Source organism: Candidatus Thermodiscus eudorianus (genome assembly GCA_015521085.1).
Lineage (GTDB): Archaea > Thermoproteota > Thermoprotei_A > Sulfolobales > Acidilobaceae > Thermodiscus > Thermodiscus eudorianus.
This window is the reverse complement of the sequence record WAOW01000005.1, coordinates 227,298-283,836: the sequence shown is the minus strand read 5'-3', so window position 1 is coordinate 283,836 and position 56,539 is coordinate 227,298. Positions and strand designations below refer to the sequence as shown.

Annotated in this window: 66 protein-coding genes (2 of these 66 only partly in view); 26 read left to right on the top strand and 40 right to left on the bottom strand. The window is 53.3% G+C overall.

Annotated elements, in window-relative coordinates:
* On the bottom strand, window positions 1–598 hold the 5' portion of the coding sequence (locus F7C38_04710; GenBank protein MCE4600849.1) for a DUF763 domain-containing protein. 536 nt of this gene lie to the left of the window's left edge; the window shows 598 of its 1,134 coding nt (coding positions 1–598); its start codon is at window positions 596–598; its stop codon lies off the left edge, out of view.
* 160 nt (window positions 599–758) lie between these two features.
* On the opposite strand from F7C38_04710, the gene F7C38_04705 reads away from it, so the two are divergent.
* The gene (locus F7C38_04705) at window positions 759–2,507 is read left to right on the top strand and encodes a S9 family peptidase (GenBank protein MCE4600848.1); all 1,749 of its coding nucleotides are present in this window, start codon (window positions 759–761) and stop codon (window positions 2,505–2,507) included.
* Between the two features lie 85 nt (window positions 2,508–2,592).
* Window positions 2,593–3,903, top strand: a complete 1,311-nt coding sequence (locus F7C38_04700; GenBank protein ID MCE4600847.1) for a fumarate hydratase — start codon at window positions 2,593–2,595, stop codon at window positions 3,901–3,903.
* A gap of 20 nt (window positions 3,904–3,923) precedes the next feature.
* On the opposite strand, the gene F7C38_04695 is transcribed toward F7C38_04700, so the two are convergent.
* The 4 genes from F7C38_04695 to F7C38_04680 form a co-directional block, all read right to left on the bottom strand.
* Window positions 3,924–4,865, bottom strand: coding sequence for a 2-oxoacid:ferredoxin oxidoreductase subunit beta (locus F7C38_04695; protein ID MCE4600846.1), 942 nt, complete (start codon window positions 4,863–4,865; stop codon window positions 3,924–3,926).
* Window positions 4,855–6,780, bottom strand: coding sequence for a 2-oxoacid:acceptor oxidoreductase subunit alpha (locus F7C38_04690; GenBank protein MCE4600845.1), 1,926 nt, complete (start codon window positions 6,778–6,780; stop codon window positions 4,855–4,857). The genes F7C38_04695 and F7C38_04690 overlap by 11 nt, the downstream gene beginning before the upstream one ends.
* 94 nt (window positions 6,781–6,874) lie before the next feature.
* Window positions 6,875–7,345 (bottom strand): peroxiredoxin, encoded by a 471-nt coding sequence (locus tag F7C38_04685; protein MCE4600844.1) that lies wholly within the window; start codon window positions 7,343–7,345, stop codon window positions 6,875–6,877.
* 91 nt (window positions 7,346–7,436) lie between these two features.
* The gene (locus tag F7C38_04680) at window positions 7,437–7,928 is read right to left on the bottom strand and encodes a ferritin (GenBank protein MCE4600843.1); all 492 of its coding nucleotides are present in this window, start codon (window positions 7,926–7,928) and stop codon (window positions 7,437–7,439) included.
* A gap of 164 nt (window positions 7,929–8,092) precedes the next feature.
* On the opposite strand from F7C38_04680, the gene F7C38_04675 reads away from it, so the two are divergent.
* Entirely contained in the window at window positions 8,093–8,554 is a 462-nt protein-coding gene (locus F7C38_04675; GenBank protein MCE4600842.1) for a thioredoxin family protein, read from the top strand.
* Here the strand turns inward: F7C38_04675 and F7C38_04670 are convergent.
* A complete protein-coding gene (locus tag F7C38_04670) occupies window positions 8,551–9,033 on the bottom strand; it encodes a hypothetical protein (protein MCE4600841.1) in 483 nt (160 codons plus the stop codon). The genes F7C38_04675 and F7C38_04670 overlap by 4 nt on opposite strands.
* A 180-nt stretch (window positions 9,034–9,213) precedes the next feature.
* Between F7C38_04670 and F7C38_04665 the strand changes: the two genes are divergently transcribed.
* A complete protein-coding gene (locus F7C38_04665) occupies window positions 9,214–11,343 on the top strand; it encodes a nitric-oxide reductase large subunit (protein MCE4600840.1) in 2,130 nt (709 codons plus the stop codon).
* 20 nt (window positions 11,344–11,363) lie between these two features.
* Here F7C38_04665 and F7C38_04660 read toward each other — a convergent pair whose 3' ends face one another.
* The 6 genes from F7C38_04660 to F7C38_04635 all read right to left on the bottom strand — a co-directional run bounded on the left by F7C38_04660 (window position 11,364) and on the right by F7C38_04635 (window position 16,465).
* Entirely contained in the window at window positions 11,364–12,122 is a 759-nt protein-coding gene (locus tag F7C38_04660; protein MCE4600839.1) for an enoyl-CoA hydratase-related protein, read from the bottom strand.
* A 127-nt stretch (window positions 12,123–12,249) separates the two neighbouring features.
* Window positions 12,250–13,023 (bottom strand): ABC transporter permease, encoded by a 774-nt coding sequence (locus tag F7C38_04655; protein ID MCE4600838.1) that lies wholly within the window; start codon window positions 13,021–13,023, stop codon window positions 12,250–12,252.
* Window positions 13,020–13,784, bottom strand: a complete 765-nt coding sequence (locus tag F7C38_04650; GenBank protein ID MCE4600837.1) for an ABC transporter permease — start codon at window positions 13,782–13,784, stop codon at window positions 13,020–13,022. The genes F7C38_04655 and F7C38_04650 overlap by 4 nt, the downstream gene beginning before the upstream one ends.
* Window positions 13,781–14,761, bottom strand: coding sequence for an ABC transporter ATP-binding protein (locus F7C38_04645; GenBank protein MCE4600836.1), 981 nt, complete (start codon window positions 14,759–14,761; stop codon window positions 13,781–13,783). Before F7C38_04645 ends, F7C38_04650 begins: the two co-directional genes overlap by 4 nt.
* Window positions 14,762–14,838: 77 nt before the next feature.
* Window positions 14,839–15,936 carry a spermidine/putrescine ABC transporter substrate-binding protein gene (locus F7C38_04640; protein MCE4600835.1) on the bottom strand — a complete coding sequence of 366 codons (1,098 nt, stop codon included), beginning with the start codon at window positions 15,934–15,936 and terminating at the stop codon, window positions 14,839–14,841.
* Between the two features lie 49 nt (window positions 15,937–15,985).
* Window positions 15,986–16,465 carry a peroxiredoxin gene (locus F7C38_04635; GenBank protein MCE4600834.1) on the bottom strand — a complete coding sequence of 160 codons (480 nt, stop codon included), beginning with the start codon at window positions 16,463–16,465 and terminating at the stop codon, window positions 15,986–15,988.
* Between the two features lie 86 nt (window positions 16,466–16,551).
* Between F7C38_04635 and F7C38_04630 the strand changes: the two genes are divergently transcribed.
* Complete coding sequence (locus F7C38_04630; protein ID MCE4600833.1) at window positions 16,552–17,127, top strand: CDP-alcohol phosphatidyltransferase family protein; 576 nt, start codon at window positions 16,552–16,554, stop codon at window positions 17,125–17,127.
* On the opposite strand, the gene F7C38_04625 is transcribed toward F7C38_04630, so the two are convergent.
* Window positions 17,116–18,834 carry a M28 family peptidase gene (locus tag F7C38_04625; protein ID MCE4600832.1) on the bottom strand — a complete coding sequence of 573 codons (1,719 nt, stop codon included), beginning with the start codon at window positions 18,832–18,834 and terminating at the stop codon, window positions 17,116–17,118. The genes F7C38_04630 and F7C38_04625 overlap by 12 nt on opposite strands.
* Before the next feature lie 5 nt (window positions 18,835–18,839).
* The gene (locus F7C38_04620) at window positions 18,840–19,169 is read right to left on the bottom strand and encodes a hypothetical protein (protein MCE4600831.1); all 330 of its coding nucleotides are present in this window, start codon (window positions 19,167–19,169) and stop codon (window positions 18,840–18,842) included.
* 89 nt (window positions 19,170–19,258) lie between these two features.
* Between F7C38_04620 and F7C38_04615 the strand changes: the two genes are divergently transcribed.
* Window positions 19,259–20,116 (top strand): triphosphoribosyl-dephospho-CoA synthase, encoded by an 858-nt coding sequence (locus tag F7C38_04615; protein MCE4600830.1) that lies wholly within the window; start codon window positions 19,259–19,261, stop codon window positions 20,114–20,116.
* Here the strand turns inward: F7C38_04615 and F7C38_04610 are convergent.
* Window positions 20,102–21,271: an RNA ligase gene (locus F7C38_04610; protein MCE4600829.1), complete on the bottom strand. Its 1,170-nt coding sequence runs from the start codon at window positions 21,269–21,271 to the stop codon at window positions 20,102–20,104. The two genes, F7C38_04615 and F7C38_04610, sit on opposite strands and share 15 nt — an antisense overlap.
* A gap of 169 nt (window positions 21,272–21,440) precedes the next feature.
* Entirely contained in the window at window positions 21,441–22,637 is a 1,197-nt protein-coding gene (locus tag F7C38_04605) for a citrate/2-methylcitrate synthase (GenBank protein ID MCE4600828.1), read from the bottom strand.
* A gap of 205 nt (window positions 22,638–22,842) precedes the next feature.
* Between F7C38_04605 and F7C38_04600 the strand changes: the two genes are divergently transcribed.
* Window positions 22,843–23,427 carry an HD domain-containing protein gene (locus F7C38_04600; protein MCE4600827.1) on the top strand — a complete coding sequence of 195 codons (585 nt, stop codon included), beginning with the start codon at window positions 22,843–22,845 and terminating at the stop codon, window positions 23,425–23,427.
* Between the two features lie 4 nt (window positions 23,428–23,431).
* Here the strand turns inward: F7C38_04600 and F7C38_04595 are convergent, their stop codons facing one another.
* From F7C38_04595 to sufC, 3 genes are all read right to left on the bottom strand, one after another.
* A complete protein-coding gene (locus tag F7C38_04595) occupies window positions 23,432–24,562 on the bottom strand; it encodes a SufD family Fe-S cluster assembly protein (GenBank protein ID MCE4600826.1) in 1,131 nt (376 codons plus the stop codon).
* Between the two features lie 21 nt (window positions 24,563–24,583).
* A complete protein-coding gene (gene sufB / locus F7C38_04590; protein ID MCE4600825.1) occupies window positions 24,584–25,972 on the bottom strand; it encodes a Fe-S cluster assembly protein SufB in 1,389 nt (462 codons plus the stop codon).
* A gap of 66 nt (window positions 25,973–26,038) precedes the next feature.
* Window positions 26,039–26,794 carry a Fe-S cluster assembly ATPase SufC gene (gene sufC, locus F7C38_04585; GenBank protein MCE4600824.1) on the bottom strand — a complete coding sequence of 252 codons (756 nt, stop codon included), beginning with the start codon at window positions 26,792–26,794 and terminating at the stop codon, window positions 26,039–26,041.
* A 126-nt stretch (window positions 26,795–26,920) separates the two neighbouring features.
* Between sufC and F7C38_04580 the strand changes: the two genes are divergently transcribed.
* The 3 genes from F7C38_04580 to gcvT all read left to right on the top strand — a co-directional run bounded on the left by F7C38_04580 (window position 26,921) and on the right by gcvT (window position 29,132).
* Entirely contained in the window at window positions 26,921–27,436 is a 516-nt protein-coding gene (locus F7C38_04580) for a DUF2299 family protein (GenBank protein MCE4600823.1), read from the top strand.
* Between the two features lie 12 nt (window positions 27,437–27,448).
* On the top strand, window positions 27,449–27,946 hold the full coding sequence (locus F7C38_04575) for a hypothetical protein (protein MCE4600822.1): 498 nt from the start codon (window positions 27,449–27,451) through the stop codon (window positions 27,944–27,946).
* A gap of 67 nt (window positions 27,947–28,013) precedes the next feature.
* Window positions 28,014–29,132, top strand: a complete 1,119-nt coding sequence (gcvT, locus tag F7C38_04570) for a glycine cleavage system aminomethyltransferase GcvT (GenBank protein MCE4600821.1) — start codon at window positions 28,014–28,016, stop codon at window positions 29,130–29,132.
* Between the two features lie 2 nt (window positions 29,133–29,134).
* Here the strand turns inward: gcvT and F7C38_04565 are convergent, their stop codons facing one another.
* On the bottom strand, window positions 29,135–29,458 hold the full coding sequence (locus F7C38_04565; protein MCE4600820.1) for a DUF167 domain-containing protein: 324 nt from the start codon (window positions 29,456–29,458) through the stop codon (window positions 29,135–29,137).
* A 64-nt stretch (window positions 29,459–29,522) separates the two neighbouring features.
* On the opposite strand from F7C38_04565, the gene F7C38_04560 reads away from it, so the two are divergent.
* The 8 genes from F7C38_04560 (at window position 29,523) to F7C38_04525 (ending at window position 35,395) form a co-directional block, all read left to right on the top strand.
* Window positions 29,523–29,870, top strand: a complete 348-nt coding sequence (locus F7C38_04560) for a hypothetical protein (GenBank protein ID MCE4600819.1) — start codon at window positions 29,523–29,525, stop codon at window positions 29,868–29,870.
* Window positions 29,871–29,882: 12 nt separating this feature from the next.
* On the top strand, window positions 29,883–30,953 hold the full coding sequence (locus F7C38_04555) for a M48 family metalloprotease (protein ID MCE4600818.1): 1,071 nt from the start codon (window positions 29,883–29,885) through the stop codon (window positions 30,951–30,953).
* An 8-nt stretch (window positions 30,954–30,961) separates the two neighbouring features.
* A complete protein-coding gene (locus tag F7C38_04550; protein ID MCE4600817.1) occupies window positions 30,962–31,192 on the top strand; it encodes a hypothetical protein in 231 nt (76 codons plus the stop codon).
* Between the two features lie 125 nt (window positions 31,193–31,317).
* Window positions 31,318–31,833 carry a DUF447 family protein gene (locus tag F7C38_04545; protein MCE4600816.1) on the top strand — a complete coding sequence of 172 codons (516 nt, stop codon included), beginning with the start codon at window positions 31,318–31,320 and terminating at the stop codon, window positions 31,831–31,833.
* Window positions 31,784–32,536: a hypothetical protein gene (locus tag F7C38_04540; protein MCE4600815.1), complete on the top strand. Its 753-nt coding sequence runs from the start codon at window positions 31,784–31,786 to the stop codon at window positions 32,534–32,536. Before F7C38_04545 ends, F7C38_04540 begins: the two co-directional genes overlap by 50 nt.
* A gap of 136 nt (window positions 32,537–32,672) precedes the next feature.
* Complete coding sequence (locus F7C38_04535) at window positions 32,673–33,500, top strand: CBS domain-containing protein (GenBank protein MCE4600814.1); 828 nt, start codon at window positions 32,673–32,675, stop codon at window positions 33,498–33,500.
* Window positions 33,501–33,502: 2 nt separating this feature from the next.
* Window positions 33,503–34,525 (top strand): CBS domain-containing protein, encoded by a 1,023-nt coding sequence (locus F7C38_04530; GenBank protein MCE4600813.1) that lies wholly within the window; start codon window positions 33,503–33,505, stop codon window positions 34,523–34,525.
* A gap of 6 nt (window positions 34,526–34,531) precedes the next feature.
* Window positions 34,532–35,395 (top strand): CBS domain-containing protein, encoded by an 864-nt coding sequence (locus F7C38_04525; GenBank protein MCE4600812.1) that lies wholly within the window; start codon window positions 34,532–34,534, stop codon window positions 35,393–35,395.
* Here the strand turns inward: F7C38_04525 and ftsY are convergent.
* From ftsY to glmM, 14 genes are all read right to left on the bottom strand, one after another.
* Window positions 35,392–36,318: a signal recognition particle-docking protein FtsY gene (gene ftsY, locus F7C38_04520; GenBank protein MCE4600811.1), complete on the bottom strand. Its 927-nt coding sequence runs from the start codon at window positions 36,316–36,318 to the stop codon at window positions 35,392–35,394. The genes F7C38_04525 and ftsY overlap by 4 nt on opposite strands.
* Window positions 36,319–36,402: 84 nt before the next feature.
* Window positions 36,403–36,855, bottom strand: a complete 453-nt coding sequence (pfdA, locus tag F7C38_04515; protein MCE4600810.1) for a prefoldin subunit alpha — start codon at window positions 36,853–36,855, stop codon at window positions 36,403–36,405.
* Window positions 36,855–37,118, bottom strand: a complete 264-nt coding sequence (locus tag F7C38_04510) for a 50S ribosomal protein L18a (protein MCE4600809.1) — start codon at window positions 37,116–37,118, stop codon at window positions 36,855–36,857. Before F7C38_04510 ends, pfdA begins: the two co-directional genes overlap by 1 nt.
* Before the next feature lie 2 nt (window positions 37,119–37,120).
* Window positions 37,121–37,816 carry a translation initiation factor IF-6 gene (locus F7C38_04505; protein ID MCE4600808.1) on the bottom strand — a complete coding sequence of 232 codons (696 nt, stop codon included), beginning with the start codon at window positions 37,814–37,816 and terminating at the stop codon, window positions 37,121–37,123.
* Window positions 37,817–37,878: 62 nt separating this feature from the next.
* Complete coding sequence (locus F7C38_04500; GenBank protein ID MCE4600807.1) at window positions 37,879–38,223, bottom strand: 50S ribosomal protein L31e; 345 nt, start codon at window positions 38,221–38,223, stop codon at window positions 37,879–37,881.
* 23 nt (window positions 38,224–38,246) lie between these two features.
* On the bottom strand, window positions 38,247–38,402 hold the full coding sequence (locus tag F7C38_04495; protein ID MCE4600806.1) for a 50S ribosomal protein L39e: 156 nt from the start codon (window positions 38,400–38,402) through the stop codon (window positions 38,247–38,249).
* 10 nt (window positions 38,403–38,412) lie between these two features.
* Entirely contained in the window at window positions 38,413–38,757 is a 345-nt protein-coding gene (locus F7C38_04490) for a DNA-binding protein (protein ID MCE4600805.1), read from the bottom strand.
* 70 nt (window positions 38,758–38,827) lie between these two features.
* The gene (locus tag F7C38_04485) at window positions 38,828–39,286 is read right to left on the bottom strand and encodes a 30S ribosomal protein S19e (GenBank protein ID MCE4600804.1); all 459 of its coding nucleotides are present in this window, start codon (window positions 39,284–39,286) and stop codon (window positions 38,828–38,830) included.
* Window positions 39,287–39,336: 50 nt separating this feature from the next.
* Window positions 39,337–39,609: a YhbY family RNA-binding protein gene (locus F7C38_04480; protein ID MCE4600803.1), complete on the bottom strand. Its 273-nt coding sequence runs from the start codon at window positions 39,607–39,609 to the stop codon at window positions 39,337–39,339.
* Complete coding sequence (locus tag F7C38_04475) at window positions 39,563–39,949, bottom strand: ribonuclease P Rpr2/Rpp21/SNM1 subunit (protein MCE4600802.1); 387 nt, start codon at window positions 39,947–39,949, stop codon at window positions 39,563–39,565. The genes F7C38_04480 and F7C38_04475 overlap by 47 nt, the downstream gene beginning before the upstream one ends.
* A complete protein-coding gene (locus F7C38_04470; protein ID MCE4600801.1) occupies window positions 39,924–41,702 on the bottom strand; it encodes an ATP-dependent DNA ligase in 1,779 nt (592 codons plus the stop codon). Before F7C38_04470 ends, F7C38_04475 begins: the two co-directional genes overlap by 26 nt.
* 227 nt (window positions 41,703–41,929) lie before the next feature.
* The gene (locus F7C38_04465; GenBank protein ID MCE4600800.1) at window positions 41,930–42,427 is read right to left on the bottom strand and encodes a hypothetical protein; all 498 of its coding nucleotides are present in this window, start codon (window positions 42,425–42,427) and stop codon (window positions 41,930–41,932) included.
* 68 nt (window positions 42,428–42,495) lie between these two features.
* On the bottom strand, window positions 42,496–42,891 hold the full coding sequence (locus F7C38_04460) for a Trm112 family protein (protein ID MCE4600799.1): 396 nt from the start codon (window positions 42,889–42,891) through the stop codon (window positions 42,496–42,498).
* Between the two features lie 8 nt (window positions 42,892–42,899).
* Window positions 42,900–44,270, bottom strand: coding sequence for a phosphoglucosamine mutase (glmM, locus tag F7C38_04455; protein ID MCE4600798.1), 1,371 nt, complete (start codon window positions 44,268–44,270; stop codon window positions 42,900–42,902).
* A 125-nt stretch (window positions 44,271–44,395) separates the two neighbouring features.
* Here glmM and rnhB point away from each other — a divergent pair, with 125 nt between their 5' ends.
* From rnhB to F7C38_04435, 4 genes are read left to right on the top strand one after another with little or no spacing between them, the layout of a single operon-like run.
* Window positions 44,396–45,142 carry a ribonuclease HII gene (rnhB, locus tag F7C38_04450; GenBank protein MCE4600797.1) on the top strand — a complete coding sequence of 249 codons (747 nt, stop codon included), beginning with the start codon at window positions 44,396–44,398 and terminating at the stop codon, window positions 45,140–45,142.
* Between the two features lie 32 nt (window positions 45,143–45,174).
* On the top strand, window positions 45,175–46,203 hold the full coding sequence (locus tag F7C38_04445; GenBank protein ID MCE4600796.1) for a tRNA (guanine-N1)-methyltransferase: 1,029 nt from the start codon (window positions 45,175–45,177) through the stop codon (window positions 46,201–46,203).
* Window positions 46,193–47,074: a hypothetical protein gene (locus F7C38_04440; GenBank protein MCE4600795.1), complete on the top strand. Its 882-nt coding sequence runs from the start codon at window positions 46,193–46,195 to the stop codon at window positions 47,072–47,074. The genes F7C38_04445 and F7C38_04440 overlap by 11 nt, the downstream gene beginning before the upstream one ends.
* Window positions 47,053–47,733 carry a 16S rRNA methyltransferase gene (locus tag F7C38_04435; protein ID MCE4600794.1) on the top strand — a complete coding sequence of 227 codons (681 nt, stop codon included), beginning with the start codon at window positions 47,053–47,055 and terminating at the stop codon, window positions 47,731–47,733. Before F7C38_04440 ends, F7C38_04435 begins: the two co-directional genes overlap by 22 nt.
* A 14-nt stretch (window positions 47,734–47,747) precedes the next feature.
* Here F7C38_04435 and F7C38_04430 read toward each other — a convergent pair whose 3' ends face one another.
* From F7C38_04430 to prpB, 5 genes are read right to left on the bottom strand one after another with little or no spacing between them, the layout of a single operon-like run.
* Entirely contained in the window at window positions 47,748–48,464 is a 717-nt protein-coding gene (locus F7C38_04430) for a 50S ribosomal protein L2 (GenBank protein ID MCE4600793.1), read from the bottom strand.
* Between the two features lies 1 nt (window position 48,465).
* Window positions 48,466–49,968, bottom strand: a complete 1,503-nt coding sequence (locus F7C38_04425; GenBank protein MCE4600792.1) for a type IV secretory system conjugative DNA transfer family protein — start codon at window positions 49,966–49,968, stop codon at window positions 48,466–48,468.
* 13 nt (window positions 49,969–49,981) lie between these two features.
* Window positions 49,982–51,361 (bottom strand): hypothetical protein, encoded by a 1,380-nt coding sequence (locus F7C38_04420; GenBank protein MCE4600791.1) that lies wholly within the window; start codon window positions 51,359–51,361, stop codon window positions 49,982–49,984.
* Between the two features lie 5 nt (window positions 51,362–51,366).
* Window positions 51,367–51,615, bottom strand: coding sequence for a hypothetical protein (locus F7C38_04415; protein MCE4600790.1), 249 nt, complete (start codon window positions 51,613–51,615; stop codon window positions 51,367–51,369).
* A gap of 59 nt (window positions 51,616–51,674) precedes the next feature.
* Complete coding sequence (prpB, locus tag F7C38_04410; GenBank protein ID MCE4600789.1) at window positions 51,675–52,619, bottom strand: methylisocitrate lyase; 945 nt, start codon at window positions 52,617–52,619, stop codon at window positions 51,675–51,677.
* A gap of 239 nt (window positions 52,620–52,858) precedes the next feature.
* On the opposite strand from prpB, the gene F7C38_04405 reads away from it, so the two are divergent.
* From F7C38_04405 to F7C38_04390, 4 genes are read left to right on the top strand one after another with little or no spacing between them, the layout of a single operon-like run.
* Window positions 52,859–53,707, top strand: a complete 849-nt coding sequence (locus tag F7C38_04405) for a hypothetical protein (protein MCE4600788.1) — start codon at window positions 52,859–52,861, stop codon at window positions 53,705–53,707.
* A gap of 59 nt (window positions 53,708–53,766) precedes the next feature.
* Window positions 53,767–54,798 carry a 50S ribosomal protein L3 gene (locus F7C38_04400; protein MCE4600787.1) on the top strand — a complete coding sequence of 344 codons (1,032 nt, stop codon included), beginning with the start codon at window positions 53,767–53,769 and terminating at the stop codon, window positions 54,796–54,798.
* Window positions 54,799–54,809: 11 nt separating this feature from the next.
* The gene (gene rpl4p / locus F7C38_04395) at window positions 54,810–55,625 is read left to right on the top strand and encodes a 50S ribosomal protein L4 (protein ID MCE4600786.1); all 816 of its coding nucleotides are present in this window, start codon (window positions 54,810–54,812) and stop codon (window positions 55,623–55,625) included.
* Entirely contained in the window at window positions 55,622–55,882 is a 261-nt protein-coding gene (locus F7C38_04390; GenBank protein MCE4600785.1) for a 50S ribosomal protein L23, read from the top strand. Before rpl4p ends, F7C38_04390 begins: the two co-directional genes overlap by 4 nt.
* 32 nt (window positions 55,883–55,914) lie before the next feature.
* Here F7C38_04390 and F7C38_04385 read toward each other — a convergent pair whose 3' ends face one another.
* Window positions 55,915–56,539, bottom strand: partial view of an Mrp/NBP35 family ATP-binding protein gene (locus F7C38_04385; protein MCE4600784.1) — the 3' portion only. It continues 251 nt past the right edge of the window; the window shows 625 of its 876 coding nt (coding positions 252–876); its start codon lies off the right edge, out of view; its stop codon occupies window positions 55,915–55,917.

The following is a 56,539-nucleotide window of genomic DNA, read 5'->3' as shown; positions in this document are numbered from 1 at the left end:
TCTCGGAGGCCGTTGCATTGAGCAGTACACTGGCCCGGAGGCCTGCGACGCCCGAGTGGGGTTCCTCTAGGTCGAAGCGTGTTACGTGGTATCTCCTGGCCATTCCGGTGGCCGTGTTCATGCCCTGCTGCACGACTATATACTCTCCCATCCTAGTCACTGCGAGGGCGTGTATGTATAGCTCGTACCCGTCCTGCAGGAATGCAGAGTCTACCCTAGCGGCCGTCTTACTGGCCCTCCTCAGCTCTGATGCATCCAGGCCGTAGGCTTCGCCCGCCTTCTCGGCCTCTTCGGGTAGCTTCTTCATGCTGCTTCCCTTACCGCCTAGGACTAGTATCCCGCGGTCGTGGCCTTCCCAGGTTATCCTCTTCAGTATCCCCACGACGACCGTCGTGCTCCCGCTGCTGTCCCAGTCCATGCCTATTACGTTATTGAAGGCCTGGAACCATAGTGGGTCGGCTAGCATGGCTAGCACTGCTGAGGGACCCTTTACCTCAACCATGTAATCTATTATGGCCCTGGCTAGCTTTGTCATGACCTCCAGCATCCATTGAGGGACCCTCCCGTGGTGTAGAGGGAGGTCCGCTATGCCCGGCATCGCCTCTGGCCTCTAGTATTAAGCCTGGCCCCGTACTACTATTTCTAGCCCTCGCACCCCCGTTGATCCCTCGGCATTGCTGCTTAATTCAAATCCCTATTTTCATTATTAATATATTTATACCTGTATCACGGTTATTATCCCTTGAGGTGTCTCTCACATGCACCCTTATGCGAGGATACTCGATGAAATAATCAGCCTACTCAACACGGACTTATACGGTCTACGGGGAGTTATAGGCGAAAGACTACTTGTATCGGCTCTACGCGAGGGCAAGACCAACGTCTACACCTACGATGGGAGCAGGCTCGTGAAGCTCAACGAGAAGCCTGTTAACGGCGTCCTCGAAGCCAAGTACAATGTATCCAAGGCCATTATAATGAGGGACGTCGCCAAGGGCAGGGAACAGTACATGCTATACGAGATCGACCCTGACGCGCCAGGGGTCGAGAAGCCCGTTGAGGGCGTCGAGCCAGCTCGTATACTAGGCGGCTCCTACGACGACGAGGTTCTAGTGTACGGGGCAGCGACCATGGCTGAAAACGCGATATTCCTTGTTAGAGACGGTAAGAGGAGTAAGGTAGCCACGCTCCCGGGCTTCGCCGCCGTGATAGACCATAAGTGGCCTATAGCGGTCGGCATCGGAGCCCTAAAGCCCACCACGGGGAAGTTCCAGCTCTTCATAGCAGACCTAGAGAAGGGGGACGTCAAAATCCACGAGAGGCCTGATGGGAGCATACTCATGGCCAGGATAGCCCCCGACGACTCCATAGTCTATACACTCGACAGGAGCGATAACGCGGTGTTGATGAAGCTAGACCCAGCCACAATGGAGGACAGCGAACTTTCACTGCCAGGAGATGACCTTAAAGAGTACAAGCCCGTCTCGTTCAACTACATCGGGTACACGCCAGGAGGGTCCCTCATCGCGGTGGCCAGGAAAAACGGCAGGAGCAAGATATTCCTAGACGGGCGTCTAGTAAAGGCCCCAGAAGGGATCCATGGAGCAGTCTACGAGTGGAAGGGCGGGCTTGCAGTAACGCATACCAGCCTCTCGCTCCCACCCAGGATCATAAAGCTGGGAGGCAACGACTATGAGGTCCTACTAACCGGGTCCGTGCCAAGCAATGTAACCGGGGCGCTAGGTAGCAGTGGGTTTGCTCTAGTCGAGAGCTTCGACGGGGAGAGGGTCCCAGTGTTCTATCTAGAGAGCAATAGGGCCTCCAAGCCAGGCCCCACAGTGGTATTAGTGCATGGGGGTCCCTTCGCCGAGGACGCCGATATGTGGAACGTACTAGCAGGAGGCCTGGCCTTGGCCGGCTTCCACGTTCTAATGGTGAATTACAGGGGTAGCACTGGCTATGGTGAGAGGTGGAGGCTGAAGATTATAGGCGATCCCTGTGGGGGCGAGCTGGAGGATATTATCAGCGCTACCAGATGGGCTATGGAATCGGGATTAGCCAGCCACGTGTACATAATGGGGTACAGCTATGGAGGCTACATGACTATGTGCGCCCTCACGAAGAAGCCCGGCGAGTACAAGGCCGGCGTCGCCGGGGCTAGCGTCGTCGATTGGAGGGAGATGTACGAGTTGAGTGACGCCGCGTTCAAGTCATTCATACACATGGTGTTCGGCGGGAGAACAGAGCTGTGGGATGATAGGAGTCCCATCAACTTCGTCGAGAACCTGAGGGACCCCCTGATGATCATACACCCCCAGAATGATTCGAGGACTCCCCTGAAACCGGTCCTCCGCTTCATGGATAAGGCCGCCGAGCATGGCAAGACGTTCGAGGCATATATTGCACCTGACATGGGCCATACTGTCAACACCGTGGAGGACGCGTTGAAGATACTGTGGCCGGCAGTGCAGTTCCTGCTGCGCCAGGAGGGTTCCGTTGAGAAGTAGTCTCCGGAGAGCGGTGGTGGACGACACCTCGTATATGTGCTGAGATATATCTTGCATGTAACGTATATGCTTCCAGGGCTAGCGCATGGGGTCATATGTCGAGAAGGCTAGGACGGGCTACCTCGATACAGGCACCCGTTTTCCCCGTGAGATCATATGGGGTATGGGGCTGGTAAAGGCTGCCGCGGCTGAGGCCAATTACAGGCTAGGCCTACTCTCCCCTGACAAGTATAGGGCTATCAAGGCCGAGGCCCTAAGGCTCGCCGACGGCAAATACGATAGAGACATCGATGTTGACGTCTTCCAGACTGGGAGCGGGACCGGGCTCAACCTAAACGTGAACGAGGTAATAGCCAGGAAAGCATGGGAGAATCACGGCGTAAAAGTCCATCCACTCGACGACGTGAACATGAGCCAGAGTAGCAACGACGTCGTCCCAACAGCCATCCGTCTGGCTGCCTTAAAAACGGGGGTCAAGGTCAGAGACTCCCTTAGGAGGCTAATCGATGTACTGTCGAGGTATGTTGAGGAGTATAGCGGGTTAGTGAAGCCTGGGAGGACGCATCTAAGAGACGCGCTCCCGGTAACACTCGGCCAGGAACTCTCAGCTTATCTAGACGCTTTCAGGCACGACTACAGGCTACTGGGCCATGCGTTAGAGTACGTGGGAGAGGTTCCTCTAGGCGGCACCGCTGTCGGCACGGGGGTCAATTCGCCCGAGGGGTACAGGGATCTTGCCATAAACGAGCTTGCCAGGCTCTCGGGGCTACCGGTCTCACCGGCGAACACCTTCAGAGCCATGCGGTTGTTAACCGATATAGTTCTCTTGAGCTCCGTCTACAGGGTTATAGCCCTAGAGCTGTGGAGGCTATCCCAGGACCTTAGGCTTATGTTCAGCGGGCCCTTCACCGGGATTGGCGAGATAGACATTAGACAGGATATCCCCGGGAGCAGTATTATGCCTGGTAAGAGGAATCCCGTGACCCTAGAGGCTATAATGCAAGCCTCTACACAGGCCGTCGGCATCGACGCCACGATATCCAACGCCTCTATGCTGGGCGAGTTCGAGCTGAGCATGGGTATACCCGTCACGGGGTATAATGTAGTGGTTCAAGCCAAGCTATTATTGGAGGCCCTCGGCAAGATGAGCGATCTCGTCCTACCCAGTATCGAGCCTAGGCCCGATAGGATGAGGAGCCTGGCCTACAGGAGCGCTGCGTTATTGACTGTGCTGTCGCCTGTGCTGGGCTATGATAGGGTGGCCGCTATAGTTAAGAGGCTCCAGGAGGGGGCTTCTCTAGAGGAGGCGTTAGAGGAGGCTGGACTGGAGCCGGACCGGGTTAGGGAGTTGCTCGACCTGGAAAAAATGGTTAAGCCATATAGGATCGAGAAGTAGTGGGGTTTTTATAAAAACAGCTATTTCTCCACCTTTACCATGTACCCAGCGAATATCCTCTTGAACGCGCTAGAGTCTATCAATGGTTTCCCACTTATCTCTACCCTCTGCTTCGACGGTGGTTTATTGTGGTAGCTGGGTATGCGCATCTCCAATCTGTCCTCTATGGTATCCCGGGTTCTGTCCTCGTAGAATACCCCGACGGGTATCCTGTCCCCCCACTCCCATGCCTTTGACAGGGCTAGGCCTAGCTTCTTAGGCCTCTCGGAGGGATCGGCGACTACTGGGTCCCAGCCCTCCTCTTGTTCCAGGTGGTATATCCTCTTCCTGTACCACTGGGTCGTGTAGATGTCGTTGTAGGTTACGCAGGGCTGGAGGACGTCTACTACGGCTGCCCCCTTGTGTTGTATCGCCCTCTTTAGAATGTCCTTCAGGTGGTCTATGTTCATTGCAAAGGCTCTTGCCACGAAGGTGTACCCGCTTGTGAGTGCTAGCGCTATCGGGTTCACTGCATCCTGTAGGTTGGGTTTCGGCAGGGCCTTCGTCTTTACGCCGGCTGGTAGTGTGGGGCTTGCCTGCCCCTTCGTGAGACCATATACCTGGTTGTCGTGTATGATCACCGTTATGTCGAGGTTCCTCCTGCCCAGTGCGACGAAGTGTCCCGCTCCTATGCCTAGTAGGTCTCCGTCTCCCCCGTTGACTATGACTGTTAACTCTGGGTTGGATAGCTTGATGCCTGTAGCGAAGGGTATAGCTCTGCCGTGGAGCGTGTGGACGCCGTTGGCATAGATGAAGTGTGGTGTCTTGCCGCTACACCCTATCCCGGATACTATAGCGACCTGCCATGGCTCTAGTTCCAGCTCTTTCAGCGCCTTTTGCATGGCTGCGAGTATGCCGAAGTCCCCGCACCCGGGGCACCAGTCTATCCAGACTTCTGTCTTGTAGTCCATTCTAAGCCCCATAGCTTAACACCTCCTTCGAGGAGGATCCCTCTAGTATGCGTAGGACTGCTAGCCCGAGCTCGTTAACGTATATGGGCCTGCCAGTCCACTTTAAGATGTATTTCTTGAAAACAAAACCTGTATTCATAGTAGTCACCTTGGCCGCCATGCTCTCATAGTTAGCCTCGACCGCTATGACCCTCTCCGGGTCGTACCTAGAGAGGATCTCGCTCACATACTCCCTAGGGAAGGGCTCGAAGATCCTTAGGTGCAGGTACGAGCCCCTGTAGCCTTCCCTCCTCAGTAAGTCGAGCACCTCCAGGGATGCTCCTTTTGTGGTCCCCCATCCGACTAGTAGGAAGTCCTCGCCGTCGCCGTATAGTATAGCTCTCTCCTCCTGAGGTATCTCCTCGTGCGCTATCTCTAGTTTCTTCATGCGTAGCTCGTGCATCTCAAGCCTGTTTATCGGGTCCTCGTTTATATGACCCTCCTCGTCGTGTTCGTCCCCGGTATACCAGATTACCGTTCCTTTGCTGCCTAGTAGTGCTCTCGGCGTTATCGGTTTTCCGTCTTTCTTGAACCTCTTGTAACCGGGTCCTGGCTTTTCTGCTATGAGGCCCCTGTCTATTAGTACCTCCTCTGGCCTCGGCGGCGGTATTGTTACGGTGGAGTTCGCCAGGAACTTGTCTAGTAAGTGTATCACTGGCAGCTGGTATCGCTCGGCCCAGTTCATAGCCTTTATCGCGTCGTAGAAGGCTTCTTCGTGGTCTCCGCTCGATACTACTATCCTGGGGAACTCGCCGTGGCTTGAGAAGAGGGCTGAGAACAGGTCCTGTTGTCCTCCCCTAGTCGGTAGGCCCGTGCTGGGTCCTCCCCTCTGGTAGTACGTTATGACTACTGGGACCTCGTTTATACCAGCCCACCCAAGAGCCTCTACCATGAGGTCGAATCCTGGCCCGCTCGTCGCCGTCGCCGCCCGGGTCCCGGTTAGCGCGCTTCCTATAGCCGCCGATATAGCTGCTATCTCGTCCTCGGTCTGGAAGACGACGACTCCTCCCAGCTCGTCGCTATAGGCGCTTAGGTCTTCGTGTGATTCTATAGTGAAGCTCTCGTCGGCGGCCGGGGTTATCGGGTAGTAGCTCTGGAACCTGAGTCCACCAACTATCTTGCCTATCGCGACTATCTCGTTCCCGTTGACGACCAGGTACTCTTCGGGCGGGTCTATCGGGTCACTCACCCTTATTTTCCCTTTTAGCTCGCTTGTCTTCTCGTAGATTAGCTGTGAGAGCTTCATGTTCTCCTCTATTATCTTCTCCTTGGCCATGAACCTCCTCTTGAAGCCCCTCCTTAGCTCCTCTAGCGTTAGCCCTGTGATGTTTGCTATCGTCGCGACTAGTATAGTGTTTATGTACCTTTTTGCCTGGTATCTGGGGATCTTTAGGAGTTCGGCGAACTCGTTTAGTATAGCCTGGTAGTCTAGTCCTAGGGGTAGGGCGCCTAGGCGGTCTCTCGCGTATTCTAGGGCGCCCTTGATTGTTGCCTCGTATCCTGTTGTCTCTAGGATGCTCTTTATCCTATCCTTTAGTTGTCTCTCCATGGTTGGCACGTTGGCTAGCTTCGTCGCCGTGCTTCTAGAGTCGTATATTATTATCGTGCCCTGTACCGCTTCGGTGAAGTGTGTGAATATAGTCTCGGGGTCTATCCCGGCTATGATGTCTGGGGCTTCTGCTGGGGCTAGTGGTTGTCTCGCTGGGTTTACCCTTAGGTTTATGTAGCTGTGCTTGCCTTTTATGTTGGAGAAGTATTCTCGCATGGAGTATACCCTGTATCCCCTTATCGCATACGCCGCCGATAGTATCTGCGACGCGGTCTCTAGGCCCGTGCCTTGCGGCCCTCCGAGTAGTAGGCGGATCTCTTCTCTTGGAGCGTCTCCCAACTCTATTCACCGGCTCCATCCTACCCTATAACTTTAACGGTGTTAAATAACATTATGTAAGTAAACCCCGTTAAAGACAATAAAATAAATCCTATTAAGCTATAGACGACGCCACCGATATAACCTCATCGTAATCCGGCTCTACTCTGGGATCGTCGCTAACCCACTTCCAAGCAACCCTGCCCTCTCCATCTATGATGAAGACCGCTCTCTTAGCCAGATAGCGCAACCCTAGTATCTCGTCGTGGACAACTCCATACAGCCTGATGACCTCCCTGTTATAGTCGCTCAGTAAGGGGAACTGTAGCCTGTTTGCGGCTTTGAATTCCTTCAGGCACCAGGGGCTGTCGGTGCTTATCCCCACGACTGTCGCATTGGCCTTCTCCAGCTTCGCCATCTTGTCCCTGAAAGCGCATAGCTCTGCCGTGCAGACGGGGCTGAAGGCTGCTGGGAAGAAGACCAGGATGACTGGCTTGCCTTCTCCTAGGAGTTGCTTTAGTGTGACCTGGTTGAAGTTCTCGTCCGGCAACCTGAAGTCGGGCGCTATATCGCCTACCTCGACCACGTAGTTCCACCGGTTACTTTAAGTCTGGTAGTTATAAGTATTAGATTTGGGTATATATTATATTAAAAGAATATAAAATTGTTTTATTATCTCAGTGCTTCCTCTGTCCGAGCCTGGCATTCAACATGAGCACGGCCTGTGGGGTCTCGCCGCTGAACTCCAATAACTGTAGTATCTCCTGGAAGGTCTTCTCCTCTTCTACCTGCTCCGTCACAAACCAGTGCAGGAATACCTCCGTCGGCTTGTCGTCGAGCTTCCTAGCCAGATCCACGAGGTCGTTTATGTGCTTGGTTATCGTCTTCTCGTGCTCTAGGGCCTCCCTGAACACGTCTGTCACGCTCTTCCACTCCCTAGGGGGCTCGTCTACCTTGTATAGCTCCACCCTGCCTCCACGGTCGTTTATGAATTCGTAGAACTTCATTGCATGCTCCAACTCCTCCTTGGCCTGTACCTTCATCCAGTGGGCGAACCCGCCGAGGCCTTTGTCGTCGAAGTACGCTGCCATTGAGAGGTATAGGTACGCCGAGTACAGTTCCCTGTTTAATTGCTTGTTTAACTCGTCCTGTAGCTCCTTTGGGATCAAGACTCCTCACATTTCGGCCCTGTGAATCACACCGATATATATCATTTAGTACAGTATATTATATAAACTATAATAATATTATGTATGATATATAGGCCCCTATATAAGGGCGTTTCCTAGCATGCCAGTAGAGGCCAAAAGACAAACCCCGGGTGGAATACGAGATGGACGAGGAGCTAGTACTAGAGAAAGCCAGGGAAAAGATCATACAAGAACTCTTAATACAAGAGAAGCTAAGGAAGTGCTGCAAGATAAAACCCAGGAAGGAACTCGTCGAAATCAACACGATAGAGGAATTCAAGAAGGCCATCTCAACGTGTAGACTAGCGATAGGCTTCTTCTACACGCCCACATGCCCCTACTGCAGGATGATGGAGCCCCTCATGGAGGAGGCCGCCGCTATACTAGGAGACCGAGTATACTTCTTCAAGGTAAACGCCGCACGCCTCTTCGAACTGGCAGGAGCGCTATACATAATGGGTACCCCGACAACGATAGCATTCCACAACGGCAGGGAAGTGGATAGGCTCGTAGGGCTAGTGCCTCCAGAGGTCTTAGAAGAGTTCCTAGCCAATCTCCTGGAAAAAGGCCAGTGCCCAATACCAGTCGCTGAAGAGCTCGACTAAGAGTACTTGCTGGCCAGCTTCTTAATACTGCTCTTAACCAGCTTCAGGGCCGCTGGCTTTGATATTCCAAGCTTTCTAGCTAGCCTCGATATGTTAGAGGCCTCGCCATTAGCCAGCATGCGCAGAGCCTCCTTCTGCCGTAGGGTCAAATAAACCTCCCTATAGTCCACCTCGCCGACATCGACTATCTCATAGCTATGCTCCTTGAGGAGCCTCCTGGTATACTTGTTGTCTCTCACTATGAAGACTATAGTCTCGTCGCCTCTTATAACGGGTTGTCCTATGACGTGTGTAGCACGCATGAGCTTCGCGAGGACACAGTCGTCACAGCTCTTCTTCAACACGTGTACCCGTCGATTCGACACTACGATGTGCTCGATCTTGGCCGGGCATGTGCCTATTCTAGTGCCTAGGTACTCGTCTGGCTTCAACTGACGGAGCAGGTCGCACTGCTTCATAGTCACCTTGAGCAGCTTCATAAACTCATATACCCTCCAGAGGAACTGGTTTGCCAGCCTTTATTTAAGGTGGAATATAGTTGTATATAAAACTCCCGGTCTCCGGCTGGGGAACGGTTAACCTGGTTATCCGTTGTCTCTAGTAGTCCCATAGCCCCACATCACTTCAATGAGCAAGCGGCTTCCATGGGGTGGAGTTACTTGGCCTCAAATGGGAATAATGGGTGGGCACGCCTCGTCCTGATAGTAGCTATACTAGTCTACGTGTTCTATTTCGCTGCAGCCGCCTATACCTTCCAGAACCTACCGCCGATCCCCGAGAGCGTTGTTACAAGCGACGGCACGGTCCTCTTCACCAAGGACGATATCATAGAGGGCAAGTACCTGGTACAGAGATACGGCATACAAGATTATGGAAGCGTGCTCGGATTCGGCGGGTATTTCGGGACCGACTATACAGCCTACGCGCTGAAATTCATACAAATGGAGGCCAATGGTAAGCCTGGAAACGAGCTCGTATCGATAGAGAAGCACAGCCCTGTGACCTTTGTCGTCGGAGACGAGGTCGCTAGGGCCTACGAGAAGCTCTACAACTACTATAAATCGCTGTGGAGAGACGAGTACGTCAATGATAGACTAGCGCTGGACAAGCTGCTCACAGACGAGGACATATCGAAGATAACGGCCTATTTCACCTGGACAGCCCTGATCGCCATGAAGGGATACACGAACGGGTTCCCCTACACTCCCGGCCTAGTGGAGCAGACTATAGACGCGACCAGGGCGACTTGGATCACGATATTCGTGCTACTACTAGTGATAATGCCGATAGCTGGCTACATTATAATAAAGTTCATAGACTACTGGAGGGACGAGAGGATAACCGTCAGCCTCCCAGAACCAACACCAACTCAGAGGGTTGCACTGCTCGGAATGCTCCTAGCGGCCCTCGGCTTGATCGTGCAGGGGCTACTGGGAGGCTACATGATGCACCTATACGCAGAGCCCGAGCTCTACGGCATAGACCTAAGCCATCTACTGCCCTTCAACGTAGCCAGAGGGCTACACTATAACCTGGCGATACTCTGGATCGCCGTGACCTGGGTCAGCTTCGCACTATTCGTCCTACCCTACTTCGGCCTCAAGATAACCAAGCAGCAGTCCCTAACCATACTGCTGGCTGGAGGCCTCGTAGCGATACTAGGACTACTAGGTCTATGGAGCAGCTACCTGGGCAAGATGCCGGACTCCCTATGGTTCCTCTTCGGCAGCCAGGGCAGGCCAGTCGTCAGCCTCGGAACCGTGTGGCTACTCCTTATAGCGGGCCTCGTCGGCTACCTGGCTGTAACAACCTACAAGGTAGCCAAGCAGAACCAGTATCCCTTCAACGCCCTACTCAAGATACTCTCAATCGGGCTAGGCGGCACCGCCTTCGGAGCCTTCATAGGCGCGCTACCAATCGTCAAGCCATGGACTAACTTCACCATGGACGAGTACTTTAGGTGGATAACTATACACGCCTTCGTGGAAGGGTTCTGGCCGGCGATAGTGATACCGATACTACTGATACTGCTAGTGATAACCGGCATGGTACCGCCTAGGCTAGCAGTAGCCGTTGCCGGTCTAGACGCTACCCTAGAGATAGCGACCGGTATGATAGGCACGGCACACCACTACTACTGGGGAGGAGAACCCACCTTCTGGATGTATATAGGAGCCGCGATATCTACTCTAGAGGTACTCCCCATAGGATTCGTCATAGCATACGCCATAGTACTGTGGAAGAGGGGCGAGATACAAAACGAGATACAGAAGACAGTCCTAACCTTCACGCTAGTCGCGGCGCTAGGAGGGGCCATCGGCGTCGTGGCCTTCGGCGCCGGGCTAATCAACATGCCAATAGTAAACTACTACCTACACGGCTCACAGGCAACAATGGTCCACGCACACCTAGCAATGCCCCTAGCCTACGGAGTGCCGACCATGCTGATGTGGGTCATAGCCTTCGTGTTGGCCGGCGGGATACCGGTCGAGGCCCTGCCGAATATAAGGAAGGCCGTAGTTATAACCGCGGTAGGCTTCTACCTCCAGGTACTGCTGAGCCTTGGAGTAATGATGTACAAGCAGTTCGACGCAGGAAGCCAGCTGGGATACTGGTATATCAAGAGCCTCGTGACTCCAGACGGGAAGCTCGCTGGCATATGGACCCAGCCGACTATGCAGCACATTATATGGGCTAGACTGGTCGGTGACGTGATAGCTGGACTGGCCATACTCTGGATAGTGTATTATCTAGTGAAGGGATTCCCAAAGGCATTCAAAAAAGGCTAAACAATAAAACAAGTCTTTTTTTATTTCTTATTCTTACTGTCTAGGAACCCTCTAGCCCTCTCCACAGTCTCTGGCCTCGAAGCAGAATACACCAGGCTCATCAATCCTCGCTGGAGCATTAGATGCGGCCTCGCCTCCCGTAACAACTCCTTAGCAGTTCGAACAGCCCACTGGTCATTGGAGGCAATGGCCTCTGCAACCTCTCTTACCTTTGCCACGAGCTCGTCTACGTTGTCGACAACCATATTAACTATCCCATATTCCAAGGCCTCTTCAGCTGTAATGAGTAAGCCAGTCAAGGCTATGAAGGCAGCCCTCTTATACCCAATGAGCCACGGGCCCACGGTAGGCGTTGCGGGGGGCACCATTCCCCATTTAACCGCCGGGCTACCCAGCTTAGCCTTCCTCACAGCGACTGCGATATCGCTGGCGTATAGCAGCTCGAATCCTATGCCGACTGCATGCCCGTTGACAGCGGCGATAACGGGTTTACTGCACTCGGATAACGCTCTGCAGACCCCGCCTAGGCCCTCATACATTATCTTCCACGCGTCATCCGTCCCAGTTATTTTCGCTACCGACTCCAGGTCCACCCCTGTCGAGAAGAACCTCTCACCGGCTCCTCTTATCGCGATAACAGTTGTGTTTTGATCCTCGCATTCACCCTTGATTGCATTCGCTAGTTCTCTTGCGTGCTCGTAGTCTAGGCTGTTCCCCTTATCCTCCCTGTCAATGATTATCCAGGATATGAGGGGGTCCCTCTCTACTCGGATAGGCATAATGTATTCACCTCAAGACCGGGATGCCGTCTATAAAGTTATTATGCTTGCCAGCTACCTTATATAGACTAGTAAAACATATTGAGAATATTGCTATAGAATATGGGGCATGTGATTCCGTGAGGGATCAACCCTTGGACCGCTTCAACTCGCATAGAGTATAGGCTAACGCTACCGATATACTTAGGACGACGAGTATAGTTGCTAGAGCCGCTATAGCCGGCTGGCTAGAATAGTCGTTTAACCCAGGCCTCCTAGCCCTATTCCAGACCAAGATAGGCAGGGTCTCAAACCCAGGGCCCTTAGTGAAAAGCGTCTTCGTGAAGTCCGTGAAGCTCATCATAAAGGCTAGCCCCAGAGCCGCTATTATCCCCGGCATGGAAACGGGTATAGTCACCTTTAGAAACGCCGTGAGCTTGTCGGCTCCGAGAGTCCTCGCCGCCGTGGCCAGACGAGAACCCTTACTCCCCACAGGCGACAGCGCTATATAGGCGTAGGCGACGTTGAAGGCTGTATGACCTATCAACACGCTGACAAGGCCCAGGGGGAAACCCAGGTAGAGGAAGAGGAGCATCAGGGATACTGCCTCGGTTATCTCGGGGATTATCACCGGGGGGTATATGAGGAGCGATACCAGGTCTCTATCCTCCCTCCTGGAGGCTAGGGCCGCTGGGAGTGCTATGGCAGTAGATATCAGTGCACTGGCTACCGCCACGACTATGCTGTTCTTGAAGGCTATCCAAGCCTCTGTGTCGTGGAGGAGCTGGAGGTACCATTTCACGGTGAACCCCTTCCATGTCCCGAAGAATTTGCTGTCGTCGAAACTGTATACCGCCATGACGATGATCGGTATATAGAGGAGCGTGATAACGGCATACGTGTAGTATTTGAGGATCCTCATAGCATATCCTCCCCCGTCCTCCTAGCAACGGCAAACGCGGCTACCATGAGAGCCAGCGTTATTACTACTGCGAGGGCAGCGCCCACGCCCCACATGCCCCCGCTTAGGAAGAGATAGTAGATGAGGCTTCCAACGGTGAACCCGGACTTCCCTCCGAGGAGTGTTGGTATGACGAACTCGGTCATAGACATTAGCAGTACTAGGAGTGACCCGGCGATTATCCCCGGCAGTGTTAAGGGGATTACCACCCTTGATACGAGGTCTCTAGTCGATGCGCCTAGGACCCTAGCGGCCTCTAGCACGTTGTCTGGTATTCTTGATAGCGAGGCGAACAAGGGGAGGAGCATTATAGGGAAGTACTCATAGATCATGCCTAGCATCATAGCATGGAACCCCTCCTTCAAGCCTATCGTGTATATCACTGTCTTGATCGCAAGGGATCGGAGCAACACGTCTACCCAGAAGGGGGTTAGTAGGAGCGCTAGCAAGAGTATCTTCTCCCGCCCGGTAGACACCTTTGCCACATAGTATGCCACGGGGTATGCAAGGGCTAGGGTTACGAGCGTTGTCTCGGAGGCGATCATTATACTATAGAATACTATCCTCGTATAGGAGGGATCCCTCACTATAGCCAAGTAGTTCTCCAGGGTTAGCCCTCCGCCCACTCCCGTGAAGCTCTGATAAGCCAGTATAGCGAAAGGCGCGTAGAAGAATACGAGGAGGAAGATGAGTAGCGGTATGATTGCCAGGGAGGGTTTCACTCGCTTACCACCCTGGCATCGTCCAGGCGCCATCCCACCCTTACTTGGGCGCCTGGCTTGAACCGGCCGCCATTCCTGGGCATGATTACCTTAATCATCTTCCCGTTGACTCTCACCTCTAGCCGCAGGAGCGGGCCCTGGAATATGACATCCTCCACGACGCCCTCGTATTCGACGTCGGCCCGCTCCGGGTTCACTTTCACGCGCTCCGGCCTTACAACGAGGAACCTTCCATCACCTAGGGGCAGGACATTCGCCTCGCCGAAGAAGGAAGCTACGAAAGCCGACCGCGGACTCTCATATACCTCCTCTGGCGCCCCCACCTGTAGTATCATGCCATCCCTCATAACGGCTATCTCGTGGCTTACAGCCATTGCCTCGTTTTGATCGTGTGTAACGTAGATTACTGTGGTCATCGTCTCCCTCTGGATCCTCTTCAATTCGAGGAGTAGCCTCTGTTTTATCTTGTAGTCTAGGTGGGCGAAGGGCTCGTCTAGCAATAGGACTGCTGGCTCTATCACTAGTGCCCTGGCCAGGGCGACCCTCTGCTGCTGCCCGCCGCTGAGCTCGTTTATTCTCCGGGACGCGAACTCCCCGGGGTCAAGCCCCACTAGCTCTAGTGTATCATATACCCGTCTCTTTATCTCGGCATCGCTATAACGCCTTATTCTCAGCCCGAAGGCTATGTTCTCATACACGTTTAGATGGGGGAACAGTGCTAGGTCCTGGAATACGAAGCCTATGTTCCTCTTCTCGGGCGGCTGGCTCGTGACGTCTTCGCCGTCGAAGTAGATCTTTCCACTGGTTGGTTTTTCGAGGCCCGCTATCACTTTTAGGAGTGTTGTCTTCCCGCAGCCACTGGGGCCGAGGAGCGTGGTTATGTGGCCCCTCCTAGCCTTCAGGGTGACCTCTCTTAACGCTGTGACCCTCTTATAGGTCTTTGTTATCTTTTCCGCGTATACCTCTACCCCCGGCAATCCCAGTGGCCTCGCCCACCCTCTATGTTGTTTGGAGGCGGTTGTACTGGTGTTTTAAGAGTATACCTTTAGCCTCTCTAGCCTCCCATGACGTGTAGCCTAATGGTCTCTACGTAGCTCGACATCTCCTCGTCTAGTACCGGGCTTGGGATGAGTTTGGTGTCTGGCGGTGGGTATACTAGGGGGTTGTTTAGGATCTCAAGTAGCTCCTCGTCATTATTTTCCTCGGCTATCTTTAGGATCAGGCTCTTCTTGAGAGCCGACGCATACCAGACCGCCTTCACGTTTCTAGCCGCTATGTCCGGGCGCATCATGAAGTTGATGAACTCCAGGGCCTCGTTGACGTGCTTTGCATCCCTTGGTATGACCATGAAATCGACCCAGAACAGGGCCCCGTCACTCGGGTTAACGAACTCGACATTAGGGTTCTCTTCCTGGACAACAAGTATATCGCCGCTCCATGCGAGCGCTAGGCATATGTGCTCGTTCTGGAGCTCCGGCATGTACTGGGAGGCGCCGTATAGGCCTACTATGTATGGCTTCACAGAAAGGAGAAGGTTCTCCACCTGCTTCATAACCTGGTCGTTCCAGTTCTCCCTAACGCTTGGATCATAGCCGAGGGCTATCATGGCAGTCATCACTGTCTCCGAGAACTCGCTCAGCAACGAGACTTTCCCGGGATACTGTGAAAGATACGACGCGTTATAGAATTGCTTCCATGTCCTGGGCGGCTCCTTGACGCACGTCTTCACATAGCCTATACCGGTTGTCCCCCACATATAGGGTACCGCATACTTCTGCTCCGGGTCCGCCGGGTGCGACGCTATCCGTGGGTCTAGGTTTACTAGGTTGGGCAGCTTCGACTTGTCTAGCGGGTGGAGGAGTCCCTGTTGCCTTGCCAGCCCCACGTAGGAGTGAGCCGTTATTATGACGTCGTACCCAGCTCCTCCGGCCTTTAGCTTGGCCCATGCCTCCTCGGCGGCCTCATACTCGTCATATACCACTTTGACGCCGTACTCCTTCTCGAAGTCTTCTAGCACCGTTGGATCGATGTACTCGCTGTAGTTGAGTACCTTCAGGACCCGCTGCTCCGGCTTGGCATAATATAGGTATCCGATGCCGGCTAAGATGATTATTACGACCACCAGTATCCCGGCTACCGCGGCCTTGCTCATTTAATGCACCCTAGGGGCTAAACCCCGGGTGGCGAAAAAGAATATAAACCTATGAAGCTTGGCCTCCTGCGAGCTCCCTAACGGCTTCTAGGGCTAGGTCGGCGTGTTTCTCGGCTGGCCTTACATTGACTAGAACCTTGCGTACTACCCCGTCAGGGTCTATTATGAAGGTCGCCCGCTCCGCGGAGATCCTCTTTTTCTTCCTTAGGACCCCGTAGGCTTCAGCTATCTTGCCGTCTGTGTCGCTTACGAGTATTACTCCCTTGAAGCCCTCCTTCTCGGCGAATCTCTTGTTCCTCTCTGGCGGGTCGGTGGAGACCCCTATGATGACCGCGTTTAGCTTGGCGAACTCCTCTGAGAGTTCGCTGAAGCGGCGGCCCTCCCTGGTGCATCCCGGAGTCATTGCCCTCGGATAGAAGTACAACACTACTATCTTGCCCCTGTAGTCGCTGAGCCTTAGCTTGCCACCCGTATGGGTTGGCGCCTCGAAGTCGGGAGCCTTCGAGCCGGGCTGGATAGGGTTAACCATATTCTAGTCACCATCATCTATATAGTGCAGGGGGTTTATTTTACTGAAGTATAGTATAAGCCGCGGAGGAGCTAGATAGGGTGGTAATGGAGAGGCTCCGGAAGAGGGTTGAGAGACAAACGATGCGCGTAGGACTGCTCTTATCAAAGGTGTCTAGCGACCCCGACGTCTACACGTTTCTAGGACTAGTCCTCGCCTGGACTAGTCCGGTCCTAGTCTACTGGGGACACCTGCTTGCAGGGGCGATAGTGATCCCCGTCTCGGGGCTTGTAGACGCGTTTGACGGCGCCGTTGCGAGAGCTACTAGGCGGGCAAGCAAGAGGGGGGAGTTCCTAGACTCAGTCCTCGACAGATTCTCGGACACCGCCTACTTCTACGCCCTGCTGGGCTACGGCTTCCAGGCAGGGATCGTGCTAGTGGGCCTCTCGCTGGCCATATCGATAAGCTACGTCAGGGCTAAGGGAGAGGTCCTAGGGGTCGAGATGAGGGGGGTCGGCTTAATGGAGAGGGGCGATAGGATCCTGGTCATAACACTCATAGCCCTACTAGCGGCACTAGGCCTATGGAGCGTGTCAAGGCTACTGCTCTGGGCCCTAGTAATCCTAATGGCCTATACTGTCGCTAGCAGGAGCTGGCGCGTAATCAGGGCCCTATCCGGTTAGCTCTATAAGCCCGGCGTCTTCTAGCGATGCTAGGAGGTTTTGGAGCCTGTCACTGCTTACCAGGTTTATACCGTAAGCGCTTGCCAGCTCTGTGTGGAGCCTTCTAACCGTGCTCCCGCCGTGGGCTGAGAAGAAGACCTCGTCTAGTATATTTAACGTGTTGGACTTGAATCCTAGCCTCTCAATCTCGCTTGTAAGCTTGAGTCTGGCCTCAAGTGACTCCAACTGGACCAGTATACCTGCGTATAGCGGTATCTTAGGCTTGACCTCTCTGTCGTCATCAACGGGCTCCCATTGGATGAGGCTCTGCAGTGGAGCCTCAACGTTGTATTTTAATGGCATTATGGCTGAGGCCAGCCTAGCAGTATCGTAGTCTCCCTGGGCGACGTGTCGAGCTATCATTCCATTTACTAGGTTCTTCCTAGAGGTATCGGTGGGTTTGTACTCGGTGGAGGCTAGGTACAGCGTGGCTGCCGCTAGGAGAGCCGTCCTGTGAAGTCTCTCAGTGGATACGGTGTCTGCGTCGTCAGAGTCCGTATGGTAGAACCTGTCGGGCCATTGGTTGTACATTACCGCGTCCCTCCCATAGGCCAGTGCCACGTCATGGTCGCTCCCGGCCATGTAGTAGTCTATGCTCGCGTTGGCGCCTATGGTGAGGCCGACATCATAGAATATGTCTCCTATGCGGGAGACTCCATGTGTCACGGGCGGATACAGGAGTCTGGGTTCACTCGAATAGGGGTCCCTCCTGCCAATCATGTCTAGGTTCAACGCATGCGTGAGTAGCTGGGAGAGCCAGCCCTCCATGCTTAGGAAGGAGCCCGTGTACTCGGGTAATAGGACTAGCCTTATAGTCTCGCCTGGAGGCTCTAGAGCGCCCTCGTCTATAGCCTCGGCCAATGATAGGAACGCTTCGACAGCCGCTGCGGAGCCGCTGGCATTGTCGTTGGCGCCGGGCTTTGGATGGCAAATATGAGCTAGCACGACTGGTCCTTTGGAATCCTTATCTCCGATCCACGCAGCCAACACTGGTAACTGGCCTGGGCCTCCGAGATCAGCGTCGACCTTTATCCGTACTGTCTTGCCGGGGAGGGACTCTGCCAGCTTCCAAGGCAGTGTCACGGCGACTGTCTGGTACTTCTGGGCCTCGTCTTGGGAGAGGAATAGCCCCATGTAGGGGAAGCTGTCGTGGTCCTTGGAGGGGTCGGCCAGTATGACTGCTGGTATCCCTGCCTCCGCCGCTAGGCGGTATGCCAGTTTGTGGTGTTTCTTGATAAGGAGTATCGCGTCGCTTCGACTCTTATAGGAGTCCGGGTTGAGGGGGTCTTCTAGCTCGGCTACCTTCCCCTCTATTATACCGTCGCTGCCGGGGCTGTGTGCCGCTACTAGGGTTGGATGCTGGTTCAGCGTGTATCTTTTACCTGCCGCCTCTATCCACCCGTCGTGTGCCTCCCAATGGGCTGGTAGGGAGAGCCATTCGGGTCCTGCCTTTCCCGTGTACTTGAAGCTTCTCACCTCGACAATGTCTGGGGCTTCGTCTATGATGAACCTCTCTATATCGCCGACGGCCTCTACTAGGCCCGGCGAGGCCTGTATCCTATTATATAGTGTTATCCTCTTGAGTACGTCGAATACCCTCCTCTCGCTAACGTAGCCTTGGAGTGAACGTGCAACCTTGGCCGCTAGCTCTAGGCTATTAGCTATCATCAAAGCTACGCCTCGCCCTGTCCCCTTGCTAGTAGGCCCCGGGGATTGGCTAGTAGATCTACGGGTACTTCGATGTATAGGGTCCCTCCCCGTTTAACCAGCTTTATACCCATAGCTTCCAGTCTACGAGACCCCTCGTCTCCCAGCTCGGCTATTGCCTCCTCGACCAGCCTATACCCTGTTTCTTCGTCGTGGTACTTGAAGAGGGCCCTTATGTTGATCTTGACACGACTCTGCCCCCCTGCCCTGGCTATTCCAGCTATTCCAGAGCCCCTAGACAGGGCCATGCCGTATAATGCTCTTAGCAGTGCATCTACAGGGTCCCTCTCCGGCAAGCACTGTCCCTCCCGCGAGCCCCCAGGGGCCAACATATATTCTCCTAGAGCCAGGTGTATTCAAGTTAATCGGTGCTCTATCCAAGTTGGTGCACTGCGGGGGCTACTCGATACTCTGGGGGCTCGTACTCGAACCCCTCGCACATCCCAAGCCCGGAGGCGTAACTAGGTGCAAGAGCCACCCTGATAAGGATGTCTATGACTTCGTGATGGGCGTCTATCCGGCGCTGAAAGCCTGTATGGCCGCTTGTAGCGGCGAGTGCAGGGGGTTCATTGGCAGGGGTTTAAACTCCTACATAAAGTCGGTGACGAGGGTCTCCAAGACGAATATACAGTTGGGCAGTGTGCTCCTGCTCCTCCCCCTGTGTAGGGCTCTCCATGACTCCTCTACCCCTGGGGATCTCTTTAGTAATGCTTCGAAGCTTGTAGTCGCTTGCGACAGCTTTGAGTCCGGCAAGGCCTATTACGATGCGTTATCACTCTTGGGAGCGAGCCACCTTGGACGGTACGAGGGCGCGGTTCCAAGCGTTGGTTCCGGCGAGTATCCCCCGGGCCTAGTCCCGGCTCTTGAGGCCTCCAGGTGGGATCACGTCCATAACGAGCTGCTATCGGGTTACCCGTTGACGGCAGAGGCCTATAAGATCATGCTGGATCGAATTGACGACGGTATAGAGGAAGCTATACTAGCCGCTATCCTAGAACTATTGGCTAGCCACGGCGATACACTGATCGCTAGGAAGTGGGGGATGAGCGCCTACCTAAAGGCTCTCCGAGAGGCGAGATACGCTAAGGAGCTATCCCTTAGGCATGGCGTCAGAGCCTCGCTAGAATACCTGGATAACCTGTGGAGGAGAAGGGGGTGGAACCCCGGAGCCGTACTTGATATAGTTGGCGTCGCCAGCGGCATAGTCTACTCGGTCTTAATAGGCGAGCTAGTCGAGGGGTGATATGCCCGTCTTAAAGATCCTCTTATAATACTCAGGGGTCCTCTTGTGCTTGAGCATCCTAGCCTTTATAGTGGAGTCTGTCTTGTCTATTGAGATCACCGTTATTGGAACGCCTAGGCTAGCCGCATAGGATATATATTCCTCTAGGTCTGTTAGGTCGCTAAACTCTAGTATAAACTCCTCGGCCAGAGGCTCGCCTACAGCGAACTTCCTTATGCTCTCGATAGCGGGTAGTAATATTGCTTCGCCTAGCCTCCTCGCTTCCTCCCTTAATCGCTCCTCGCTCCAATCCTCTTCGAAGGCCTTGAACATCTGCCGTAGGACCCTTGGGAAGATGAAGGTGTGGCCCTCGTCGAATGGGTACTTCATGCCCTCCTGTATATCTCTCGTGTTTATGTAACTCGTTGTATACTTCAGGGGAGGCACCCTGTATTCAGGGTCTTTGAGCACAACCCCCTCCCTACCAGCGGATTCTAAGCCTCTGACTATCTCCATTAAGTCTTGCCAGTTCTCCTTGTATATTCTCCCGAGTAGGGGAACATTCCTTAGCCCGTGCTTGTCTACTAGCATCCTCCTCTCGTCTACAGGCAACGGGTTACCGCCGTCATCGTATATATCGAATATGAAGTAGTCCCAGTAGGGCGCCTCGGGGTAGTAGTAGCGTGTATAGGGGTTCTCCATTCCGACAACCTCGCCGGCGATGACCGCGTTTTCTCCCAGATCATCGAACAGGCTGTTGATCTTCCCTCCGTAGGTTCTACGCATCCTGTTAGTCGTGTAGGGACATATGTAGCCTCCCCTGGTTATCGCTAGGATCTCGCCATCTAGGCGTACAACCCTCACGTTGTGCCCGTCCATCTTCTCCTCGACTATAATATAGTCTATAAAGTGGCGTGGTAGGGCTCTTGAGAGGAGGAGTACCCTCTCTATATGGGGATAGCCTTCTACTACCCGGTAGTCGTCCCTCGTGATTAGTATTACTGTCCCTTCGTAGTGGTCAGCTACATCCCTTCTCAAGGCTATGTAACGTATGTCCTTGTACCTCATTACCCTCGTGCTCTTTGACTCTAACAGTCTGCTGGCCCTCTCCGTGGATATATTCAACGCCTCGGCTAGTATGCCCGCTAGGTCGTTCTGGCTCTCTGTTTTTGACAATGTATCCCACACCGTTAATAGAGACTTAGAAGAGATCTTCATATAATTTGGCTCTGATGAATGCCTGAGGCCCAGGAGCTATCGCTAGAGTCGCTTTGAACTTTGATCGACTAGGTAAGAGGACCTGTGGGAGAAATTGTTAAAAAGGATAAGGTAAGGAGTAATGGTGCTACTTCTTACACCTTACTTCCATGGGCTGGTACTTCTTCCCTACAGGGCCGACGTATTTCTCGCTTGGCCTGATTATCTTGTTGTTCTTGACTTGTTCTATGTAGTGGGCTGTCCATCCGACTATCCTGCCCATCGCGAATACTGGCGTGAACATGGGTATCGGTATCTGTAGCTGGTAGTATAGTATGGCTGTGTAGAAGTCTATGTTGGCTGGGAGCTTCTTCTCCCTCCACATTACCTCCTCTGCCTTCTTCAGCACCTTCAGCCAGTAGTCTCCCTCTGGGAGCTGCTTGATGTACTCTGCCGCCACGTCGGTCCTGGGATCGTGTATCTTGTAGACTCTGTGGCCGAATCCCATTATCTTCTCCTTCTTGGCGAGCTTCTCTAGGATGTACTCCTCTATGTACTCCTCTAGGGGCTTGCCCTTCTCCTCCGCTAGCTTCTTGGCTTCGAGGAGCATCACTAGTGCTTTCTCGTTTGCTCCGCCGTGGAGTGGGCCTTTCAGGGCGCCAATTCCCCCTGCTATCGCGCTATACATGTCGCTTAGGGTGCTGGCTATCACCCTGGTCGTGAAGGTTGATGCGTTGAAGCCGTGGTCCATGTAGAGAACTAGTGAGGATTCGAAGGCCCTGGCCTCTAGGTCGGAGGGCTCTCTTAGTGTGATCATCCTTAGCACGTCCTTTGCATGATCCATGTTGGGGTCTGGCCTTAGGAACGTTCCGTGGTGGGCTAGGTTCCACCCAGCGGCGAATATCACTGGGAGCTGTGCTATCAGCCTGAGCGCGTGGTCGAAGAGGAAGTCGTCGTCGAACTTCCAGTCTTCTGGCGCATTATACTGGCCCAGTAGGGCGACTCCGTAGCTTCCGTAGTACATTGGGTGGGCCTTGGGCACTATCTTTAGAGCGTCTAGGACCTTTTCGGGTATTTGGCCTCTGTAGGTGTCGATCTTCTTCTTGATCTCCTTTAGCTCTTCCTCGCAGGGCAGTTCTCCCTTGTGGAAGAGCCAAGTGGCCTCGTAGAAGCTAGCGTTCTTGCCTATGTCGTCTATAGTGTACCCCCTGTAGATCGTGTGCTCTCCCTTGGGGTCTACTCCGCTGATGTACGTTACGTCTGGGACGACGTTAACCAGGCCCTTAGGCGCTATTATATAACCGTTCTCCACCTTGCACTCTGGTTGCTTTGACAATACAAGCACCTCCTGCGTTACTTTCATTTTATTATTGGTACCTGCTAGGGTATTCGCTTTACCCTAATCACATGTAAGTACACGTGTAAATACATACATTTATACGATCACACCCACCATAGCCCCACAATTCAAAGTTATAGGGTTCCAGGCTCGACACACCTATACCACCTAAATCAAGAGCTTAGGTATACTGCCTCACAGGGTGATGCGATTGAAGCACAACTTCGAAAACACTCCCAGACAGCTTATCGCAATAGCCAGAGCCATGATGGGAGCGGATCCAGCCCATGGATGGCCCCACATAGTGAGGGTGCACAAGCTGTCGAGGAAAATCGCCGAAGGGCTAGATGAGCCGGTCAACTGGAGGATCCTGGAGGCGGCGATACTGCTCCACGACATAGGAAGGAGTATCGAGGGAGTAGAGCACCATGCTGTAAAAAGCGCTAGGTTTGCTGGGGAAATTCTGCCAGGCCTAGGCTATGGGGTAGACGAGGTGGAATCCATTGTACACGCTATCAGGAGTCATAGCTTTTCGCTTGGAGAAGCCGCTACTACTCTAGAGGCGAAGATCCTGTCAGATGCTGACAAGCTAGATGCTCTAGGCGCCGTTGGTATAGCTAGGGTTATACATACCGGTTGCCGGATCAACCGCTCGTTCGAGGACAGCTTAAGGCATTTCCACGAGAAGATACTGGGCCTTCCAGAGCACATGTACCTGGAGCCATCTAGGAGGATGGCATATAGGAGGTTAGAGATCGTTAGGCGTTTCGTATCCCAGCTGGAGGAGGAGTTATAACGGGTTATCTCCCGGCTACTTTAGCGTAGGGTATCCTCATCCTCTCGATGACACCGGAGTAGTTAACTATGCCCTCTATTAGGAGTTCCCTGGCTTCCGACTCGTTTAACCCCCTGCTCTTTAGATAGAATAGTTCGTCCTCGCCTATGCTAGCCACGCTGGCGCTGTGGAATGCCTCTTCGACATTCCCAGTGTGTATCTCCAGCATGGGGCTCGCGTACCCCTTAGCCTCCTCGCCGAATGTCGAGACGTGGACCTCGACGTGCGACGCTGACCACTCAGCCTCTTCCTCGACGATCGCAATGCCTCGAAGCGTTAGAAGTCCCCGGTTAAGGACGACTCCACGCCCCTCGACGAAAGCCCTTGACCTGGAACCCCTGTGTCTAACGTTGAGTAGCACGTCGCTCCAGGCGGTCTCTCTTGATACCGCGGAGGAGACCACTCTAGCCTCGCTGTATTGGCCGTCCAGGAATACATCCTCGTTCACCCTAGTAGAGGGACCCCCAGAGTATAGGGTGTTCAGTTCCAGCCTGCTGCCCGTTCCGAGCCTGTAGATCCTTCTAACATAGACCGCTGTGTTCTCGTGGTTGGCATAGACGTATTGCCTTAGAGACGCGCCCTCTGATACCTCGTAGACCGTGGTTAGGGTTTTGAGGGACCCTTCACTCTCATTGCCTAGATCAGCCATCAACAACTCCACGCTAGAGTCAGGCTCCAGTATAATCCTCAGGTGGTGTCCCGTGTACGCTTCACCGGCCATGGAGACTATCAGTATGGGGCCAGCGTCTACACCCTCAGGTATCTTAAGCTCTACTATCGGCTTGGCGCGTGCCGCATGGAGGTATTCGAGCTTGCCGGCGACTTTCAAGTCGCTTATGACGTCGTAATCGCTATAGACTCTTATCCAGCTAGATTCGACACCCTCAGCAGCGACTCTATTGGTTATGACTAGTTTCCTAGGCTCCAGGGCCTCCAGCCATTCTGGCGGGCTCGGATAGTTCCTGGAGTCGGCAGCATCCAGCCTGCGCTCGAACTCCCTCCAGTTGGTGTAGTATTTCACGGTAGGCGAGTCTGCTATCTCCTGGAACGCCTCTCTCCTGGCTAATTCCATGTAGCGGCTCCGTAGCGTGTTCATCCCTCCTTCCGCCTCCTCTGCCTACCCTACCGCTCCTAGCTCCTTGAACTCTAGCTGGATGACCCTGTTGAGTATGTTCAGGTACTCGAAGGGTAGTTCGACTAGGATGTCGCTTAGGAAGCCGAGTACTATTAGGCTCTTGGCCTCGTCCTCGCTTAGCCCCCTAGACTGCATGTAGAATAGCTGTGGCTCGCTCAGCCGCCCGGTGGTCGCCTCGTGGGTCACTTGTGCTGTGGGCTCGTCCACCTGGTTATGCGGGTAAGTGTGGGCTTTGCTCTCCTTGTCGAATACTAGGCTGTCGCATTCTACGTCGGCCTGGGAGTGTTTTGCCCCGCGCACTATCTTTACTAGCCCTCGATAGATGTTTACTCCTCCCCCGGCGCTTATCGTCTTGTTGACTATCCTGCTCCTGGTTCTTGGTGCCAGGTGGATCATCTTGCTCCCTGTGTCTTTAATCACCGGGCCCTTGGATAGGCTTACCACCATGCTTCGTGAGATGGCGTTGTCGCCTTTCAGTATGGTGCTTGGGTATGTGACTGTTACTTTGCTCCCTATACTTCCCTCGAACCAGTCCACCTTGGCCCCCGACTCGGCTATAGCCCTCTTATTATTATAGTTTATCACATTTTTACTCCAGTTCTGGACGGTCGTGAACTTTATTGTGGCGTTCCTATGCGCGTATAGCTCAACCATGCCGTCATGGAAGCTATAACCAGTAAACCTTGGAGCGCTGCATCCCTCGATGAAGTTTACATAGCTACCCTCATCCGCTACTATCAGGGTATGCTCGAACTGGCCCTCATACGCTTTACCTATGAGGAAGAATCCCTCGATGGGCTCGGGGATCTTCACCCCCTTGGGAACATACATGAAGACACCGCCGCTCCAGAGGGCGCCGTGGAGTGCGGCGAACTTGTGGTCGGCTGCTGGGAATATCTTCATGAAGTAGTCCTTTAGTATTGGGAGGTCCTTCCTAACCGCCTCGTCCATAGACATTATGACTACTCCCTTGCTACGTAGAGCCTCTTTTACCCTGCCATAGACCGTCTCACTGTCCATGACCGCGTAGAGGCCCGAGAGGAATCTCGCCTCCACCTCTGGTATACCGAGCCTCTCGTAGTATTCCCGGATCTCCCTGGGTAGCTCGTCCCAGCTCTGGGCTTGGAACGCGTCTGGCTTGACGTAGTGTGCTAGTTCCTCCAGGTCTATCTCTTCTATCCCGGGGACCCACTTAGGCATGGGGAGCTTCTCGAATAGTTCGAGGCTCCTGAGCCTCAGCCTCCTCATCCAGTCCGGCTCCTTCTTTATCCTGCTTATCTCTTCGACCAGGCTACGGCTTATCTTCCCCCGTAGCTCTACCTCGATCTTGTAGGGTTTCCCTGTGAGGCCGAGCATATCTACTGTATCCATACCCCTTAGGAGTTCCTCCCGAAGCTTAACAGCTCCTTTCCTAGACAAGGCTCCTCGACCTCCAGGCTAGCTCGATTCTCTGAGGGCTTGGTAGCCCTTCTCCTCTATCAGCCTGGCGAGGTCCTTGTCACCCGTCGCTACGACTCTACCGTCTGCTAGTACTGTTACCCTGTCTGGTTCGACGTAGTTGAAGAGCCTGGCGTAGTGTGTGATTAGCAGCACTGCCTTACCGTTATCCCGTAGGCTTCTTATGATATCAGCGATCTTCCTGACACCGTCAACGTCTAATCCGCTGTCCGGCTCGTCCAGTATAACCACCTTTGGATCCATTAACAGGGCTTGCAGCATCTCCGCCCTCTTCTTCTCTCCCCCGCTGAAGCCGACGTATAGCTCCCTCTGTAACACGCTCTTGTCGAGGCCAACCTCTTCCAAGAGGCTATAGATCTCGCGGAGCTTCTTGGGGTCCTTGAGTGTTGTTAGGTCTTCGGCTCCGAGCCTCTTGTTTATAATAGCTATCAGGAACGTGGAGAACCTAACGCCTTGTATACTTGGGGGCTCTTGAAAGCCGAGGAACAGCCCCCTCAATACCCTCTCGTCGGTTGGGAGGTCTTTTATGCTGGTCCCGTCCAGCTTTATGTCGCCTTCTGTTACCTCATAGCCTTCTCTCCCCATTATGGTGTATGCTAGAGTGGATTTCCCGCTCCCGTTTGGCCCCATGACGGCGTGTACCTCTCCATAGTTTATGTCTAGGTTTACTTCTTTGAGGATAGTCTTCCCATGTACGCTTACTTTCAGCGAGTCTACCTCCAGTGCTTTAGCCACCTGCACTCCCCCGTTTAACACCGTTAAACATTGCTGATCCACGCTTTATAAACCTGCCACCATAACGCATGGAAAACAGGTAAATATAAGGCTAATAATACACACGCCGACTAGCCGGTGTATGGGTTGGACACGGTCAAAGACAAGATAGTACAGTGGCTACTAGACGAGGGGCTGGAGGTCAAAAGCGAGATAGTGCCGAGGGAGGCGCCCGTCGAGTGGGTCCTTCGAGTGGTGGCGCGGATACCGCCGACAATTGCCCACATACTAATACAGCAGCCAGCTGCAAAGAAAGACCAGCTAGTATTCACTCTAGGCATACTGATTAGTCCAGACCATAAGGCGAAGTACGACGCTCTAGAGGGCGAGGATAAGATAAGAGTCATCACAGAAGTCCTGAAAACCGCCTACGGGATCTGTCCAGAGTGCATTATCGTAATCCAACCTGACCTGGTAAACGCCAAGAACATACTCATAACCAAGATAGCATACCACGAGAAGCTGGACAGGGCCCTCGTAGCCGATACCATCCGAAAGCTCTCGAACATACTGGCACTGATCTCGGCGGTTCTAAACGCCGAGCTGAAGGTGCTCCCCAAGCCGAGGAAAGACGAAAGCGGATACCCTACCAGCTTCATGTAGAGGAGTCAACCCATGCCCGCGCAAGTAGAATTGGAGGGCACGAGGCTAACACTCTACACCCCAGTGATAGTAGCGGAGTCGGAGAACTACGCCATGGCGACTGTCCTAAGAGAGGGACCCCCTCCTCCCGAAACAGTAGCCGAGGCCGTAGTACGAGTCCTCAAGGGAGACGAGATCGGGAAGCTCAAACCGGAGGAGTATGCTCTGGCACTCGCGATACTCTACGGCGGAGTAATCCTGGTGGACATCGGCGATGTGGACCCGGTGCCCTTATCCCGTGTACTACCGCAACACGGGTTCCTAGCCGCTGGCACGTGTGGCAACCCTCCTAGGCTAGATGATAGGACGGTTCTATCCCTCTGGAGGAAGATTTACGGGGGAGATATGCGCGGGGCTCTGGAGCTAGTGGGCCATTGCTCCTATAGGCCGCGCCTTCTATTGGAGGTAGATGCGGAGAGGGACCCTCTCCCCGTGGGATATTACTCAGAACCACTCGATTCTGGGGAGTAATTGCACAAGCAGTATCATTACACGATTAAAGCTTTCCTCCACAATCGTTACCAACGGTGAGTCCTAGGTGGCTAGAGACCTGCCCCTGAAAAGTCTCCATGAAGAGCTTGGGGCCACGTTTGGCGAGTTCGCCGGGTGGAATGTGCCCATGTATTATACCTCTGCGCTGGAAGAACACGTTAGTGTAAGGGAGGCTGTCGGCATATTCGATATCAGCCATATGGGCAGGCTGAGGATCCGGGGAGGAGGATCGCTTGACCTGCTTGAGAGGCTCTTCACCAAGAGGCTATCCAAGACAAAGGAAGGGTTCATGAGCGGGCCAACACTGGCCCTGAACGAATACGCTAGAGTGAAGGATGACGAGATGTTCTACAGGGTCAGCGATGATGAATGGCTGGTTGTACCCAACGCGGCGGTTGCAGAAGCGATGAAACACTACTTTATCGAGAAGGCTAGGGAGTATGGATTAGAGGTGGAGGTAGAGGATCTACAGGGCAGGTATAGTCTCTTAGCCCTCCAGGGGCCTAGGAGCGCGGCTATAGTGGAGGATCTCGGCGGATCTGACCTGGTATCGCTGAAGCCCCTAGAGTTCCTCGTTGACGTCAAGCTCGGCCCGGCGAGGATATACGTGGCCAGCCGGAGTGGATGGACGGGGGAGGACGGATTCGAGTTCTGGATTGAACACAGTGAGGCGGTCAAGCTCTACAAGGCGCTCCTAGAGAAGGGAGTGAAGCCCGTTGGCATCGCGTCGAGGGACTCTTTGAGGATCGAGATGGGCTTTGTCCTCGGCGGCAACGAGTATGGAGAGGACCCCCTTAGGTATCCCTGCGCCTTAAGCCTGAGGTACGGGCTTGGAGCTATCGACTGGAAGAAGACCGGGTACGTTGGCGAGTCCATGTTGAGAACCTGTAGGAGAGAGGGGGTGAGGTGGATTCGAGTCGGGCTGGTTATGAAGAAGAAGTTCGCCCGGTTTATTCCAAGGCATGGCTACACGATCGAGATCGAGGGGATCCCTGTCGGCTGGGTTACCAGTGGAACCTTCAGCCCGGTAATCGGGAGGGGGGTCGGCATGGGTTACATCGATACACGCTACGCCATACTAGGCGAGCCGGTGGCAATTGTCGCGCGTGGCGGTAAGAGGAGTGGAGAGGCCAAGATCCAGGATTTCCCTCTTATCCCGCGGTGAGGTCACCAAGGCTCTGCTGCCTCTGAGAGCATCTTAACGACATCGTCTAGTGTGACATCGTTTACCTCGACGATCTTCAACCGGTCTCTAGACCCCTTGACGATACGTATCTTCGAAGGCGATACACGTAGTGTCTTGGACAGGAACTTGATTAGGCTAGCGTTTGCACGGCCTCCCACCGGCGGTTCATCGGTGTAGAATACTAGCTCGTCTTCCTCCACGACTAGCGTAGTACGGTTGGAATCGGGTTTCACGTAGAACTGGATGACTACGCCTCTACCGATCTCTCTCACGTTCTTTTTTATCAAGTCCTGGTTAACAGGCATTGCCAGCCACCGTTTCATACATTTCCTAGGGAATCTAGTGTAATATCAGTCTCGGTGGGCGAGGATGCCCGTGTACTGCTCTAGGGCTGTGGCGAGCATCGCGTTAAGCGCTGGCAAGCTTGGGTACTCCCTTCATGGCCATGACGTGTGGATTAGAGTTTGCATTAAGACTAGGAGTGTAGTCGATATATCGTGGTTCTCCGGGCTTGTTAGGGATACTGTCTCCCGATACGATCATACCCTTTTAGACGATGTCTTGGGCGATGGAGCACTTATAGAAGATCTCTTATTTAATGTATTAAATAGTATAAGAGAATCTATTAGTAAGGAAAAGATAGAGTTGCTCGACGCCTGGTGCGAGGCGAGCATACCGGATGGCGATATAATAGTCTCGATCGGAGAGCTTGCATGAAGGGGGGAAGCGATGTTCGCATGGATATTCGCATACTGGTGGCTACTGCTGATCGAGAGCCTAGTAGTGGCTGGGGTAATGGGGCTACTAGCTCTAAACGCCAATAGACTCGTGGGGAACACGCCGACGAGCCTCGCCGCACTCAAGGGTAGCATGGCTTTAACAGCACTCGTCACCGTAGTAGCCTACTTCGCCTTGATAATCGGGATAGCGAAGTATCTTGGAGCCGTTGGGGACCAGCTCGTAATAGGAGCAATGATCCTATCAGCCGGCCTCGTGGTCTTACAGTGGCTGATATCGCCCTGGCTGATAAACGTCCTCTATAGGACCCGGGAGCCCGCCACCTATAATGAGAAGATCCTTGAGACTATTGTCGGTAGAGTGGCGGAGAGGAGTGGCATAGGAGGGGTGAAGGTTAGGATAGCTGATCTCAGAATGCCAAACGCCTTCGCCTACAGCAGCCCACTCGCAGGCAAGTATGTTGCATTCACCAGGGGCCTCCTGGAACTGTTGAGCGAGGACGAGGTGGAGGCGGTCGCCGCCCACGAGATAGGCCACCTCAAACACCGTGACGTGAGCTGGATCCTGGCCTTAAGCATAATCCCCCTAGTGGTATACTTCATGGGGAGAATACTCATATTCACGGGCCTACTAGGTGGCGGCGACAGGAGGCGTGAGGAGGGCAACCCCCTTATACTGGCGGCTATTGGAGCCGCACTGTTAGCTCTAAGCATAGTCTTCCGGTTCCTCATAGCACACTTCAACCGGTTGAGGGAGTATTATGCCGATGCACACTCTGCCTTGACTACAGGCCGGCCGAGGTCCCTTCAAAGGGCCCTAGCCAAAATCTACATTGCAGTCAAGAGAAGCCCTGTAGAGGCTGTTAAATCGTCGTTCGCAGCCCCGCTCTTCATAGTAGCCCCATTAGTGGAAGTGAGCGGCGGTATGCTAGTTGATATAGATGACCTCGTGGAGACGCTGAAGCACGAGGAGGAGAGCCCCCTAATGGAGCTGTTCTCTACCCACCCGCCGATCTCGAAGAGACTGCGCTTCCTCGACAGACTATCCCTCTATGGCGGGTGATACACTAGTTGAGTAGGGCCAAACAGGTAATGACTGCGGTTATCGCGTTACTACTCCTCGCCACAGGCATATACTTCCTCCTAAACAGCATGTCACTGATCACAGGAGACCCTCCCCGCGTGGCCGCTAGCCTACTAGCAGCGATACTAGGATTATCCCTGGTCAGCGCATCCGTTACGCTGGTTAGAACCTGGATAATAGCGGAACGCGCTGAAAGGCCTCGGTCAGGGGTTCGCTGACCTCACCTAGACCCCCGGCGCGGGGGTCCCTCAGCAGCGGCAGAGGACCTCACAGGCCTCTCTTGTATGCCTCGTAGCCGAGGGAAATAAGCATGACCCAAGCGTGGATGTACAGGGAGTTTGTTATGGTGTCTTGTGACGCCAGCTACTCAATGCCCCTAGGTATTCTAGGGGAGGGACCCTACTTCTTCAAGATATACAAGGACCCAATGAGTGGAGAAGAGAAGAACGTGGGGGGCTGCCTCCTCCTCCTAGCACCCATCGACCCCCTCGTGTTTTACGAGAGCATCATGCATAGCTTAGAGCGTAGGAAGGAGCTCCGTGACCTGGATGCTTTAGCCGGACTGGGTAGTGTGTTTACCTGTAGTCCTGTTCGGGTTGGAGAAGCCCCCGAGTACGTCCTCTACGAATGCGATAGGCTGAGGCCCATTAGTATCGCTCCCTGGAGGGGCTACAATAGGGGCTATGGATGCCTGGTAGAGCTCCTCATAATTTATAGCAGGGTGAGGGCCCACGTCATAGAACCGGACTGGGGCGTGCTAGACTACTTGCTACGCTGTATAGAGCGATCCATCCCTGGCGGTGGCAACATTGATAACGTTGCGAGGAGACTACTGCAAGTTATACGAGGGGGTCTGTAGAAAGCTCGCACCAGCAAGGGGATTATACATTGACATCGCTGAGAAGAGACTTAGGTTACCGCGCAGGAGGGAGATCGAGGCAGCCGAGCTGGCGGCCCGCTACGCGGTGCCATCCAGCACATGCGGCTTTCTCCAATGGGCGGTATCAAATATACCGGGTAGGAGGGTGTGCGTTTTAGGCCCCCTCTTCGAGGGCGATGGCCTTAACGATTGCGATGTGGTTATCGGGGTTGAGCAAGTAACGAGTCTACCATACGGGGTCGACGTCCTGACAGGCGATTTAGACTCGTTGGATAAGGCCAGTATCCATCCTAGGGATGCTTCAATGTATTGGCTTGTACACGTTCACGGCGATAACACGATGCTGTTGTCTAATAATGGAGTACTTGACCGGGTTCTCCGAGACGAGGGGATTGTATTCACAAGCCAAGTTGCTTGCCTTTGGCCAGTGCTCGGTATCGGAGGGTTCACGGACGGCGATAGACTAGCCGTCTTCTCAATGTATATGGACGCTGGTGCAATCGCTCTATTGGGGTTCGATTTTAACCACGCTAGGTGCGTGGGCAAGGCTTTATGTAGTGCTAGAGCTAAAGAGGAGAAGCTTCACATCGCTAGGGAGATCATATGGCGTGCTTCGAGGCTACTAGGTTACAGGATCCTTCGGCCTTCTAGGGGTACGCCCGGCGTCCTTCTAATACGGTAGGGTGTCCTTGAGGCGTGTTCGCTGGAGGGTTGATTGGGAATTCGGGTTGAGTCCATATTGAGGTTAATGGAAAAACTATGAATATAACCTTATAAACATCCTGCCAACATAGTTATACTTGGTGGGGCGCATCCCCGTGACAAGAGATCTTTTCCCCGGAACCCGGAAGAAGCTTGTAGTCGAGCTTATGGACGCCTCTCCCGTGACGGTCCATCCGAGGGATCCCCTGACTAGGGCGCGGGCACTCTTCCGATCTACAAGGGCGCGGGTCGCATACGTGCTAGAGGAGCGGACTGGGAGGCTCTTGGGTAGAATAACGCGTGCCGATATACTGGCTATAACGAGTGCTAAGAGTAATGCGATTGTCGAGACTGTTATGGAGGACCCTCCCGTTATCCTAGGCCCGAGCGATAAAGTCGTTGATAGCGTGGAGCTGATGTTGAAGGCTGACGAGTGGTATGCGCCAATCGTAGACAATGAGAGGTTGGTCGGCCATATCGGACTAGAACACGTGGTAAAGAGCATGGTGGACGAGGATCCAGACACCTTGGAGAATTTGAGTGTTGAGGAAGTCATGACACGGGAGGACTTGGAGACTGCTAGCGCTGACGATTTTGTAATGAGTATCTGGGAGAAGATGCGCGAACTAGATTATGCCGGACTCCCAGTTGTCGATGAGAAAGGAAGGCTTGTAGGTATTGTAACACAGTACGACTTGCTCGTCGCTGGTGCTAGGGTTAATTTGGAGTCTTCAAGTGGAGCCCAGAAGGGCCCGAGGGTTCGCGAGGTTATGACTACCAGCGTCGTCTACCTCTATCCATGGTCTAAAGTTTTTGAAGCTGCCGAGATAATGATTAAGAAGGGCTTCGGCAGGGTACCTATAGTAGAATCGGAATCGTCTAGGAGACTCACTGGTATAGTTGATCGCGAGGATATCGTTAGGATTATGTTGGGAGGGGATTAGAAGTGAGTAGACCTGTGCGTGGAGCCAGGAGGGAGAGGAGACCCCCTATTAAAAAGGTGTCTGTGGCTCGTGTCAGGAGGAAGCCAGTCCCCCAGACAAGGATCATTGTGAGGCCAGAAGGCATTCGGTGGCTGAGGGCTGATGGAACTCCAAACTGGCGCCAATGGATTCCGCCCAGGGAGGGGGAGGTAGCCTTAACAGCCTCCCGGCCTCCCGTGACTATAGCGCCTAACTCCACCATACTTGAGGCTGCCGAGACAATTGCTGAGAAGAACGTTAGAGGACTCATAGTAGCCGATCCCGCTAGACAGTTGCTAAAGGGTTTGCTGACGGCCATGGATCTAGTCAATTATCTAGGCGGGGGCGAGTACTATAGTATCGTTGTCGAGAGGCACAAGAGGAACATATACTCTGCCTTGAGAGACGAGTATGTTAGCTCGATAGCAAACCCGACGCCCATATTCGTGACAAGGGACGAGGCCCTTGACAGCGTGATACAGTTAATGATAGAGAACGGCGTGGGGATCATACCAGTAGTATACGAGGATGGGAGTGTATATGGCGTTGTGACCGAGCACGATATTGTGAAACACATAGCTGGCAAGAAGCTGGGGGTAAAGGTGGGCCAGATAGCCACTAGGAGTATCGTTACCGTAAACATAGAGGATACATTGATGGATGCCGCTAGGCAGATGGTGAAATTCGGGTTCAGGAGGCTACCCGTTGTAAGCGAGTCCGGAGACGAGGTTAAAGGGATCGTCACCGCGAAAGACTATGTCAGGTTCTTCGGCGGTCACACGGCGTTTAAGGAGCTCTCCAGCGTCGATATCGAGGAGGTATTGAAGATCCCCGTCTACGAGATAATGACGCCGGGCTTCTATACTGTGAACGAGAACGTTGATGCTGGCGATGCAGCGGCTTCGATGATGGAGTATAACACGAGTAGTCTACTCGTTGTTGATGATAATAACGACATTATCGGTATCGTGACTGAGAGAGACGTGTTAACAGCTATATTATGGTGATGCAATTTGCCCCCTAGGATCTCATCATATATGAGCATGGAAGTCGTAGTCGTCCGCCCATGGGAGAACCTAGCTCACATACGCCGCCTAATGCTACGCCACGGTATCGGTAGGATAATTGTCGCAGACGAGAACGATAAGCCGGTCGGTATAATAACTGTATCCGACCTAGTCAACGCCCTCCTAAGCCGATACCCTAGCAGGCCCATCAACACGCTCACGGCCTCTGATGTAATGACCAGAGACCCCAAGGTGGTTACGCCGAGGAAATCCATCAAGTATGCCGCTCAACTGATGAAGAAGTATAAGATCGGGGGATTGCCCGTCGTAGAAGATGATGGAGCTGTCAAGGGCATAATAACTAGGACCGACCTCACTAGGGCTTTTGCAGACATCTACAAGGGGAAGTTCCTGGTGGGCGATCTAGCTCGGGAACCCTACGCCGTGGCGAATCCCTATCACGCAGTGTTTCATGTAGCTAGACTTATAGCACTCGATCCGGCCGGTAAAGTCGTCGTGGTCGACGACGATAACAAGCCAATCGGCATAATTACTAAGAGGGACCTGGCATTCGCCAGCATACCCCTGGAATCCAGGCTCGCCCGAGGCAAAGACCGATACAGGAAGGTGAAGTCAAGGGACTACATGGGTAGGGACAAGATAGTAGCGCTACGAGAGTACATAGTCCCCCTAGCCAGAGACCTCATGAGCGAGGACATCATAACCACCACAAAGGACATCGATGCCGCTGAAGCCGCTAGAATAATGGTGGCAAACGGCATAGGGGCGCTCCCCGTAGTGGACGAGGAGGGTAGGTTAGAACTACTATTAACCAAGCACGAGTTCGTATCAGTAATCGCGGAATACTAGGCCCCCACTAAATCCTTTACAAACTTTTTCGCATCAAACCGTACTAGGTCTCCATAGCCCTGGCCAATGCCGAGATAGGCTATGGGCTTTCCTATGACGCCAGCTACGGACACGGCAGTACCCCCCTTAACGTCTGCATCCGTCTTCGTGAGTATGACAAAGTCGACCCCAACAGCCTCATTAAACCTCCTAGCCTGCTCCACAGCATCGTTACCCGTCAGGCTGTCAACCACCAGCACCTTGTAGTCGGGCTTGGAAACCCTCACTATCTTCTTCAACTCGCCCATTAGATCATAATCAGCATGCATTCTACCAGCAGTATCAACCAGGACTACACGGTACCCCCTAGCCCGGGAATAGCTTATAGCGTCGTGAGCGACGCTAGCTGGATCCGCCCCATACCTACCCCTTACCAGGGGCACTCCAAGCCTCTCAGCATGTACTGCTAGCTGCTCCTGGGCTCCGGCCCTGAAGGTATCCGCAGCTGCCAGTACAGGGGTTACACCTGCTTGCCTGAGCATGTAGGCCATCTTTGCAATTGTAGTTGTCTTGCCCACCCCGTTAACCCCTAGGAAGACAAGGACCAACGGTCTCTCGCCGGGCTCCCTTGATCTAGCCTCTCTTACAACATCAGGCACTGGCTTGTCAAGGATCTCCAGGAGCTTCTCCTCTATAGTCTTCCTCACTAGAGCCTCTAAGTCCACGCCTCGACTTATTCGTAGTCCTATGAGGGACCTCTTAACCGCCTCTGCCAGGGACTCAGCTACTTCATAGGCTACATCGACCTCTAGGAGCTCCATCATCATCTCATCCAGTATCTCGTCTAGGTCGTCCTCCTTGATTTCCCTCTGTAGCTTCTCACCCACTCTCTCCTTCAGACTAGACACGGTCTTCTTTATGGCGTCTCTAAATCTATTGAACAACAGACGACCCCCAGATCGGTTACTTCATCCCGTGGCCTCGTTTAATGGAAGGGGTTAGACTAGAGGACGCACTCCTCGGGCGATCTATTGTTGTCGTCTAGCCTGGGCTTGTTTCATGGCTAGCTGTTGGAGGATCGATTGTATCGCCTCGTATTGCCGCCGGGCTTCTTCGAGCCTCTCCGAGACTATCGATATTTCTTTGCTTATCTCGGCCTCCTTCTTAGCCAACGATTCCAATGCTTTTTCCCTGCTGAGGGCAGCGTAGACGTCGAGGCCTAGATGGACTAGGAACTTATCCTTCTCGACCGGCTGGGTTTTATAGAATACTATACCCTCGGGATCTGCTGGGGCCAATATAGGCTCCTCGCTCTCGCCGATGGCTTCAATGGTCTCCTTGGCCTTGCTTATACTGTCCCTTCTAACGCCTAGGTTTGCCAGAAGGCTCCGTAGATTCTCTATGATCTGCGCTAGCTCCTGGGCTTGCACGAGTAGCGCGTTTGGGTCTATTACTGTCTGCTCCTCTGGTTTTTTTGACATTAGGCTTTCACCCATTTAGTTAGCATTGATAGCCTCAGCATCCTTAGATCGTCTACCTCGTCTAGGGCGACCTCTTTTACCTCCTTTATCTTGATGTGGTATCTCTTTAGCTTGTGCCTGCCTCCTAGATCGCTATAGATCTTCTCTATGGCGTGCTCTGGCCTCACTGCTCGAACGTATATCTCGAACTTCCTCCACTCGGGGAATCTATCGTGGGAGAGTAGCATCTCCCCCTTAACCAGGTATATCTTCACACTCGTCATTCCTATTCTCCACCTCCTAGGGCCATTTGTATACGGGCGAGTTCGGGTCCGCTGGTTTCCTCTCCTACTATGGCGCCCCGAGAGTTCGCCACCAATCCAGTTCTGACGAATGCAACGCCAAAATTAACTGTTCCGGTTATGAAGGGTACTCCGAATACCTCGGATAGGAACTTGATCTCTTCGTCGGTTGCATCGGGGTGGACGAGGCCGCCTCTAGTGTTTAATGCTATTATACTTCCAACTGTTGAAACGCCAGCGATAGCCCTCTGGAAGACTTCAACGTCGAGCACGTCCTGTATAGTCTTTAAGGCCTCCCTCTCAAGCCCGGGATACACCAGTGCAGCCCTAGAGTTGGCGACGAGTAGATTACCGACCGCGTTATTCCTCGAAGGTAATGTCTCCACGATAACTCCGTCGCCAAGGGATCTCTTGAGGAGACGCAACTCTTCGTCTGAGATGCTGGATGCCACTAGCAGGCCCTTGTCGTTGCCCGATGCTAGGACGCCGATGAGCCTGGTCCCGGCTATAGTGGTTTCGACAGGTTCGACTCCGAGGACCTCGGTTATGACCTCCTTATCCTCCTTATCTAGCCCTGCCGGGGCGAGGACGTACTTGTCGGTGGCGAACATGTAAACGCCTACGTTGGAGTTACCCATCACTGTCATAGTCTGTATCTCGAATTTACCCGTAGACGGCACCTTCTAACGCCCCGCCAATCCTCGATACCCATATCGGGTCTAGTGGATCCTTAAGTCCACAGCTACTTGGATTTGGATTCCTTGGCTACTATCTTACCGGGCTTTAGCTTAGGCGATGCGAGGTATACGCGGGCTTCTCTAGTTTTTTCCTTCTCTTCCTCCTCTTCACTCTTCTCAACGACCTTGACTAGAATACTCACCCTCCTCGGAGGCTTCTCCCGGCCCCTACTCCATATATAGTTGTTGACCTCGTCGGCTATGACTACCCTATCCGCCTTTGTATGCCTCCTGACGAACTCTCTAACGAGTTTTACAGCCCTGTCGGCGCGGTTAGTCCTCCTACCCCAGTATACACGGGAGAGGTTAACATTGTAGACGGCCTTGAACAGAACCTTCTCCTCCGCCATGGCTATTACCACCTACCCTCCAGCTACTTCTTCAGCTTAGTCATCCTCCAATGCCTTCTAACGGGGTTGAAAGTGAACCTCCTCATGGTCTTTACTATAACCCATGCAGGCAAAGCCCTACTTCTCTTGGCGGCTTTCGCGAGCCTAAGCTTCCTTGCGTGGGGTTTGTTCCTAGCCATCCAGGCCCACCTACTTGCGCTCGAACCGTATCTTGAAGCTACGCCTGGCCTGTGAGTCTAATCTTAACAATATAGCCTTTACCTGCTCGTCGGACACCGGAGGCACAAGCTGGCCCGCCTGGACTAGTTGTATTATCAGGTTCTCTGCCGCCTCGGCTAGCTCTGGTTTTACAAGCCTTATGTTAGCAAGCCTCTCCCGGGCGGAATCAGTCAGTATCCTGCGTAGCAACGCCTCCTTTCTAGCCCTAAGTTCAGCCTCAAGGGCCTTCCTCTTCTTCTCCTCTTCCAGCTCCCTCTGTAGCTCCATTAGCTTTCTCCGCCTTATCTCCTCCAACTCCCTATCATCTACGCTCAAGCAGTAGCACCCCCGGGTAGAGGTAGTCCTCGGGAACGGTTTTTATATTGGAGTAGAATGCCGGGGCCCCTTAGAGGTATATCTCTAGGTCCTTCCTCTCCTTGACTAGATCCTCTAGGATCTCCTTGGCTGTTTTATCTAGTAGACTCCTCCCGGCCGGGGTGAGGACTCTCCCCTTCCCGGGGATCTTAGCTACAAGCCCCGCATCCTCCAGCTGCTGGAGCAGCTTCCTTACAACGCTACCCGAGGCTTTCTTGAAGTGCTCCGGCGCCGAGCCCCTGTCTTGTCTACCACCGTAAATGGTTCTGAACGTTTCTATCCCTATGGGCTCCCCGCTCTTGTACATTTTCCGGAGCATGGAGGCCGCTCTCATATACCACCAGTCCGGGTCCTCGGGGGGCTTCTCCTTGTGGACTCCTGTTTTAGCGAAGAAGGCCCATACGGGCGGTTTGACCTGCTCGTATTTCTTGAGCTTCTCTGCGACTCTCTTGACTAGCAGGTCCGCTGGAACCTCCATTGCATTGACCACGGCCTCTTACACCCATCCATCGGCTACGCTGTCCACGGGAATTAAAAACACTATTTCTTCCTGGGCCTGTAGAGTACGAATGTACGGCCCCTCACACCCATAAGCCGTGCGCCCAGGCTCTGAGCTACCCTCTCTGCAGCCAGCCTACGCTCTCTACCCGTTCCCACCGCTGTTCTCAGCATCTTGACTTTCACTACCTCTTGCTTGTCGAGCCTGTTATCGATCTCCTTCAGGACTTCTTTCGTGAAGCCCTTCTTCCCTATGATTACATGCGGGCTATCGTGATGCGCCGCTCTTGCTCTCCTCGCGCTCCTCGGGGGCATTTCGTTGACCTCCCTTCTTGTAGGGCCTCCTGTGAATCCAACCGCATCTAGCACACCTTATTACTATATATGAGAACCTGCCTTGGCTTCTCAACCGTAGCGACGCTGTTACCCCTGGTATAAGTGGGAGGTTACATCTCTTGCATAAAGCCTTCTTGATCCATCTGGGGGGTCTCACCCTTGTTGTCGTCGACATTTCTTTTATCAGTGATCCGAGCCTTGCAGCATAGTCCCAGTCCCCCTCCTTGGCCTTCTGGACCGCTATCTCGTATAGTATCTCTATCCTCTGGACGACAAGGTCCTTTAGGACCGCCCTAGACCTTCGCCGGCTCCTCTTCAATCCTCCTCAACTGCCTCTTATACATCTCGAAGAGCTCCTCCTCAGTCGTTGCATCCTCGGGAGCTTTATCCGGCCGCCACCTAATGAACCTCGGGAACCTGATCGATATACCTACTCCAGGTTTGACTGCGCCCAGGCAACAGGTGTGCATAGGCGAGAGTGTCAGCTCCGCCCCCAGGATCTCCGCCACTATCTTTGGCTCGATCCACACATCGGGTTTGGCCCTGGAGTCCACTCGTGGATGCTTATGCGGAATTATCAGGGGCTTGAGCATATCCTGCATCTTCTCTAACTCCTCGTCAGTGAATCCAGTAGCGACTTTACATACAGTCCTGAAAGTATCTGTCTCCGGATTATACGCTGCCATGAGTAGGCTACTCAGCTTTCCACCCCTCTTGCCTCTGCCATAGAACGCACCGACTACCACCAGGTCTACTGTATCGGTCATCTCGCTCTTGTAGTCTTTCTTGAGCTTGACCCAGAGCCATCCCCTGATGCCAGCCCTGTAAATGCTCTGGTCGTGTAGTGCCTTGACCATTACACCCTCGGCGCCGTCCTCTATTGCCTGTAGGAAGAAGTTCCACAGTTCCTCGGGATCGCTTGTTACAATCGCCTTGGCCAGAGAGAAGGTGTCTGACTCGTTTATCGACCCCTCCAGATTCCTCCTCCTAACTGGTAGTGGCTTGACCGTGAGGTCCTCTCCGTCCTTTAACAGCATATCGAATAGGAATACCGCGACGGGGACTTCCTTCATGATCTTGTGTATGTCGTGTTTCCTCTTCCTCTGCATGAGCTCCTGGAATGGCTTCAACTCCAGCGTCTCCGGGTCGATCGCTACTATCTCCCCCTCTACTATGGCCTCATGGGCTTTTACACTACTCTTGACCATCTCAACTACGTCTGGATACATTGAGGTTATATTCTCCAGGCGCCTAGAGAATATGTATACCGTGTCGCCTTTCTTGTGTATCTGCCCCCTCTCCCCGTCATACTTGTATTCTACAAGTGCCCTGCCACCGACCTTCCTCAGTATCTCAGAGGGGTCCCTCCCCCTCTCGGCTAGCATCGGTCTGATCGGCGTGCCGACCGCCGGTTTGATCTCCTTGAGCGAGTCTAAGCCCTTCTCCACGAGGAGCCTGGCTATTAGGCCCAGGTCTGCTCTAAGGTTATAGGCTCTCTCGATAACCTCCCTTGCAAAGGCTCCTCCGCCAAACGCTGTTGCTAGCGCGTCTAGTACAGTGGCGTCGCCTATGCCGACCCTTAGACGGCCCTCGACGAACCTCACTATGTACCGTGCCTCTAGGGGGCTTGCATCAGCCAGTAAACCGGCTAGGATCCTGAGCTTGAGGTCCCTGCTACCCTCTCCTTGCGCGTAGGCTATCTTCATTAGGCTGTTGTATACCCTTGAAACCGTGAGCCTGGATTCAGGCTCTTCACCCATGAACGCTAACAAGCCCCGGGCCGTCTTTCCTGCACGTGACTTGTGTTCCCTGCACAGCCTCTCGGCGACTTTGCCTAGGTCTCCCAGCTCTTTGTACAGCCTATCGACCTTGTCCTCGGGGACCTTGTATGCTAGTGCGATGGCTTTTATGAGTAGCTTCTCTCCGACACCTAGCTCCGGTATGTCCTTCCACTCCGGCCCCAGCTTTCCTTGTATTATATAGACTATCTTGTCTATGACCTCGGGCGGGGTTTTCTTGAAGAGCCTGACAAGGAGTAGCGTTAGCTGTGTTCGAGCCGTTATCCTCTCCATGGAGTCGAACGTCTCTGCTACAATCTCAAACTCTAGATCGCCCAACGACGACACCCCTCATTATTATCTCTCGGCGAGAAGCTATAAGGCTAGGAACTGAGCTCTGGGATGCAAGCTGGTTATTAGCGTCCATCGTGTTTAAGGTGGTAGTGGCGATGAGGATACCCGGCAAGCCCGTAGGCGGACGCCGGATGCGGATCCTTTTGGGCCCGAGCCCCCTCTTGGCGTTACTCGCTTTTTTCCTTGGCCTTGTAAATCTCCCATGCTAGCTCTGCGACGTATTTGAGCGCGGCTTTGGCTTTAATCACTTCAGCAATACCCTCTATATTTGAAATAATTATCTCTTTTATACTACCGTTCGTTCTCTCCCTGATAGTGAGTTTGGCCTGGTCCTGCTCCTCTACGCCCTCTTTGATCTGTTTTTCCCTGATCTCGTCTATGATCTCATCCAGGTACTCCTTCATGTCGCCGATCAAGACCATCTCGAACTCGGGAACAATCCTCACATAGCTGTCTCCGATGTAGAGCCTGGCTATCCTCCTCCTACCAACCTTTACCTCCTCAACCTTCTCGTCGATAGATAGCCTCCCAGGGGTTCCCTCCTCATAGTGGTATAGGATGCTCTTCAACATCTTTAACTCGTTCTCCAACTCCTCTATCCTGTGTTTAATCCACGATAATACCTCTTCCCTACTGGCCAGTTGTTCTTTCTCGCTGTAGCTCAACGGCTAACCCCGTCTGTGTATTTGCCGGGGGAGGGTGATCTTGTGGCCCGCCCGGTATTACACGGTTATCACTGGCCTCGTAGCTTGTTCAAGTCTGGAATCTTCATGAGGCCCTTTACTTCCTCGGGAATCCTATCCAGATACTCCCTGACGAATCTCTTGTCTATCTTCTCATCCCTGTATTCATCATCCAGCATAACGGCTATGGTCTCGATTACCGGATACCATCTTCCACAGTCGAGGCAGACTATCACGCCAGTCTTTATCCTCTTCTTGACACACACCCTACACTCATCTATGGATACCTCGCTGGCCGGCTTGCCGAGGTAGTGGCAGTAATTCCTGCATTTGACCTTGCCGGGATCTAGCCCCGTGTCCTCTTCCTCCTCCTCGATAACGTGTAGTTTTAGGTTAGTGCTTTTGCAGACAGGGCAAGCGAGTAGATCCATGACGAAGTACTTCAATACGGCATTCACCCGATACCGCATTTATCCTTTAACAGGGACTTTACCTCCCTCAATAACTCGTCGGTTTTCGACGGATCCCTGGCTTCTAGCATTATTCTCACGACTGGTTCGGTGCCGCTGGGCCTTACTAGGACCCAGTAGCCGTCGCCGAAAACCTTTACACCGTCAATGGTTACTTGGCGTAGATTAGAGTAGTGCTCCTTGACCGCTTCAACGGCGCAGGCGGCTTGTTCGCGTGTGGCGGGTAGCTTTGTTTTGACCGGGTAGTACTGGGGGAGGGCCTTTAGTAGGCTTGAAAGGGGTCCCTCCTCGTCGACCATGTGTACTAGTAGAGCCGCCTTCATGGCCCCATCCCTGACCGTTTGGTGTGGCACATGCATATATCCCCCGTTCTCCTCGAAGCCAGAGATCGCTCCTCCATCCCGCTGTATCATCCGGGAGATGACTACGCTACCCACCGGGGTCCACACAACTTCTATGCCTAGCGGCTTGAGGTAGTCCTCTACGGCTATGCTGCTGGATACACCGGTGTACACTCTGCGTGGAAGCCCTTTCCAGCGCTCCGAGACGTACCCGGACAGTAGCGCGCCAGTCCTGTCTCCCCAGACGACGTTTCCTGTATCATCTATTATGATGGCCCTGTCAGCATCACCGTCATGACCTACTCCGAGCGATGCCCCTGTTCTTACAACCATCTCTGCAGCCTCCTTTAGGGTTTCAGGCGTTGGTTCTGGCTCTCTACCGGGGAAGAGTGGGTCTAGGTTGCAGTTTATGGTCCTGACCTGGACCCCTATCTCCCGTAGCACACGTGGAGTTACAAGCGACCCCACGCTGTTTGCGCAGTCCACCAGGACCTTGTGCTTAGACTCTAGTGGGGGGAGCCTTTCTAGGTTGCCCAGGATTCCATTGACGTACAAGTCTATAGCGTCGTGGAGTACTATCGGGTCATGCACGTAGGAACGCCACTCTAGGGCTGATCCCGTCCCCTTGAAATAGTATTCCTCGATAACTTCCTCGTCCTCCCTAGACACCTCGATTCCATCGCCAGCTATCACCTTGATACCGTTGTACTCCGGTGGATTGTGGCTGGCAGTTATCATGACGCCCCCATCATAGGGACCCTCCTTAACATTATACTGCAGGCCTGGGGTAGGAATGTAGTTGGCATCATAAACCTTGACTCCCTCTGAAAGCAATCCAGCCACGACAGCGGATTTAATCATCGACCCACCAGCCCGCACATCTCTGCCAACAAGTATCCTCGATCCCTTGCCGAGGAAGGCTCCAATGGCTCTGCCAAGCCTCAGCGCCAGCTCTGGGGTAAGCTGAACGCCAACGACGCCGCGCACCCCGTCGGTCCCGAATAATCTGCCCATAGATGCTCTCCCTCGATACGGCCAGGTATCCCTAGCCTGTCATCCCGTTAAATAAAACTCCCAGGATCTCCTATAAGACCTCGGGAGCCCTGTTGCCCTAAGCTACTCGTTTATGGCGCTAGCCTTTGACACTGGACCAGTTAATAATCTTCCGCTTGCACGGCATCTATGACGAGGGACCCTCTACCATGGATACGTGGCTAGTCGGCGCCGACGAGGCTGGCCGTGGAAGCTTAGTTGGGGAGATGATTGTCGCGGTAGCCGCTGTCAGGTCCGACTGCGTCGAGACACTGCATGCCCTGGGAGTACGTGATAGCAAGGATCTCTCCCCTTCCACTCGCGCCTCTATCTATAAGGAGCTCTCAAGGCTGGATTGCCTAGCATTCTCTGTATACCCGGTCAAGCCCCGTGACATAGACACGTATAACCTGACGAAGCTCACCGAGGAAGCCATATACAATGCCTTCAAGCTACTACTCGTGCGAGTCAACCCGGCAGCCATATCTCGGGTTACGGTGGATAGGTATGGCAGGGTAGTCAAGTTGAAGATACTTCTCAGAAAGCTAGGCTATAGGGGGCCTATTATAGTCGAGGAGAAGGCCGACTCCAAGTACATAGAGGTGTCGGCGGCAAGTATAGTGGCCAAGCATGTTAGAGACGCTAGAATACGGGTTCTATCGAGCCTCTATGGGGTGAGGGGGAGCGGTTATCCCAGTGATCCAAGGACTATTGACTGGGTAATGGACGTTGTAGGAAGGGGTGAGAAACCACCGATCATCAGATATTCATGGGGCACCTTGGAGGGTACCGGGTTTAGGGTGAGGAAGAAGAAGGGAGGAGAACACCGTATAACTCTAGATGACTTCCTCTAGAGTGGAGGCATGCCTCGCAAGGCGATGACATCGTGACTGCATTGCTACGGCCGGGTGATGCACTGGCGGCCCTGTTGGTGGATCTCGGGGTTGATAGGGTCGCTGTTCTTAGGCCTGTTAATAGGAGGAGGCTTGCGGAGCTGGGCTTGCAGGAGCTGGCGGTTGAGATGCTTGTCGAGGAACTAGACATCTGTGCATCAAGGGAGCCCGTTCCCTGTCGGGTTATCTGGGAGGGACGCGGCGTAGCGGTAGCGGTTCCCGGGAAGGGCGGGTCCTGTAGGTATGTTGTGGGGTTGAGGAATTGCCTTAGAAGACTTCTTTCTTGGAGGACGCTGAGAGAGGCGCTTCCGGCTAATCCTCTTCCAGCCTTCGTCGTGGACTTAAGCAGGCTAAGCCAGCATAGCGATGAGGAACGCGCATCCCTCAAGATACAACTCGCCATGACGCTAACCGTCGTGAGGAGGTTTCTATGGGATCCACACTTGATACTAACTAGTGCCCCCGAGAACGCCTGGGAGTGGCTCTATCCTTCTGTGGGTAAATCCAAGATACAGGTTAGGGGTGAGAGGCCTGGAAGAGTCCTCTGGAATATGAATGCTGATAAAGTGGTAATATTGAGGCCAGACGCTGAGAAGGTGCTTAGCGAGGATGACATAAGGGATGCTGATGCCTTCCTGGTGGGGGGAATCGTTGATAAGATACCTAGGCCAGGTGTTAGTAGGTTCCTAGACACGGCTGTCCCGTGGGGTAAGCCTAGGAGGATAGAGCTGAGAGGCTCCCTTGTAGGAGTCCCCGATAGGATCAACAGAATAGCCGAGATCGTATTTAAGGTGCGTTTCGAAGGGATGACTCTTGAGAAGGCTATTATATCGTCTATGACGAGAAGGGACGTGCTGAGGAGGCTCCAGGTGGAGATACTTAGAGCCTCCAAGGGTGGGAGACTGGCTCTAGATAGGGATCACTATGAAATGCTGAGCCGGTGGCTACCGGTATCTTGCAGGGATTACCTGGACATGGCCAGGAGATCCGGAGTCGAGGTCGGGTGGGAGTGTGAGGGTTAGGATTATAGCGGCTGATAGTATGGGGGTTAGGAGTCTAGCTACAGTAGTTGAGGTATCTGGCGTAGTGATCGGCCTGGACCTTGGTGCGAGTATTGCTCCTAGACGCTATGGCTTGCCGCCTCATGAGATGGAGTGGAAGACGCTTGAAAGGGCCTTGGATGAGGCTAGGAGGTGGATCCGTGAGAGCCATGTTGTAACGATTACACATTATCACTATGATCATTATATGAGGGATGAACCGGATCTCTATAGGGGTAAGATCCTAGCTGTGAAGGATCCTAGGAGGAATATTAACAGGAGCCAGGCGATCAGGAGCTATGTTTTCTTGAAGAAGCTGGGCGTCGAGGAGCTAGCCGATGTCAGGATAGCCGATGGCCGGTTCCTAGAGTTTGAGGGTGTCAGGATAGAGTTCTCGCCCCCTGTATGGCACGGGGAGCCAGGCACCCGTGTGGGGAGGCTGGTGATGGTTAGGATATTGTCGGAGGAGGGGGCAGTTATATTTACTAGCGACGTCCAGGGGCCAGCGGACCCCGAGGCTCTAAGGGTCCTTGAAGGGTGGAGCAGGCCTAGACCGGATATCGTGATCGTCGGGGGTCCCCCAACGTATTTCGCGGGTTTCAAGGTCCCAGTCAAGGCCGTTGAAGCCGGGCTTGCGGGGTTGAAGAGGGTCATAACACTCCTCCAGCCGCGAGTGGTGGTTGTAGATCACCACCTGCTACGCGATATAAACTATTCTGACAAGATAGCTGAGCACTATGACGCCGCTAAGGGTGTTGGAGTGAGACTGGTAACCGGGGCGGAGTTCATGGGTAGGCCTGTCAATCAGCTTGAGGCTAGGAGGAGGGGGTTATGGAGGGAATCCTCCGGGTAATTCTTTTGGAGGCTGCCCTTGAGAGGGTCCCTCGCGAGCTGTGGAGCCATCCTCAGGTGGTTAGGAGTGCGCGCCGGTATGGTGTTAGGCCTGGAGACATGTTGCTGGAGAAGAGTCTGCACTACAATGCAATGGCTGCGCTCCCTCAGAAGTGGAAACGTGGCAGGCCCGATATAGTCCACGTGACCCTACTGTCCCTCCTAGACTCGCCCTTAGCGAGGGATGGCTTGCTCGAAGTATATGTACACGTGTATGACGGGAGGATTTTCCGTGTTGAAACTAGTACCAGGATTCCCAAGAGCTATGAGCGATTCCGCGGTCTAATGGCCCAGTTGCTGGAGTATGGGAGGGTCCCCCTGGAGGGCGACGCCCTCATCTATATGACACACGAGAGACTGGGAGATTTTGTAGAAGAACACGGTAAACTCCTACTTCTCTGGGAGCATGGCGAGGATAGGAGTCCCGAGTGGATTGTTGCTAGGAGTCTCTATACGGGCATGCCCCTCGGCATAGGAGCCTTTGCTAGGGGGGACTTTAAGAGGTCTACTCTTAGGAAGTCTGCTGAGAGGTATAGGATAATGTCTGGTTTTGGATTGAAGGCTTGGAGCGTGGCGTCCCGTCTTGTCTGTGCGGCCGAGAGGCTTCTGGGTTATTTGTAGGGGGTGCTGGGGCTCTATCTCTTTCTCCTACCGGTTCTCCTAGCCGCTATATGACCTACCTTCCGGCCTGGCGGCGTCTCCCTGGCTACGGTTGACGGGTGGCTCTTCCTCTGGTGGCTTCCGCCTCCGAATGGGTGGTTTACGGCGTTCATGGCGACACCTCTTACTCTAGGCCATTTCCTAGCCTTTACCTTCCACTTGTGGTATGCGAGTCCGGCTTTCATAATCGGTTTCTCTACTCTTCCAGCTCCAGCCGGAATCCCTATTGTTACCCTGGCCTTATTTGGCACCTCTTTCTCCTTGCCGCTGGGCAGGCGTATCCTAGTCTTGCTCCCAGCCCTGCCTAGTATTAGGGCATAGCTTCCTGCCTGCCGGGCTAGTTTGCCCCCGTCGCCCGGGACTATCTCTACATTGAATACCATGGTTCCTTCGGGTACATTGCCTATAGGCATTATGTTGCCTGGATCGGGCTTGGCATCAGGGCCTATCTCTACGATCTTCCCCACGTATACGCCTTCGGCAGCTGGTGTTAGAAACTCCTTGCCGTCTTCCGTCACGATCCTTGCCAGCGGGACATAGCGACCTGGGTCGTGGAGTAGCTCGACGATCTTGCCCTTAACGGTAGAGTCTGCAAGGGGCGGATACTTGGCGGGCCCGGGGTGTATATGGCCTGGGCTGCGGTATGTCGGCGTCCCCCTGCCTGCTCTTTGCTGCCTGAGCCGTTTACCCAATTTAGCTCACTCCCCTGTCCGATCCAGGGATACTCTGCTCTTCCACCTTTTTAACGTATTCGTGGAATCCGAATACACGAGTCTCCGTTGGCGGCAGGTCTTTGACTTTCACCATAGCTGTCCCGATCGGCATCTCCAGCAGGCGTCTAGCATCGTCAAGCCCGAGTCTCCGGGCCGCCTCTGTATAGCTCCTCGTATACCCGCCGAACACTATAAGGGTCCCCGTGTTGTTTAGCACAGAATCTGGTAGATCCTCGGGCGACTGCGTCGCATATACTACGTGGAGTCTCCTACTTCGACCCTCTCTAAGAGCCCATACCAGGTGCTTGGCTCCACTCATAGCCAGCCTCCACGCCTCATCTATTATTACCACGACCCTGCCGGGGAGATCCCCCTCGCTAGCCTCTAACACGAGGCTCGACAATATAAGCGACGCCGCCACATCTCTATCCTCGTTAGCAAGGCTCGACAGGTCGAAGACCACTAAGCCTCGCCTGAGCAGGCTTCCCTCACACGCATTAACGCTCTTGGAGGAATAGCTCTCGAAAACAGACTCCAATAATATCTCGGCTAAACCCTCCATCCTTGGTATTTGTATACAGTCTCCGGGCTCTAAGACTTCTACAGCCGTTGCCTGTGCTGAGAGCATCGCTACTAGGTCGCCCTTCGGGTCTATTACGGCTACCATATAGGGGTCTAGCCTTGATTCGCTCCTGCTAGCCAGCTGTGACGCTATACCGTTTAGCAGTACCGTCTTACCCCTACCCGTGGGGCCGAAGACGCCTATGTGCGTCTCGAAATCCCTCGGCCAGTCCAAGACCACTAGCCTGCCGTCGGAGTCTCTCCCGAGGACGACGCCGGGAGAGTCATAAATGCTAGCGAAGATAGACGGCGGCATGGTCCCCAGTCCCTCGCTGGTGGAGGGTAGGAGAGCCTTCAATAGAGGCTCTTTGGCCCTCTCAAGTCTAATCCCGGCTTCGGCCTCGACCATCGACTTGAAGGCTTCGGCTTTTGCACGCGCCTCAGTATCGCCCTTCTCGCTCCATACCACGAGGAGGACCCTGTGGGTATAGGGTGTATGGGTTCTAGCCACCTCATTGTATAGTTTCTTGAGGAAGCGTAGTCTCTCAGCGTATCTGACGTGGCCGGTAGCCTGGTATCCGAATTGAGCCTTGTTTATCTGGTCTTCCAGGTACGAGAGTAGCCTGCCCTTATCCACTCTGAACAGGCTTGTCATGTATGTAACGTTTATCCTTACACTCCGAGCCAGGTTGGCCAGTCTCTCACCCAGCCTGCCGGTTTCATCGCGTATCGGGTCCTCGGAATAGTATATGATTGGCTCGTAGGTCTTCCCCTCGAATACTATCGCCTCGGTACCACCCCTTCTATCCGCTATTGACGCCCTACTTAGACTCACTCCGAAGTCTCTAGTCGCCCTCGTATTCTTGATTATTAATGTGAGTGATGCTACTGCCATCCCTCCTATTAGAACCTCAAACCACATGAGTGTCCACCCACTAAACCTTAATGAAGAGCCTTTCCCGTCCCCCGAGTATCCTGGCTAGGCCCGTTGTTATCGTGAACAAAACAAAGGTGTAGAGTAGAGGTATCGTGGTGTAGTAGAGTAGGATGGATGAAATGAAGTCTATGTCCATGTATGTTCCGAGCTTCCCGACCTTCTCCAGATAGTTCTCCGTGTCTCCAAAGTCCGGCGAGACCCTATTGCAGGTGTCTATGGTTAGACTTAGCGTGTATTCGCCTGGATGCTTGGGTGTATACTTTACTAACGTCCCCGTCATATCCATCCATTCCCAGGTGGAGCTAGTGCTTTCTAGGCCGTCGGAGTGGTTGACTGACACGCTACACTCTGAGGGGGTCCTAAATGCTATGTATTCACCGCTGTTAAGATACACTGTAAGAGACACGTTGTCGCCATCTCTGGTGAAGCTTTGAGGCTCGCCTGTAGTGTATATTATAGTGTAGTTCCCGACCCATACAAGGTACTTGTTGGAAACTACCGCCTCCCATAGGGTCCCATTACCTTGGTAATCAGAGGGGTGGAGCGGGTAGGGTTTTAGATTAAAGCGCACGTTATCGATTTCCAGCGCGAGATATACCTCGGTTCTGCTTGGCACGGGAACCGTGCTACCGAAGTCGTCGTCCCAAGCTAATCCATTAGAGACTATATACTTAGCCCACTCGTCCCCAGCACTATTATACATGTAGAGGATTCCTCCCCCGACACTCCTGTTGGTGTAGTCGATGACATGTAGCTTCGCTATCGCGAGGCCGTTCGCTTCTAGCTCCGACGGATCCGGCCTCCCAGGTTGTTCGGCTAGTGTAGCGAGGAAGGACGGGAGTACCTGCAGACCGGCATTGAAGACCAGGACAAAGGATAGGAGCCATGCACCAGCACTTCGCGATATTCTGAAGGGAACCGCCGACAACGCTATTCCGATAGCTGCGAGGGCTTTGCCGAAGTTACTCACTATTATCATCAAGGCCGATATCCATGCTATGGTTATGAAGCCTATATCGGCTACTCTATCCACCGGCCTTAGAGCCGATCCGATTGCACCGGCGAATGGGAATTGAGAAGTGATCATCGTTATAACAAAGACAAATCCCTTGAGCGATATTAAAGTACTTATAGCAGTGGAGAGCCATCCCTGAAACAACTCCCAGGATCCACCCAGCACGCGGGCTATATAGTCGCTTGTTGAAAGCAACCCGTAGAATAGCGCTGCGAGAGCTGCTGTGAAAAACCCGTCCATCATTAATCTTGGGGCCCAACGCTTCAATGGCGGCCACGGTATCGGAAGCGCGTATATCAAGACTCCGATGTAGAATGAGAGTATCGAGAGCTCATATGCGACTCTCAGGTAGTCTACCTCCATCTCCATCAACTCGTTATGACTTGTATCAAGTATGTTATCAGACTGAATATCGTCGACCCGAGCGCGAGCCAGAGAGCCGCCCAGACAGAGTCCTCTATGAAGCTGGATCCCGTCCTTTTTAGCCTACCGAGGGGTATTGGCGCGCCTCGTAGAGTCCAACCAATGCTCCAGGTTAAGAGGAAGACCGCCCACGCCAGTATCGAAATCTGCTGGGTGGTATTTTGGATCAGGTTTAGCAGGTCTTGGACCGCCATTTACTCCCCTTATTGGTAGAAAAAGGCCATATGAAGAGGAGAGGGAGTGGTTAACGGATCTAATCGGCTATTCCACCGTCTGTGAAACCCTTATGTTTCGAGACGATTTCCCCGGCTTTCTCAGCTATCTGTCTATCCTTGTCTTCATAGACCTTATAGCCTATGAGCTCGTAGAACTCCCATCTGGTCATCATCCTCTCTAGGAGGGGTTTCTGTGTGCCACTATTTCTTAATACTTCCAACGCCTCCCTTATAGCACCCATAGCGTATCTGAAGGTTGTTACCGGGAATATGACTATTTTAAAGCCGGCCTCTTTGAACTGGTCAACTGTTAGGTAGGGTGTCTTGCCGAACTCAGTCATGTTTGCCAGTAGCGGCGTGTTGGGTAGGGCTCTTGAGAACTCCTTAAATTCTTCGAGGCTTTTTAGGGCCTCTGGGAATATAACGTCTGCTCCAGCCTCAACGTAGAGTTTCGCTCTATCGATAGCCGCTTCTAACCCCTCTACGCCCCTGGCGTCGGTTCTAGCTATAATCACCGTCTCCTTCTTCCTGGCTTCTACGGCGGCTACTATCTTCTTAACCATATCCTCTGCTGGAATCAGCTTCTTGCCCGTCAGGTGTCCGCACTTCTTCGGTAGGACCTGGTCTTCGATTTGAATCGCGGCTGCACCAACAGCTTCCAGCTCTCTAACAGTTCGTTGAACATTAATGGCCTCTCCGAAACCGGTATCCGCGTCTACGATTATCGGTATGGATACTACTCGTGTTATGTAGGAAGTAAATGTGGCCAGCTCGGTTAAGGTGATCAGCCCCAGGTCTGGCATTGCCAAGCTACCAGTTAGTGCAGCACCGGAGAGATATGCTGCTTCGAAACCCATTCTCTCGACGAGTAACGCTACTGCTGGATTGAATACACCGGGTGCTACTATTATATCCCTCTCTCTCATTAACCTACGGAGCACGCTTCCGGGGTCTTCTATCGGAGACGAGTATAAGAATGCCACTTCCAACACCCTCATTGAGTATAGAGAACTGCTACTGTATATAACCCCGTCCCGGGGAGACACATCATAGGTGGTGAGGCTATATGGGTGGGAGGCAGAGGACTACGCTCTTCATGGAGAAAGGGAAGAAGAAAGAAGAGGAAGAGGTAAAAACGAAAAGTGGATATAAGAAGAAAAAGAAGTAGGGCTGGCAGCATGTCCCTCATTCTTTACCTGGAGGGCTGGTTGAGGTCTAGGGTTTGCCTTGCTCTCGGTGGCCCCCGTGGAAGAGGAGGCATACGATCGCCATAGCCGTAGCGGCGAGTGTTCTCTCTACTGAGGAGACTTTACAGTTGAAAACCCTGAAGGCTGGGGTCATAGCTAGAGCAGCCGCCCTATATAGGGTTGACAAGGTTATCATATACAAAGATAAATTCTCTAGTAAAAAAGACTATAAACTATTGAGGCTCCTGTTAGAGTACATTTCGACCCCACCCTACCTTAGGAAGAGGCTCTTCCCACTCCTACCCGAGTTGCGGGCAGCAGGTCTACTACCCCCGCTGAGAATTCCACTTCATGACATACCGCGTAGGCCCGCTAGGAACTTGGTTATGGAGGGTTTAGTGGAGGAGTGTACAAGCGGCGTCTGTAGGGTATTTCTCGGAAGCTATGGTTACGGTCTCTTAAGAGGGAACTCCAAACCCGGTAAAAGAATTTTAGTTAGAATAATAGATGAAGATAAATTACTATTGGAGCGTGTGACAGACCCGGACTTTTACACCGGATTCCGCGTTGAAGCTAACCCGGACCTGCCACGTGTCCTGGACCGCTACAGAGACCATGGCTATACCATCATAGGTACGAGCAAGAAAGGTGAATGCTATAGTCGAGAGGCAATTCAGGAATATGAGGATAGCAAAGGCTTTCTAGTCGTATTCGGTGGTCCCACGGGGAGCGTTGTGGACGAGGCCTCTCCAGACCTTTACGATCTCGTCTTGAACACAATACCAATGCAGGGAACTAAGACGGTGAGAACCGAGGAGGCAATACACGCGACGCTAGCCATACTAAACAGCACACTCGAATCACAGAGGCTTTATAACCCGTAGGGGGACTTGGCTAGAGGGGGTCTGGAAGAGGATACTGTTCAGGCTGAAGGGTGTTAGCATTGGGAGCAAGAAAGCACAGTGCTCCAAGGAGAGGCAGCCTAGGCTACTCGCCTAGAAAGAGAGCCTCTAGACTAGTTCCACGCATCAAGACATGGCCCGATATAGAAACCGGGGAGCCCCAACCACTAGCCTTCCTCGGCTACAAAGCTGGCATGACGCATCTCTACATGATAGACGATAGAGCCGGGAGCCCAACCTTTGGACAAGAGATCTTTGTGCCCGCTACTGTAGTCGAGGTACCACCGGTCTACGTACTAGCTATCCGAGGCTACGCGTACGACCCTAACCGCGGAATGTATTCTACAGGCGAGGTATGGGCAGAGCCGCCCAGCCAGTTAGAACTCTGGAGGAAGATACCGACTCTTGGCGGGTTTAAGGAAGAGAACTTGAAAAAACTCGAATCAAAACTAGACAGTATAAGAGAGCTCCGGATCATAATCGCGACTCAACCGAAACTAACCGGCGGGCTTAGCAAGAAGAAGCCGGACCTGCTCGAAGTCAAACTCGGCGGCACCACTGATATTAACGCATTGTTCTCGTATGCAACGAAGAAGCTTGGAGGAGAGTTGAAGTTCCCTGACGTATTCAGTGTGGGCCAGTTAGTGGATGTAATTGGTGTGACGAAGGGCAAGGGGTTCCAGGGACCGGTTAAGAGGTGGGGCGTGAAGGAGCTACCCAGATGGCACAAACATAGAAAAGGAAGCAGGCGGACTGGAGCCAGAAGCCACGGCAGGGGCACATGGTGGGAAATTCCAGCTGCTGGGCAAATGGGCTACCACAGAAGAACCGAGTATAACAAGAGGATACTAGCGTATGGTGAAAACGGTTTTGAGATAACGCCGGCCGGGGGGTTCCTACACTATGGCGTGGTTAAGGGTCCCTATGCCATTATCGCTGGTAGCCTACCAGGCACGCCGAAGAGACCGCTGGTGCTTCGCTGGCCCGTCAGGCCGCCGACCTGGTACTTGAAGATGGGTGTCAAGGCTCCTCAGATCGTCTATGTGAGTCTGGCTTCGAAGCAGGGTAACTGAGGTGAGGCAGCATGTATTCGTCTTTGTTCTTGTATCTCAGGGAACCCGTATCGGCTCCCGTTTATGACGTAAATGGTAGTGTCCTGGAGGAGATCACCCTCCCCGACGTGTTTAGAGTACCCGTTAGGAAGGATTTGATAAGAAGGGCGTACTACAGCGAGTTCACGGCAAAATTGCAGCCCAAGGGAAGAGATCCTATGGCCGGTAAGAGAACCAGTGCCAGGAGCCTCGGAGCCCACCACGGGGTTTCAAGGGTACCTAGAATCAGGGGTAGTATGAGGGCCGCCTTGGTGAACATGACTAGGGGTGGGAGGCTAGCGCACCCACCGCGTGTTGAGAAGAGGATTCATGAAGAAATAAACCGCGTCGAGAAGAGGATTGCGACTATGAGTGCTCTGGCCGCGACTTCCATAGTCGACCTAGTTAGAGGGCGAGGCCACAGATTCAGCGTTGAGTCACTTCCAGTAATTCTCGATAGCGGCGTACTCGATGCCGTATCTAAAGTGTCCCAAGCCAAGGAGTTGCTGGAGAAGATCGGCGTGTATGATGATGTGCTAAGAGCTAGATCTGGTAAGAGATGGAGGGCCGGCAAGGGGAAGATGCGTGGCAGGAGATACAAACAGCCGGTCAGCATACTCTTTATCGTGGAAAACCATAGGTCCCCCTTTGCCCTGTCAGTCAAGGGCTTGCCTGGAGTCAGCGTTGCGGAGCCGTGGAATGTAGGCGTGATACACTTGGCTCCAGGTGGCGAGCCGGGCCGGTTAACTGTGATTACCAGGGGTGCTCTTGACCAGTTAAAGGCTAGGTTCAGGGTGATTGCTCCATGAGGCCGGAGGAGGTTATCATTAGGATTCATATGAGCGAGAAGGCTTCGAGGCTTCTCGAAGATGAGAACACGCTAACCCTGATCGTCCGGATGGAGGCTAGCAAGCCCGATATAAAGAGGGCTGTAGAGCAGTTATACGGTGTCAAGGTGGAGAAGGTCAGGACCCTGGTCACATCGAAGGGAGAGAAGAAAGCGTATGTCAAGTTGGCTAGAGAATATAGCGCATCTGAACTAGCGTCGAAGCTCGGCCTAGTCTAAATCCAAACATAATATAATTATTTATAAATAAACTACTCTTGTTTTAATCCCTCGACTCTACCCATAACCTTCTCCGCTATTTTTACAAAGGCCTTGCTCGCCTCCGAGTCGGGGTACTCTATGAAGAAGATCTTACCTTTATCGTTCGCTTCCCTAATCCTAGGGTCTATTGGTATAGATCCTAGAAACTCGATACCGTACTTCCTGGCTATCTCCTCGGCTGCGCCCTTCCCGAATATATAGTGTATTGTGCCACCGGGACACCTGAAGTAAGACATGTTCTCGATAATCCCTATAACCGGCACGTTGAGCCTCCTAGCGAATGATAGACCCTTTAACACTATAGCCTTGGATAGGTCGCTCGGTATAGTTACCAGTATGAATCCAGTGAGCTTCGGTATCAACTGGGCTATAGTAAGTTGCTCGTCGCCAGTACCCGGAGGCAGATCTATTAGGAGGTAATCAAGGTCCCCCCATTCAGTATATGCTAGTAGCTCTCTTAGTGCGCTCGTCTTGATAGGCCCCCTCCATATTAGTGGAGTCTCGTCCTCTGGGAGCAGCAGGCCGAGGCTAGCAACCTTTATGCCCGGAGGGACCTCGACCGGCATTATAGTTCCGTCAGCTCTTGCAGGCATCCCGAGTCCCGTTGGAAGGCCC

What these genes read in the sequence shown, in the direction of transcription:
- F7C38_04420 (MCE4600791.1), bottom strand. Translation starts at nt 51,361, where the DNA reads ATGGAGGTAGACTACCTGAGAGTCGCATATGAGCTCTCGATACTCTCA.
- F7C38_04555 (MCE4600818.1), top strand. Translation starts at nt 29,883, where the DNA reads ATGTTCGCATGGATATTCGCATACTGGTGGCTACTGCTGATCGAGAGC.
- F7C38_04675 (MCE4600842.1), top strand. Translation starts at nt 8,093, where the DNA reads ATGGACGAGGAGCTAGTACTAGAGAAAGCCAGGGAAAAGATCATACAA.
- F7C38_04435 (MCE4600794.1), top strand. Translation starts at nt 47,053, where the DNA reads ATGGAGGGAATCCTCCGGGTAATTCTTTTGGAGGCTGCCCTTGAGAGG.
- F7C38_04415 (MCE4600790.1), bottom strand. Translation starts at nt 51,615, where the DNA reads ATGGCGGTCCAAGACCTGCTAAACCTGATCCAAAATACCACCCAGCAG.
- F7C38_04470 (MCE4600801.1), bottom strand. Translation starts at nt 41,702, where the DNA reads ATGGAGAGGATAACGGCTCGAACACAGCTAACGCTACTCCTTGTCAGG.
- F7C38_04640 (MCE4600835.1), bottom strand. Translation starts at nt 15,936, where the DNA reads ATGAGCAAGGCCGCGGTAGCCGGGATACTGGTGGTCGTAATAATCATC.
- F7C38_04660 (MCE4600839.1), bottom strand. Translation starts at nt 12,122, where the DNA reads ATGCCTATCCGAGTAGAGAGGGACCCCCTCATATCCTGGATAATCATT.
- F7C38_04495 (MCE4600806.1), bottom strand. Translation starts at nt 38,402, where the DNA reads ATGGCTAGGAACAAACCCCACGCAAGGAAGCTTAGGCTCGCGAAAGCC.
- F7C38_04565 (MCE4600820.1), bottom strand. Translation starts at nt 29,458, where the DNA reads ATGCCTGTTAACCAGGACTTGATAAAAAAGAACGTGAGAGAGATCGGT.
- F7C38_04630 (MCE4600833.1), top strand. Translation starts at nt 16,552, where the DNA reads ATGGAGAGGCTCCGGAAGAGGGTTGAGAGACAAACGATGCGCGTAGGA.
- F7C38_04545 (MCE4600816.1), top strand. Translation starts at nt 31,318, where the DNA reads ATGGTGTCTTGTGACGCCAGCTACTCAATGCCCCTAGGTATTCTAGGG.
- sufB (MCE4600825.1), bottom strand. Translation starts at nt 25,972, where the DNA reads ATGGATACAGTAGATATGCTCGGCCTCACAGGGAAACCCTACAAGATC.
- F7C38_04510 (MCE4600809.1), bottom strand. Translation starts at nt 37,118, where the DNA reads ATGACGAGTGTGAAGATATACCTGGTTAAGGGGGAGATGCTACTCTCC.
- F7C38_04655 (MCE4600838.1), bottom strand. Translation starts at nt 13,023, where the DNA reads ATGAGGATCCTCAAATACTACACGTATGCCGTTATCACGCTCCTCTAT.
- F7C38_04560 (MCE4600819.1), top strand. Translation starts at nt 29,523, where the DNA reads ATGCCCGTGTACTGCTCTAGGGCTGTGGCGAGCATCGCGTTAAGCGCT.
- F7C38_04705 (MCE4600848.1), top strand. Translation starts at nt 759, where the DNA reads ATGCACCCTTATGCGAGGATACTCGATGAAATAATCAGCCTACTCAAC.
- rpl4p (MCE4600786.1), top strand. Translation starts at nt 54,810, where the DNA reads ATGTATTCGTCTTTGTTCTTGTATCTCAGGGAACCCGTATCGGCTCCC.
- F7C38_04480 (MCE4600803.1), bottom strand. Translation starts at nt 39,609, where the DNA reads ATGCCCCCGAGGAGCGCGAGGAGAGCAAGAGCGGCGCATCACGATAGC.
- F7C38_04695 (MCE4600846.1), bottom strand. Translation starts at nt 4,865, where the DNA reads ATGGGGCTTAGAATGGACTACAAGACAGAAGTCTGGATAGACTGGTGC.
- F7C38_04390 (MCE4600785.1), top strand. Translation starts at nt 55,622, where the DNA reads ATGAGGCCGGAGGAGGTTATCATTAGGATTCATATGAGCGAGAAGGCT.
- F7C38_04500 (MCE4600807.1), bottom strand. Translation starts at nt 38,223, where the DNA reads ATGGCGGAGGAGAAGGTTCTGTTCAAGGCCGTCTACAATGTTAACCTC.
- pfdA (MCE4600810.1), bottom strand. Translation starts at nt 36,855, where the DNA reads ATGTCAAAAAAACCAGAGGAGCAGACAGTAATAGACCCAAACGCGCTA.
- F7C38_04595 (MCE4600826.1), bottom strand. Translation starts at nt 24,562, where the DNA reads ATGAACACGCTACGGAGCCGCTACATGGAATTAGCCAGGAGAGAGGCG.
- F7C38_04670 (MCE4600841.1), bottom strand. Translation starts at nt 9,033, where the DNA reads ATGAAGCTGCTCAAGGTGACTATGAAGCAGTGCGACCTGCTCCGTCAG.
- F7C38_04700 (MCE4600847.1), top strand. Translation starts at nt 2,593, where the DNA reads ATGGGGTCATATGTCGAGAAGGCTAGGACGGGCTACCTCGATACAGGC.
- F7C38_04625 (MCE4600832.1), bottom strand. Translation starts at nt 18,834, where the DNA reads ATGATAGCTAATAGCCTAGAGCTAGCGGCCAAGGTTGCACGTTCACTC.
- F7C38_04575 (MCE4600822.1), top strand. Translation starts at nt 27,449, where the DNA reads ATGCCCGCGCAAGTAGAATTGGAGGGCACGAGGCTAACACTCTACACC.
- F7C38_04635 (MCE4600834.1), bottom strand. Translation starts at nt 16,465, where the DNA reads ATGGTTAACCCTATCCAGCCCGGCTCGAAGGCTCCCGACTTCGAGGCG.
- glmM (MCE4600798.1), bottom strand. Translation starts at nt 44,270, where the DNA reads ATGGGCAGATTATTCGGGACCGACGGGGTGCGCGGCGTCGTTGGCGTT.
- F7C38_04425 (MCE4600792.1), bottom strand. Translation starts at nt 49,968, where the DNA reads ATGTGGTTTGAGGTTCTAATAGGAGGGATGGCAGTAGCATCACTCACA.